We start from the raw sequence: 43,282 nt of genomic DNA on the forward strand, positions 1-43,282 counted from the left end.
GGATCACGATCAGGCAGCTGGGCAGTCAACCCGCTGAGGATGTGTGAGGTCTCTTCTCCTGCAGCCACGTCCAACCTCTCTTCATTGAATGTCTGGGCGCTTGCTCTGTGGGGGCGCTCAAGGAATTTCGTATTGTGAGAATAAAATTCTGCAATTCGAGATTACGTCCGCCGATGGGCAGCGTCAACACGGATTGCGTATCCGAAACAGTCAACCCGCAAACCTGGCGGCAAACAACCAAATGTGACCCTGCGTACAGCGTGAAGCCTTGACCGGGCGTGACCTGCGTCATAGAGTTCTTTCACTATTCAATAACTCGATTCCATAATGTGGAATCAGTACGAAGTGGAGATCCACGATGCAGACGACTTCATCAGTCGGCGTCAATGAGACTCCGGAAGACGCAAAGACGGGTGCCCCCAACCACCCGGTCGTGGGAAACACGGATCTTTGCGCGATTGCTTCCGAAGCCGCAGGCCGTACCATCAGTCCCAGTCTTTACAACATCGACCTCGCCCCCACCAAGGCCAAGGGCCGCAAGTGGACCAGCTACAGCATCTTTACCCTCTGGGCCAACGACGTCCACAGCCTGGGTAACTATGCCTTCGCCATCGGGCTGTTTTCCCTGGGCCTGGGAGGATGGCAGATCCTGGTAGCCCTGGGCATCGGCGCCGTCCTTCTGTTCGCCCTCCTGAATTTTTCAGGTTTCATGGGCCAGAAGACAGGTGTCCCGTTCCCGGTCATGAGCCGCATCAGCTTCGGCATCAGGGGAGCCCAGATCGCCAGCCTCGTCCGCGGTGCCGTTGCCGTTGCCTGGTTCGGCATCCAGACGTACCTGGCGTCGGTGGTCCTCCGGGTCCTGCTGGTAGCCGTGGCTCCCGGACTGAAGGACCTGGACAGCAACTCCATCCTCGGCCTTTCAACCCTTGGCTGGTTCTCCTTCGTGGCGCTCTGGATCGTGCAGCTGGTGATCGTCAGCTTCGGCATGGAAATGATCCGTAAGTACGAGGCCTTCGCCGGCCCCATCATCCTGGTGACGATGGCGGCCATTGCAGTGTGGGTCTTCATCGAAGCCGGCGGTGCCATCCAGTGGAGCGGCATCAAGGGCCTTGAGGGCACCGAAATGTGGCTCACCATTTTCGCCGGCGGCGCCCTGTGGGTATCCATCTACGGAACGTTCGTGCTGAACTTCTGCGACTTCACCCGCTCTTCAACGTCCAAGAAGTCCATCGTCAAGGGCAACTTCTGGGGCATCCCCATCAACATGCTTGTCTTTGGTGCGATCGTCGTCGTCATGGCCGGCGGCCAGTACAAGATCAACGGCACTGTCATCCAGAGCCCGTCGGACATCGTGCAGAGCATCCCGAATACGCTCCTGCTGGTCCTGGCCTGCCTTGCCCTGTTGATCCTGACCATCGCGGTGAACCTGATGGCCAATTTCGTGGCCCCGGTTTATGCACTGACGAACCTTTTCCCGCGGCACTTGAATTTCCGCAAGGCAGCCTGGGTGAGCGGCACCATCGGTCTGGTCATCCTGCCCTGGAACCTCTACAACAACCCCATCGTGATCGTGTACTTCCTCGGTGGCCTGGGCGCCTTGCTCGGCCCGCTGTTCGGTGTGGTCATGGCTGACTACTGGCTGGTCCGGCGCGGCAAGGTCAATGTTCCGGAGCTGTACTCGGAAGACCCCAAGGGCGCGTACTTCTACAAGCGCGGCGTCAACCCCAAAGCCATTATCGCCATGCTTCCGGCCGCTGCCATGGCCATCGCCATCGCGTTCATTCCCGCTTTGGCGGCCGCAGCTCCGTTCGCCTGGTTCATCGGAGCAGGCGTCGCCGCGCTCACGTACTTCGCCGTGGCAGACAAGAAGCAGGTCCACGAGGACGTTTCCGGCGAGCCCATCGCCGTCGCCAGCACGCACTGAGCGCCGTCAACCAAAGATATAAAGGACACTCCATGCGCATCCTTGTCGCGAACGTCAACACCACCCAATCCATGACCGATTCCATTGCAGCCCAGGCCCGCGCGGTGGCGGCGCCCGGCACCGAGATCATCGGAATCACACCCCGCTTCGGCGCCGATTCCTGCGAGGGCAACTTCGAAAGCTACCTGGCCGCGATTGCCGTCATGGACGCCGTGGTCAACTATCCGGAACCGTTCGACGCCGTCATCCAAGCCGGCTACGGCGAGCACGGCCGCGAAGGCCTCCAGGAACTGCTGGACGTGCCGGTCGTGGACATCACCGAGGCCGCAGCCAGCACGGCGATGTTCCTGGGCCACAAGTACTCCGTGGTGACCACGCTCGACCGTGCGGTTCCCCTCATCGAGGACCGGCTCAAGCTCGCCGGGCTGGAAGCGCGTTGTGCCTCCGTCCGCGCCAGTGGCATGGCTGTGCTGGAACTCGAGGAGTATCCGGAACGTGCGGTCGAGGCGATCGCGGGCCAGGCGGAGCAAGCGGTGCACAATGACAAGGCCGAAGTGATCGTCCTTGGCTGCGGCGGCATGGCCGGACTGGATGAGCAGATCCGCCAACGCACCGGGGTTCCCGTGGTGGACGGGGTTGCTGCTGCGGTCATGATCGCCGAGTCCTTGGTCCGCCTTGGCCTGTCCACGTCCAAGGTGCGAACGTATGCCACGCCCCGCCCGAAGACTGTCATAGGCTGGCCGATAACCGCAGCCCAGGCCGCCGAAGCCGCGCGCTGAGCCAAAGCGCTGAACGCACCACCCGAGAGGCAACCACATGACTGACTCCCTGCCCGCCGACCTGAGGGTCGCCGTCGTTACCGGGGCCGGTTCCGGTATCGGGCGGGCCGTCGCCAGGCTCATGCTGGCCGATGGCTACAAGGTAGCGCTGGCCGGGCGGCGGGAGGCGCAATTGCTTGAAACCGCCGACGGCCATCCGGATGCCCTGGCGGTTCCCTGCGACGTAACAGTGCCCGACGACGTCGCGCGCCTTTTCGCGGAGGTGCGCCAACGCTGGGGCCGGGTGGATGTGCTGTTCAACAACGCCGGGGTCTTCGGACCGGCCGGGGACGTGGGGGAGATTGGCGTTGACGAGTGGGAAGCAACCCTGCGTGTCAACGTCACGGGGTCCATGTTGTGCGCTGCGGAGGCTGTCCGGACCATGAAGGACCAGCAACCGCAGGGTGGGCGCATTATCAATAATGGTTCCATCTCGGCCCATTCGCCCAGGCCCAGGTCTGTGGCTTACACGGTCACCAAGCATGCGATGACGGGCCTGACCAAGAGCATCGAGCTTGATGGCCGGGCGTTCGGGATCACGTGCGGGCAAATCGATATCGGCAATACCCGTACCGAGATCATGGACACCATCGGCGTGGGCTCAGGGGCCTTGCAAGCCGACGGCAGCCGCAAGGTGGAACCCATGTTTCCGGTGGAAGATGCTGCCCGCGCCGTGCTCATGATGGCCAACATGCCGGCCACGGCCAGTGTTGGATCCTTGGTGGTCACGGCTGCCGGCATGCCGTTCGTAGGCCGCGGCTAGCGAGTTTTTGTACACTTACCGCCCTTAAATCGGGCCCTTCAGGGCATCTGCTGTACAAAAACTCGCGGCCGAGCGGGCGGACCTGTGGATAACGTCCCGCCGGCTCCTTCGTTGTGACTCAATAGGGCATGCGTCCTTTGTCGCCTCTTCCCCCTGCCCTCTCGAGTCGCGCCTTCACCATCAAGGAGGCCGCGCAATATGGCGTCGCTCCCAAGCGACTCCGGGCAACGGACCTGGTGGTGCCCAGCCGCGGACTCCGCATTCCGCAGAAACCGCAGACACTACTGGACATCGCCCGGCCCCATCTTGAACTTCGTCAGGGCGATTTCCTCAGCCACATCAGTGCCGCTGAGGTACTGGGACTACCGTTGCCTCCTTGGGCGCATTTCAAACCCGACGACGGCGGGCCGGTGACCGCAGTTGCGGAACCTGTTCCTTGGGGTCCCAAGAGCGGCCCCCACTTTCGCGAACCGGGGAGATTTATCCACCTGTCGCGGTCACGGGGTGGTTCTTTGCCGCGGCGAAGAGGGGTGGCCGGTCACCGGCTGACGTTGCGGGACGGCGACCTCGCTGACCTGGACGGCGTTGTGCTCACGTCCGTGGCGCGTACATGGGTGGACCTGGCCACCATGCTGCCGATTGCAGACTTGGTAGTGGCCGGCGACGCCATTGTCAGCGAACATACCCGCACGTTCGGTCCGGCAAGGGTAGCGATGGTTTCCTTGTCCGAACTACGCGCGTTCGTTGCGCGGGCCAACGGTGTCCATGGTGTTCGCAAAGCCCGCTTGGCGCTCGACGACTTGAGGGTGGGTGTCGACTCCCCGCCGGAAACGAAGCTGAGACTCATGCTGGAGGACGCCCGCTTGCCGGCGTTTATGCCCAACTGTCCAGTGATGGATGCCCTGGGGCGGCCTGTGTGGACGGACTTGGGATGCCCTGAATATCGCATTTGCCTGGAGTATGAAGGCCTTCATCATCTGTCTCCCGAACAGCAGGCGCTGGACGCCTATCGGGACCAGCGGGTTGCAGACGCCGGTTGGCGGCAGGTCAAGATCAACAGGATCGACATGCGGCAGGGGCAGAAGTGGGTGGTTGCCCGGGTGGCGCAGGCCCTCCGTAAGCAGGGCTGGGCAGCGTAGTTTTTGTACAGCTCCCGCCCCTAAACACCCCTCATGTGGGCATCACCTGTACAAAAAACCAATTGTGACTTCCACAATATGGAAATCGAATTTCCCCTTGCGGAATGGTGTGACCGGGCTTACATTGAAAACATCCCCCCAAAACGAGGGGCTGTTCCCAAACTGATTGGTTCAGATCAATGAAGATCCCAGACCCCGCGGCGCTGAAGGCGAGTTCGGCCCCGCAGAAGAAAAAGCGGCTGTACCAGTCGCTCTTTTTTCAAATCCTGATCGCCGTCGTCGCAGGTGTGCTCATCGGTCATTTCTGGCCGAACATCGGGTCCGCACTCCGGCCACTGGGTGATGGATTCATTCAACTCATCAAAATGATCATCGCCCCGCTGATTTTCCTCGTGATCGTCACAGGCATCTCGGCAGTGGGCGACGTCAAGGCGGTCGGAAGGGTCGGGGTCAAAGCCCTCCTGTACTTCACCGGCGCCACTCTCTTCGCCTTGGTCTTCGGGCTCATCGTCGGCAACATTGTCCAGCCGGGTGCCGGCCTGAACATTGACCCCTCAACGCTTTCCCAGGACGCACTGAACGCCAAGACCGGCAACGCGCCTCCCAAGGACGCCGCAGCGTTCATCCTGGATGTCATTCCCGTCAGCGTGATCGGCGCTTTCGCCAGCAACAGCCTGCTCCAGGTGCTCTTCTTCTCGGTCTTCTTCGGCGCCGCGATCGTGGTCATCGGCCGGGACCGTTGCCTCCCGGTCATCAGCCTCATGGAGACTGTCCTGGAGCTGATCTTCAAGATCATGTCCTGGATCATGAAGGTGGCCCCCATTGGTGCTTTCGGTGCCATGGCGTTCATCATCGGCCAGTACGGCGTGGGCACCCTTGGAACGTATGCCCTGTTGATAGCGTCCTGCTACGGCGCCGCGATCGTCTTCATCGGCCTGCTGTTCCTCGTGGCCTGGAGCTTCGCCCGCGTTCCGCTGTGGCAGTTCCTGAAGTACACCCGGGAGGAGTTCCTGCTGGCTCTCGGCACGGCTTCCACCGAAGCTGTCATGCCACGCATCATGACCAAGCTGACCAACGCCGGCTGCTCCCGTGCCACCACCGGTCTCGTGGTTCCGACCGGCTACTCCTTCAACCTCGACGGCGCAGCGATCTACCTTTCCATCTCCCTGTTGTTCCTGGCCCAGGCGTTCGGGCACAACCTGGACCTCGGCCAGCAACTGGCTGCGCTGGGTGTGCTGCTCCTGACTTCCAAGGGCATGGCGGGCGTTCCCGGTTCGTCCTTCCTGGCACTCTCCGCCACCGCGGCCGCACTGGGCATTTTCCCGGTAGCCGGCGTGGCACTCCTCCTCGGAGCCGACCGCCTCATGGACTCCATGCGCGTCGTGGTGAACCTGCTGGGCAACTGCGTAGCGACCTTCGTCGTCGCAAAGTGGGAAGGCCAGTTCGACCGCAGCGTCATGGTCCGCGCCTTCAACGGCGAGATCACCAACGAGGACACGGCCATCATGCTCGGCAAGGAAGAGGTTTACGCACAGCAGGAGCTGGAGCGCATCAGCACCGGCCAGCAGCCCTCCCCGAAGTTCCGCGGCGGACCTGCAGCGGACGACATCCCCCAGTTCGAGATGAGCAAGCCCGGGCAACCGTCCACCCCGGTCTGCCCTGACTGACCTGGCGAGTTTTTGTACAGCTGATGCCCCTAAGACGTGGTCTTAGGGGCATCAGCTGTACAAAAACTCGTTTAGAGGGGCAGCAGTTCAGAAAGATCGGCGCGCAAACCGGAGGCGGTCACCTTGTGGGCCGAAACGGCGTCGGCCCAGGTGATGCTGCCGGTCACCAAACCAAGCCAGGTGTCGGCGTCGGTCTCTATGACGTTCGGGGGAGTGCCGCGCGTGTGCCGGGGCCCCTCCACGCATTGGGTGACGCCGAACGGCGGGACGCGGACCTCCACTGAATTGCCGGGCGCACGCGCAGTGACTTCTTCCAGCGTGTAGCGGACCGCCGTCGCTATCACAGCGCGCGACGGCGTGGTCCCGGCAGCGGTGCCACGCTCACCGGCGGCTTCACCACTGGAAGGCCCGACAGCGGTTTGCCAGGCAGCCAGCGCAGCCTGGCCCTCGGAGATGTCGACGCGGCGTCGTGCAACAGCCATGGGTTTTTTCCTTCTTAACTACTAGTCCAGCAGGGCAGAGACTGCGTGGCCCAGCCGGATCCTGCCCACTTCATGACCGCCACCCAGAACAGGCTCCACCACCCGTTCAAGGACGCTGGATACGGCCGGGATGTCCACCGCCCCGCTCACGGCGAGCAGGGTCAGTCCCACAAGGGTGGTGGCGCGGAGGTTGCCGTCGAGAACCTTGACTGCCACCGTGGCGCCAGTGGGGGTGGCCAGGACCAGGACGCCTTCGGCACCGATCTTGGCCAGAACCTCCAGCTCTTCCATGACGACGGTGTTCGACTCACCCTTGCCCTGGACGGCCCACGGGTAATCCAGCATGGACGTGGCGATGGTGGCTGCGCGGGCGTTGGAGGATTTATCGCCCGGGGACTTGGCCAGGCGGGAGTAGGCGCGGGCCAACCCGGTCAGCGAGAGCGCGGCAACAGGAGCGCCGCAGCCGTCGATGCCCAGGTGTGAGATGGTTTCGCCGCTGTATTCCTCGATGACGGAACGCACCCTTTGCTGGAGGGGGTGGTTCGGTTCGAGGTAGCTGCGGAGGTCCCAGCCGTTTTCGGTGCACGCCCACAGGAAGGCTGCGTGCTTGCCGGAACAGTTGAAGGCGAGCTTGGACTGCCCGCGCTCGGACCGGACCAGCCAGTTCCGGGCTGTCTCGTCCTGGGGCCAGGCGGTGGGGCACTGCAGGTGTTCCTCCCGAACGCCGGCCGCTTTGAGCATTCCCTCCACCACGTCCATGTGGTCCAGGGATCCGGTGTGGCTTCCGCACGCCACGGCCACTTGCGCACCGCGCAGCGGAACTCCGGACTGCATGGAGGCGAGGGCCTGGAAGGGCTTGAGGGTTGACCGGGCGAAGACGGGAGCGTCGATGTCGCCGAGGCGGGTGACAACGGAACCGTCACCCGCGAGGACCACGGCCGCACCTATGTGCCGGGACTCGATGAAGCCACTGCGTTCGATCACTGCCAGTTCGACGGCGGTCTCAACGTTGAACGTTTCATGCGAACTCATGGGCATGAAGCAAGTCTAGGCGTGGCGGGGTGGTTCCCGGGCCAGGCGGGTGCGCGCCGGGTCCGCTGCGTGACACAGCTTAGGCCGAGCGCTCCACACAAAGTACCCTTGAAGACTGTGAAGGTACTCGTCATTGGCCCAGGCGGCCGCGAACACGCCATTGTCCGCTCTCTGCTTGAAGACCCCAACGTTTCCGAGGTCCACGCGGCCCCCGGCAACGCGGGCATCAGCAAACTCGTGCCCACGCACGCTATTGACGGGAACAACCCGGAAGCCGTCTCCGCCCTGGCCACCAAGCTGGGCGTGGACCTGGTGGTTGTTGGCCCGGAAGCGCCGCTGGCAGCCGGTGTCTCCGATGCCGTGCGCGAGGCCGGCATTCCGGTGTTCGGCCCCAGCAAGGAAGCCGCCCAGCTGGAAGCCTCCAAGGCGTTCGCCAAGCAGATCATGGCTGAAGCGAACGTTCCCACGGCCATGGCCCGTGTGGCCGAAAACGCCGAGGAAGCCGCAGACGCCCTGGATACCTTCGGCGCTCCCTACGTCGTCAAGGACGACGGACTGGCCGCAGGCAAGGGCGTCGTTGTCACCAAGGACCGCGCGGAGGCCCTGGCGCACGCGCAGACCTGCTTCGACGCCGGTGGAACCGTGGTGATCGAGGAATTCCTTGACGGCCCCGAAGTTTCCCTGTTTGTCCTCTGCGACGGCCGGACCACGGTCCCGCTGTCCCCGGCACAGGACTTCAAGCGCATCTTCGACAACGACGAAGGCCCCAACACTGGCGGCATGGGTGCCTACACCCCGCTGGAGTGGGCCCCCGAAGGCTTGGTCCAGGAAGTCATCGACCGTGTCGCCCAGCCCACGGTGGACGAGATGGCCCGCCGCGGCACGCCCTTCATCGGCGTCCTGTACTGCGGTTTGGCCCTCACCTCGCGCGGCACGCGCGTCATCGAATTCAACGTCCGTTTCGGCGATCCGGAGACCCAGGCTGTCCTGGCCCGCCTCAAGACGCCGCTCGGTGCGCTGCTGCTGGCAGCTGCCAAGGGCGAACTGGACACCGCCGAAGAGCTGCGCTGGTCCAAGGACACGGCAGTCGCCGTCGTCGTTGCTGCCGAGAACTACCCTGACGCACCCCGCACAGGCGACCGCATCCGTGGCCTGAAGAAGGTCGACGAACTGGACGGTGTCCACGTGGTCCACGCCGGTACCAAGCTGGACGACGAAGGCAAGGTTGTCTCCGCCGGCGGCCGCGTCCTGGCGGTTGTGGCGCTCGGTTCGGATCTGGTGGAGGCCCGCGAGAAAGCGTACGACGGCGTCGAGCTGGTTCAGCTTGAAGGCTCACAGTTCCGTACGGACATCGCAGGCAAGGCCGCCCGCGGCGAAATCCGGGTGCCGTACGCGGCCACCGGCACCATCCCGAAAGTGCAGGCCTGAGCATGACTGAATCCCTTCCCGCAGGCGGTTTCGAGACCGAGACCCTGGATCTCCCTGGTTGGACCCACATCTACTCCGGCAAGGTCCGTGACCTCTACGTCCCCGCCGATGAAGCGATCACGGAGAAGATCGGCCAGGAATGCGTCCTGGTTGTCGCCAGCGACCGCATCAGCGCCTACGATCACGTCCTCAGCAGTGAGATCCCGGACAAGGGCCGCGTCCTGACCCAGCTGAGCCTGTGGTGGTTCGAGCAGTTGGACGTTGAGCACCACGTGCTGGCCTCAACAGTCGAAGGCGGAGTGCCTGCCGAGGTCGAGGGCCGGGCCATGATCTGCAAGAAGCTGGACATGTTCCCGGTGGAATGCATCGCCCGCGGCTACCTGACGGGTTCGGGCCTGGCCGAGTACAAGGAACACGGCACCGTCTGCGAGATCCCGCTGCCTGAGGGCCTGGTTGATGGCTCCCGCCTGGAGAAGGCATTGTTCACGCCGTCTGCGAAGGCCGAGGTTGGCGAGCACGACGTCAATATCACCTACGACGACGTCGTGGCCATGGTGGGCGATGACATTGCTGCCCGCCTGAGCGAGCTCACGCTGAAGATCTACACCCGCGCCGAGGAGATCGCCCGTGAACGCGGCATCATCCTGGCCGACACCAAAGTGGAATTCGGTATCGACGCCGCCACGGGTGTGATCACCCTTGGTGATGAGGTCCTTACGCCGGATTCCTCGCGGTTCTGGGATGCGTCCACGTACGCGCCCGGCAAGTCGCAGCCCTCGTATGACAAGCAGTACGTCCGTGACTGGCTGACTTCCGCCGAATCCGGCTGGGACAAGTCCTCGGACACCCCGCCGCCGGCACTTCCCGCCGACGTCGTGGAGCGCACCCGTGCCCGTTACGTGGAGGCTTACGAGAAGCTCACGGGCCGCACGTTCGCGTAAAGCATCCAACTGAGTCGCAGTTTATGCCGTTTTGAGCTCATAACGGCATGAACTGCGACTCACTTGTTTAATCAGGCCTGGGAGTGTTCCTTCGCAGCCCGGCGCTCGGCCAAACGGATCTCCAGGACGGCGTCCATGGCTTGCTGGACCCTGTCCGAGGCTCCCGCTGCGCTGAAGTCGTGCTGGGCTTCCTCCAGGAACTTCAGAGCTTCCGACGCTTCTCCTGCAGCCTTCAACGACTTACCCAACAGCAGTGAAACTTCGCCGGCCGTGTGGCGGGCCAAGACCTTGCGGTCGGTGTGGATTTCGCGGAGCTTCTCGACGGCGGCCGGAATGTCGCCGGTGAGATAGAGCCACCGGGCGCGGATGAAAGCGACCTCCAACTGGTCCGTCTTGTTGCCTCCGACGATCGACAGCGCGAGTTCTGCACGTTCAATGGCGGACAGGGTTTCCGGTTCCACGATGCCGGAGGACAGTCGTACCGCTGCCGAAGCCTTGTTGAAGCGGGCCCACAGCTCGATGTCATTGGCGGGGGAGAGCAGTTTGGCGGCGCGTTCGTGGTGTTTGATGCCCTCCACGTAGTCGTGGCGCATGAAAGCGACGTTGCCCACCACCCACGCGACCTCACCGGCCAACTGGGACATGGAATGTTCGTCCATGTGCTCGATCATCGCCAGGCAATACTCCCAAGCCTCATCCAGCTTGCCGCTCTCGGCCAATGCACCTATCAGCGCGCGGTGCGCGCCAATGATGAGGGTGGAGCCCTTGGGCAGTTGCTCGCTGAGCTTCACTGCCTGCTTGGCATGCTCGACGGCGGTGGCCAGCTGCCCTTGTCCGTGGCACACGGCGGCAAGCATCTGCCAGGCGCGTACTCCGAGGCCGGCGGATTCTGTGGCCATGGGGTGCTCCAGCAGGTGCTCAACGATCTGCTGGCATTCCTTGAGCTGGCCTTGCTTCATCACACACTCGGCCTGCATATAGGTCATGTTCCACCAGGCGCTGTTGTTCTTGGCCTCGAGGGCTATTTGCGCTGCGGTGGCGGCGTGGCTGGCGGCGAGTTGGTAGTCCCGCAGGTCCCATGCCTGGCGGGCGTACAGGCCGGCCAGGACGTACTCGGCATCACTGACGGAGACGGGTTGGCTCCACGCTTCCAACGCTTTGGGAGCCAGTTCCAGCCGGCGGGCCAGCTCTTCGATGACCTCTGCCGTAGGTTCGCGCCTGCCGGTTTCCAGCAGTGAAATGTAGCTGGGCGAGTACAGGTTCTTACCGAGCTCTGCCTGCGTTAACCCGCGTTCGAGCCGTTCGGCACGTAGTTTCTCGCCGAATCCGTTTCCCACGGGTCCCTCCTACAGGTGTCTTTTGACCAAAACCTTGACAGTCTCTGTGGAAAACATTTTACAATGTATGTCAACAGGGACCGCGCAATTTCCGTAACGAATCCGACTCGCATTGGGGTACATCATGTTCAAGAAAATCTTCGCGTCAGTGGCCTTGGCAAGCGCACTGACCGCCACGGTTGCAGCTCCCGCAGTCGTCTCTGCCGCTTCGGCAGCAGACTCCTCCACCGTAAGCGCCATCGGCAACTGGCCTGATCCCATGCGCATTGCTGCGCCGACCAAGTCAGCGGACACCACCTATACGCCGATGTCCATCGGTAACTGGCCGGATCCAATGTAAATCAATTGTAGTTAGTAAAACCCCGGGGCGTGACGAGCGATGCCCCGGGGTTTTACTTTTGCCCATTTTGGCGTGCAATGGCGCCGGGGATATTCATTCGCTCAACGATTCACGTTTGGCAGCACCCGAAGCCACAAAGGCCGCAACGACGATGAACAGCACCACCCCGGCTGCGGTGATCGAAGCCAGGGTTGGCGGTTCCAGCGTGGGAAACAGAAGTATGGCCGCCGCACCTGCAGCAGAGCAGATGCCTCCCGTGATCACGTAGGGACCTGCTGCCTTGTGGCCCCAACCCACGCTTCCTCGGAAACCGTGGTGGCCGGCAAACGGATCCCGACCAGGGAGTTCATGGGGAGCTTGCTCTTGATGCAGATCGACCCCATGACGATGAGCAGGGCTCCCATGGCGCCCAGGATGACGATGAGCTGGATAAATTCTGTCTGCATTCTCTGGCCCTGCCCGTTCTGCGATTTCCTAGAACCCGATGTCGATGGCGCCAGGATGCTGCGCTGACTCTTGACAGCGTAGTGACAGCGTTCTCCCGTGCAAACAGAAAAAGCGCAGCCTGTGGAAAACCGCGACGAAAGCGGCTGGACTTGGACAGAAATGGCAACAAAAAATGGCGCCGATTTCTCGACGCCATTTTCGTGTTTGGTCGAGATCCTAGGATGTTACTCGAACCGCGCCAGCGTCAAAATCGACCAGATGACGACTATCACTGCCGCCCTGAAACGGATGGACTCGGGTCAGTCCAAGCCGCGGCCGCCACAGCCAGTTCGCAAGACCCAGCGCTACCGCCTGGCTGATCGCTTCACGCCCGACGAGCTTGCTCAACTCGTCGCTCGATACCAAGCCGGCGAGATGAGCACGGCACTGGCTCGTGAGAAGGGGATCGCAAAGTCAACCTTCCTGCGATTGCTCGCCGAGCATGGTGTCGCCTCGCGGCCTCGCGGTCTGACGCCAGCCAAGGAGAAGGAAATCCTTCGACTGAGGAAGCAGGGAATGATCATTCGTGATATCGCGAAACGCGTTGGCTGCAGCTATGACACCGCCCGAATCTTTCTTCGCTCAGCACCATAACGCCGGAAGCTGTCCGGCACATCGCTAGATGTTGTACTTCTGCTTGCGTTTCTGGAAGGCGGCCTCGCCCCCGTCCAAGATGTCGCAGGCATGCTCCCGTATGCCAGCACGACCGAGCGTGTGCGTGGCGTCATCTGTTCGGTGTGTGTTTTCTAGCGAACCCGTAAGGTAGTCAAAAGTTCGCTCGTCTGAGTTGGGTCGGTCGGCGCCATGTCGATTAGCGACAACGACTGCTTCTGCGTCAGCGCCGATGACGAGGTTTGCGTCGTGAGTAACCATAATGATCTGGCGCTCACGCTTACGGCTTTTTAGTTCCTCGACAATCGTCTCGTAGATGGACCGGCTATCCAGGTCATCTTCTGGTTGATCAAGCAGCAGCGGCCATGGATCTTCGGACTCACCGAGGATGAGCCTGAGTGAGAACAGGGCTTGCTTTCCGGGTGTCATCGATGAGCGGGAGAAGCCGCCAATACGGTCCTCGTCCATGATTGCTACAAAACGAAGATCTTCCGTAGCCTCAAGAACGATATGGGCAACCTTGTCTGGTGTCGTACTTTGGTTCAACTTCTGCGTGCCGGTAGCAATGCTTTCTAGGAAAGCGGCAGGGTTTCCTCGGATGACATCCAGCCGTACCTCCTGCTGCCCACGGTCGACATAAGGGGTGCTGGTCTTCTTGTTAAAGTCGCGGGAAACTAGCGTCCTGGTCTCTTCTAGAAGACCTGACTCGAGTTCAAACTGAATGCCGTCAAAGCCGACGTTTTCAGCATTGAAGTCTTCGCAAAGTTCCTTTAGCAACCGACGTCTGTCGTTGACTGCGCTCAGTATCTTGTCGGCACTCTCGGACTGTGCCGCAAGCGCTGCGGCAAGCTTGTCTTCCAAGCGCTGTATGTCTGCCAGTACAGCTTTCTGTGTATCGAGTCGTTTGAGGGGGACTGCCATACCCTCAGCCTTTTCGTGCCTCGATATGAGCTCACTATTCTCGCCTTTGAGCTTCTGAATCTCCTGCCTCGTTGCTTCGATCGACCGATCAAGTGCCTGCCAGGATTCAAGTACAAATTGACGCAGACGCGTCTGGGCGTCCTGTTCAATCTCGCCGACAAGGGATTGAAGCTCACCTAGCTTTTCGGCAGGGAAGCCATCGGAGCTGGGAGTGGTAGTGACGGTGACGCGGATGGTGTCGATCGCGCTGACCTCCTCGCCGGTAGCGTCGACATACTGTCCCAACTGGGTGTGCGCCCGCGAAGAATCGTGCAGCGTTCGTTCTAGAGCATTCAGTTGCTCCGATAGGGCCTTGTAGGCTGCCGCATCGTCCTCTGTGAGGTTGGCCTCCCGCTGAAGATTTTCAATCTCGCGATTGAGATCATCGATCCCGGATTGTACGGCTTGCTTATCGCCCTTCTCACGCAGCTGTTTGCCGAGGTCTGTATGAGTAGAAAAGCTCTTGAACCAATCATCGATTGCATCGCGGATCGTCTCGTTCAGCTCGTCGATCTTAGTGGTGGTCGACTGATAGCTGGCTTGAATGGCCGAGTCGCGTCCAAAAACGGCTGGTTTGATGCGTGCCGTGATTTCATCCGGTCGACTACTGATTGAAAATAGGGAGTTCTGCGGAATGTAGATCAGTTTGCCTGACGTAGCGACGCCGTCGGACCACTGAACAGTACAGCGCAAGTCTCCCGGGCCAGACCATAGATGGCCTGCAGCTGGTCCGAGGTTATCTTTCTCGACTCCGGCGGCAAGCTGCTGGGTTTCGGTGTAGGAAGGGTCGACGGCATGAGCGATGTGAGCCAGCAGGGCTGACTTACCTGACGAACGGCTACCAATGATGGCGTTGAGATTTGGGTTGAGGAATATCTCTTGGGGAAAGTCATCCGTGCCCTGGAAGCGAACACTGGAGATATGCATGTACGGCTCTTTGAAATCAGGCTGGGAAGCCTGCATTCTGACTCGTTCGGCTGGTTCTATGAAAGCCTGCTGCAGTCCATCGAAGGTCAAATCGGCCTTGATCCAGGTGACGTTCTTATCGTTCGTCGACCCAGACACCTCTTTACCAAGCCAGTTTTCAAGGTCTTCAAAAGAGTGGCTGTCCGAGCCGGCAAAAACTGGTTTTGGTACAGACGGTTGCTCGGCATCGTCATACCGATCGGTTTCGAGGAAATGGGCAACGCAGTTCTTGTTTCCAAAAAAGCCATCGGTTAGTTTGTCTACTTCATCTGCGATAACACGCTTGCGATGATTGCCGCCATCGGCGCGGATCCCATTGCCATTGACGGGAGCGACAAGTAGCAGGTGGTCACGTCGGTCTGCTTTGGAGCCGTATGTTTCGGTAATTGCGCTTTCTATCGCTTGACGTGTGACCGTTGCCTGCAGGAACTGGCCACCCTCCAGGTCTCCGCAGTTAACGGGCTTGGATCTAGCGTCGGTGATGGAAGACTTCAGATTGCGAAGGAACTCCTGCGCCTCTGCTCGTTCGAGTTTCGGTGGGAAAATCAGGTGGTAGTCGATCAGCTCACCACCCTTGTTGACGCTGTCATTGAGGCGGAGTTCAAGGTTTGGGATGAGGAGTGTTCGCGGCCCGGTGAGAGTCCCGTCTCGAAGAAGCTGATCATATCGTTCGCGAACATCGAAAAATCCATCGAAGCTAAAGTAGTCCGTGAGACCAACCGCACTAACATCTGACTCATGAATAGTCCGGCAGAACCGATCCAGATCAACGGAGCCGTCGATTTTTGTGTACTGATTATTTAGCTGCGTGTTAGGTACGTGGACGTGAAGGTCCCACTTCCGCCATTCGGAGCCTCGTTGCGGCGCGTCTTTCAATTGCACTTCCCCCATATTGTGTTCGTTATTCTCCATTCTTTACTCGACGCCGTGATCGGTCATTGTGCTCTGTCATCGTGATGGCACTCCCATACCCACCTTTTCGTCAACGTAGGCGAACACGGTCTTGCCCGCATTGATAGCGAGTCGTGCCTCAGGGTCGCTGAGGAGGGCTTGGTTTGGGTGCGCGAGGCTGGCATTATTTCTAATTGTGTTGAGCTTATCCAGTACATTAGACATCGCGTAAAGCACCTGTGTGATGTCTGCGGAACGGACTCCGGATGCTCCCATCTTGGGATGATTTTCGCGCAAAGCCTTGAGCGCGACGGTGATCGAAGGATCGCTAGGTAGAGATATACTCTCGGCCTCACACAGCGACAAAAGATGGCCATGTAGCGCTGTGTGAATTCGATCGACGGCACTAAGTGGCCCGCTGGTCTTCAGAAGCGTGTCCGCGTCAACAAGCGCTCGAAGAACAACTTCACGAGTCGATTTAGGAGAAGGGGCAGTTACGGATGGGCCACGCTCCACCTCGAGCGCCCAGGTCTCAATTTCTGCGCGTAGCGCCATTCGCTCGACACTGGATTTGTCGTTTTCTCCGAACTTTGCGATAGTTCCACGCAGGATCTTGGCCTGGTCATGCGGCTTACACGACATCAGTATGTCTATAAAGCGCTGCCTGGTAGTTCCCTCATAGGCATCTACCTCAATGTCATACAGTCCGCAATACTCAGGGTAAAAATCTCTGTGAGTTCGATAGCTAAAGTCCCCTAGGTATCCGCCTGAAACACCGATATAGCGATTGACGAGTCGCATCACTTGTTGTTTCGTCAGCGCGGTCACGGCTCATGCCGTCCTGAGCCGATGCCGAGGAACCGCTCAAAGAATGCTCCGAGCTTAGCCAGTACTCGCTGCTTCTTCTCCCCGTGGCCACCTTCGGCAGAGAAGCGTGAAACCGGTGGAAGTACCTTCGTTATTGCGGTCCCAGTAGTGCGAAGTGACCCTTCGCGGAACGATACGTCAACGAAGTTCCGAGTCTCGTCAGGGCGCAGGTTCTCATCTTCGATGATCTGGCTGAGCTCCGATTCGCGACGTTCCGCGATGTAGCGCTGCCACTCGTCGTCGACGTCCCCCTTGCCGGATACTCGGTCAACGAAGTCTTCGATGAGGTCGCGCTTGTTACGAAGCGAAGGACTCGAGTCGACGGCGCGAGTAATTTCGGCGCGAAGTTCCTTGTCGTCGCCGTCGCCGCGCTCGTCGCGGTACTTCTGGACCAGCATCAGGATGTAGTCGACGTTGATCTCGACCTGTTTGACGAGCTCGATCTCGAAAACGATGTCCTCGTTGATCGATTCTTTCTCAGAGTCGCCGTCTTTGCGAAACTCGGCGTACAGGTCCAAGTAGATGCTGCGGTAGTCCTGGTTTTGTCGCTCAGTCAGGATCTCGTTTCCGCTGAACTCGTCGAACGAAGTCAATATGTTCTGTAGGCGGAGGATGGCGCCTAGCAGCTTGATGAAGGCCTTTTGCGCGGCCTCTCCCTCAATCTGAGTGCCCAGCGGGAACTGGTTAAGTAGCTCATCGACCTTCTCGCTGTACTCGGTGTAGTAGTCGCCATACGGCTTCAACAGCACGATGCCTTTTGCATCCTTGTTGCCAAACAGCGCTATGGCGTCGTTAGTCTCTTCCTCAAGGTCGCGGAAGGTGACGATGTGACCGTATGTTTTGACTGAGTTCAGGATGCGGTTGGTGCGCGAGTAGGCCTGGATCAGGCCGTGAGATCGGAGATTTTTGTCAACGAATAGCGTGTTAAGTGTTGTCGCGTCGAAGCCGGTGAGGAACATGTTGACCACGATGACCAGGTCGATCTCCCTGTTCTTAATCCGCAATGAAAGGTCTTTGTAGTAGTTTTGGAACCGGTCTGCGGACGTGTCGTAGCTAGTACCGAACATGTCGTTGTAGTCCTGAATTGCATCTTCGAGGAACGACCGGGCGTCGCCACTCAACGCGTCAGTATCGAAGTCCTCCTCGTCGAGCGCACCGTCCTCCAGGTCCGGATTGGCAGCGAATGAGTAAATCAAGCCGATCTTGAGTCGACGGTCTGGTGTGAGCGCTTCCTGCTGCAGTTGGAAATGATTGTAATAGCGACGTGCGGCATCGATAGAGGCCGTAGCGAAGAGCGCGTTGAAGCCCTTCACCCGCTTGGTCTGTTTGATTTCGTCGGCCACCTTCGGATTACGTCCGACCAGGCTTTCGACGTTGGTGATCACCGAATGGCTGTACCCGCTGGAGCGCTTGGTCTTCTGATCGAAGTGGTCCAGTGTGTATTTAACGACCTGCTTGATGCGCTCGGGTGCCAATAGGGCACGTTCAGTATCGATGGCAGACACTTGCTTATCGTCAGGCGTTCCCACCTTGATTGTGCTGATGTAGTCGACCTTGAAGGGAAGGACGTTCTTGTCGTTAATCGCGTCCTTAATCGTGTAGGTGTGGAGCTTATCTCCGAATGCCTGCTCCGTTGTCTTGAGGTGCGGATTGCCGCCACTTCCGGCATTGGCTGAAAAAATCGGGGTGCCTGTGAAACCAAAGAGGTTGTAGCGCTTGAAGGCTTTAGTGATGGCGGTGTGCATGTCGCCGAACTGTGAGCGGTGACATTCGTCGAAGATGATGACGACGTGACCGTCGAAGATGCTGTGGCCCTTGTTGGCGTTGATAAAAGTCGCCAGCTTCTGGATCGTCGTAATGATGATCTTCGCGCTCTTATCTTCGAGCTGCCTCTTGAGTACTGCGGTGGAGGTGTTTGAGTTGGCGGCGCCCTTCTCGAAACGGTCGTATTCGCGCATGGTCTGATAGTCGAGGTCCTTGCGGTCGACTACGAAGAGTACCTTGTCAACGCTTGTCAGTTTGCTGGCTAGCTGCGCGGTCTTAAACGAGGTCAGTGTTTTGCCTGAGCCTGTCGTGTGCCAAACGTATCCACCGGCAGCCACGCTTCCGAGCTGCTTGTAATTCGTCGAGATGTCGATCTTCTGCAGGATACGTTCGGTCGCGACCACTTGGTACGGGCGCATGACGAGTAGCATCCGGTCCGCAGTCAGGACGCAGTAACGCGTAAGGATGTTCAACAGTGCATGCTTGGCGAAGAATGTCTTTCCAAAGGCTGTTAGATCTTGGATTGGTCGGTTAGCCGCGTCAGCCCACCAGGATGTGAATTCAAACGAATTCGAGGTCTGACGCTTTGACTTCTTACTACTTGCACCTTCAGAGATGTGATGGCGTCGTGTCGTATTCGAATAGTACTTCGTCAGCGTGCCGTTGCTGATCACGAACAGCTGGACGTACTCGAAGAGACCAGAGCCGGCCCAGAAGCTGTCCCGCTGGTAGCGATTGATCTGGTTGAATGCTTCGCGGATATCCACGCCGCGCCGCTTCAGCTCGACGTGCACCATAGGCAACCCGTTGACCAGCACCGTTACGTCATAGCGGTTGGCATAGTGGCCGCCGCTACCACCTTGGCCGACTTCGTACTGGTTGATCACCTGAAGCTGATTGTTGTGGATGTTCTTCTTATCGATCAGCCGGATGTTCTTCGTTGACCCGTCGTCGCGAGTCAGGCTCTGAACGTGATCCTCATGGATTCGCACGGTCTTTTCGACGATGCCCTCATTGGCACCGGCGATCTGATTGGTGAAGAACCGAGTCCACTCTGTATCGCTAAACGTTATTTTATTCAGGAGCTCAAGTTGGTGTCGCAGATTCGCGATCAGATCAGCTTCTGAGGTAATCGGGAGGTAATCGTACGCCTGCGACTCCAGTAGCGCGATGAATTCGCGTTCGAGATCCGCTTCTGATTGGTAGGAGCTTGCCGATTGAGTATCCGGGACGTATTCAGCAACCACCGTGCTCTCTGACGAGACGGCGATTGGATCATATCGGCGTCCCACTGAATCACTCATACTGTAGCCTCCGCAAATGTCATCAGCCGGTCGCGATAGTGCTCGTATTGCTGTCGACGTGAAGCAATCTCAGCGGGTAGGCCAACTTGTTCATCGTTTACGAGTGCGTCGAACTTATCGAGTAGTTCGACGACACGTTCCTGTGTCTTCCTGGGTGGTACGGGGATCTCGATCGAGCGCACGATTTCGGCATTCAAGTTCTTCACCGTGCCAGATCCAGCGCGTCGAGCAAATTCCTGTTGTATTGGGGCTGACCGCAAAAGGTAGTAAAGGTAGTCCGAAACGAAGGACTCCTGAAACTCGCTGATCGCCAGCCATCCGTCGTGAATATATCCTTCAATCTTTGAAATGTATGGGCGCCCGAAACTCATGGAGTTGGACAGAACAAAGTCGCCAGGGCAAACTCGGCGCGACTTCGCGGCACCATCTGCTGTGACTCGCTGCCTGGTACCTGTGATGAACTTGCCATGTGCCGGTACATCCCCAATTTTGATCCAAGGCAGGCCATCGACGCTCTCGGTAATGAACTTTTGGATAGGGCGGGGAGAGGCGCCACGAACGATTGTCGCTACGTCGCCAAACTTAACTCTCGGGACCTCATCTCCGCTCACTAGAAGGAGGCCGGCGTAGTGCTGATATTGCTGGTGTCGTGCTTCCAGCTCTGCTTCAAGTTCCACCTCAAGTTCGCGGAATTGCTCCAATATCAGCACAATTTCACGCTGCACCTCAAGGGGTGGAACGGGGATCTGAATCTTAGCAAGTGACTCGCCTGAGACGCGGCGAACCTTTGTGCCGGTGATGTGTCTCTTTTTTTGGTCTTGAAACTGGTTCGATTGGAAGTAGTACGCGACGTAGCGCGGGTCTTGAGTGTGCCGGTAGATATATGCGTCACCACTGACGACGACGTCGCAATCGCCTAGCCAAGCTGTTGCTTTTGCAACTGCTGCGTCGTCTTCGCTAGTTGTTGCTATGACCAAGTCGCCGGGATGGGCATGACGAAGTTTTGCCGCGAGCGAAGGGGCTGTGAAGGATTTGGTCGAATCGGTCCAAATGCTGTAGTGAGTATGGATCTGGCCGTAGTGAATAGCCGGTGTTCCTTCGTCGGTAAGATCCGCTTTCTGAAGCCCATTGCCTCGAACGAATTCACCAATTTCACCCAGCGCTACAGACTGAACGCCAGTCGGTGCCAATTCCTTTATCAACTCATCAAGGCGGCTCATGTGAAGAGATCCTCATCGACCGTGGACGCGGAACCTTCCAGCTCCTCAACCGTCTTGTCGATCGAAGTGCGGAGTTCCTGTTGGCGGGCCACAATGCGATTAATCTCCGCGTTGAGCTCGATGATATCGACCAGCTCGCGCCTATTTTCCTGCTCAACGTAAGAAGTCGCGGCGAGGTTATAGTCGTTCTCAGCAATGCTCTGATTCGGAACTAGAGAGGTGAAGTGGTCGAGGTTTTCACGGTTAACAAAAGCATCGAGAATTTTCTCTTGATTCTCCGGCAAGAGCTTGTTCTTGTTGCCAAATCGCTTGAATTCCGCCGAGGCATCGATGAAAAGGACGGAATTGTCCTTCTTGGACTTCTTTAGTACGAGGATGCACGTCCCTATCGTGGTGCCGAAGAACAGGTCGGGTGGCAGTTGGATGACGGCATCGACATAGTTGTTGTCGATCAAGTACTGACGGATCTTCTGCTCGGCGCCACCCCTGTACAGCACGCCAGGGAATTCAACGATGGCGGCGGTTCCATTGACGGCCAGCCAGGACAGAATGTGCATGGTGAAGGCGAGGTCAGCCTTCGATTTCGGCGCGAGGACTCCGGCCGGGGAATAGCGGGGGTCGTTGATAAGTAGTGGGTTGGCGTCCCCCTCCCACTTGATGGAGTAGGGCGGATTGGACACAATCGCTTCGAAGGGCTCGTCGTCTAAGTGCTGGGGATCAGTGAGTGTATCGCCATGACGGATGTCGAACTTTTCGTAATTGATGTCGTGCAAGAACATGTTGATGCGCGCCAGGTTGAAGGTGGTCAGGTTGATCTCCTGGCCGTAAAAACCATGGCGTACGTTCTCTTTGCCGAGTACCTTGGCAAATTTGAGGAGCAATGAGCCTGATCCGGCAGCGGGATCGTACACCTTATTTACCGAAGTCTTCCCCGCGACGGCAATGCGCGCCAGCAGCTCGCTGACTTCTTGTGGAGTGTAGTACTCGCCGCCTGATTTGCCTGCTTGCGAGGCATACATTTGCATCAGGTATTCGTAAGCATCGCCAAACAAGTCAATCGTATGGTCTTTGAAGTTGCCAAGGGGTAGATCGCCGATAGCATTCAGTAGCCCAGCTAGCTTCTTGTTGCGCTTCTCAACAGAATTGCCCAGCTTCGAACTATTGACGTCGAGGTCATCGAAGAGGCCTTTTAGGTCGTCTTCGCTGTCGGTCCCGGTAGCGGAGCCTTCGATGTTTTTGAAAACTTCAGCGAGTGTCTCATTTAGGTTCTCTAGGTTCTCATCGTCGGCTGCTCGCTCCCGAACGTTGGCGAAGAGCTCGGAAGGGAGGATATAGAAGCCCTTCTCGGCAACTGTTTCTTTGCGCCCGAACTCGGCGTCCTGGTCTGAGAGCTTGGAATAGTCGAAGTCAGCGTCTCCGGCTGCCACTTCCAGCTCATTGATATAGGCAGTGAGGTTCTCAGAAATGAACCGATAGAAGAGTATCCCGAGCACATAGCTCTTGAAGTCCCATCCGTCCACGCTTCCGCGAAGGTCGTTGGCGATACGCCAGATCGTCTTGTGTAGCTCCGCGCGCTGCGCTTCCTTGGTGGTCCCGGCCATGGTTGTGTCTGTACTCCTTGCGCATACGCGCTTACGATCCCCTGAGGTTGAACTCTCAACTTAGCAGTGCGCACCGACAAATCTTGGCAGCGGTGCATCGTGTGCTCTGCAAGCGGAGCGTCGTCACCCGAGAGCTTTGCTCTCACAGGGTGCGACATCTGTTCTGATTTTAACCTGAATTGGCTTTTTCGTAAATCGTTGCGTGAGTGGTGAGGGAAGATTGGTTTTAATCTCTAGCGCTTGTCGGCTCGGCATTCTTGGACTTAAATTCCACGCGATGGACGGCGATTCGCGCCGAACTCTTGCGTTCAACGCTCATGGCTGCATATAAGCCAGGATTCACGAAGTGGGCACCGAGCATCCAGCTTACCCAAACTGGCATGATCCGGTGAATATCGATAATCGCAATTGGCTCATCGTCGACCGGCTTAGAAAGGTCTAGTGGGACGTAAAATGTTTCGTATGCCCGAAGCATGTCGCGGAGCATCGATTCTCCAAGAGCGAAGGGAAGATCCTGCATGTCATTGTCGACAAATACCTTCGGTCATCGATAAGACATACCCTCCGGCACTTCGATGGCGACGCCAACCGAAAATAGGCTCCGCGTCTCATCCTCTACTTGGGCTGCGTGCACATTCCCGAGCGGGCGGTCGTATAGATACCCGTCCCGAATGATTTCGCTGAGCTGAACTGCGCCTCTATCGCTGCGGCGAAGAATCGTCCGAACCAAAAATGGCGCCGATTTCTCGACGCCATTTTCGTGTTTGGTCGGGATGACAGGATTTGAACCTGCGACCTCTTCGTCCCGAACGAAGCGCGCTACCAAGCTGCGCTACATCCCGATCCGCTGCGAAAGCAACTGTTCAAGAATAGCCGAAACGTCCCGTGATGCGAAATCGGGGAGAGGGTGTCCCTCGCCACACCCGCACCCGGCACCACGACTACACCAGTGAGTCCCGCCAAGCCCCGTGCAACTGCGCAAAGCGTCCGCCGCCGCTGATCAGCTCGGCGGGCGTCCCGTCCTCGACGATACGCCCGTCGTGGACCACCAGCACCCGGTCGGCCGTCTCCACGGTTGAAAGGCGGTGGGCAATGATGATGGCCGTTCGGGCAGCGTTCCCGCCTGCGACTCCCTCCAAGAGATGAGCCAGTCCTTGCTGGACCATCCGCTCGGAAGGAATGTCCAGGGAGGATGTAGCTTCGTCCAGAATCAACACGGCCGGCGCGGCAAGGAAGGCCCGGGCAAAACCGATGAGCTGCCGTTGACCCGACGACACACGGCCGCCGCGCTTGTTGACGTCCGTGTCGTAGCCTTCGGGCAGGCTGGTGATGAACTCGTGCGCACCAACTGCTGCGGCGGCGGCTTCGATTTCGGCGCGGGAAGCCTCGGGGCGACCCAAAGCAATGTTATCGGCAACCGAACCGCTGAAGAGGAAGGCCTCCTGGGTCACCATCACCACGGCCCGGCGGAGGTCCGTCGTCGCCAGATCCCGCAGGTCCACCCCATCCAAGGTGATGGCGCCGGACGTGACATCGTAGAAGCGGGCCACCAGCTTGGCCAGCGTGGACTTACCGGCACCTGTCTGTCCCACCAAGGCGACCGTCTGCCCGGCCGGAATGTGCAGGTCCAAGGTCGGAACAACCAACTGGCCGTCGCTGTAGCCGAACTCCACCCCCTTGAAGTCGATCTCTCCGCGTGAGCTTTTCAAAGGCACCGGGTTTTTCGGCGGACGGACGGTGGGTACTTCTTCCAAGAGTCCGGACACCTTTTCCAGCGCTGCCTGGGCACTCTGGAAGGAGTTGTAGAACATGGCCATCTGGTCCACCGGCTGGAAAAAGCGTTTGGTGGAGAGTATCAAGGCCAGCAGGACGCCTACTGCGAGGTCGCCGCTGAGTACCCGGAAGCCGCCAAACAGCAGGACCACAGCCACGCACACGTTACCGATCAGCACCAGTCCGGGTTGGAAAATGCCGTTCAGGTTGATGGAGCGGACAATGTTCTTGCGGTAGTCCTCAGCCAGTTGGCCATAGCGGTCCGCGTTCTCGCGCTCCTTGCGGAACGCCTTCACAGCGCGGATACCCGTCATGGTCTCCACAAAGTGCACGATCAACCGGGCCGAGACTACCCGGGATTCCCGGAACGCGATCTGCGAGTGTTTCTGGTACCAACGCGCCAGGAAGAACATGGGGACACCGGCCGCGAGCATGATCAGGCCACTCCGCCAATCCAAGGCAAACACCGTGAATGCCGTGAACAGCATGAACAGCATGCCGGAGGCGAGCGAACTAACCCCGGAATCCAACAGCTCTCGCAGCGCTTCCAGGTCCGAAGTTTGCCGGGCGATGATGCGTCCCGAGGTGTACTTCTCATGGAATTCCAGGCTCAGGCGCTGCGTGTGCCGGAAAACGCGGAGCCGCAGGTCCAGGAGCATCGCCTGGCTCAACCGGGCCGTGGAGGTCACGTAGAGCGCGGTCATTCCGGCCGTGGCGATCGCAGCGGCCAGATAGAGGGACCCAGCCAGCACTAAGGGGCCGTTGTCGCCTGCCTGAAGTGCCGGCAAGGCGTTGTCGATCCCAAAGGCGATCAGTGCCGGCCCCGCTACGCGGGTGAGCTGCGAAACAACCACCATCACGATCGTCAGCCAAAAACGCAACCGCACCGGGCGGATCAGCGAGGCAAGCAAGGCGAGTGACCGGCGTCGTACGGCTTTGCTATCAGCCTTGCTGAGGTGGGTGTTGTCCTCGTTGGCGGTTCCAAAGGTTGCGGCGCTCACCGGCGGGCCTCCTCAGCTTCTTCGAGTTCGTCCAGTTCCGTGTCCAGGTCCTTCGGACCGGCATCCAGGCTGGCGATGACGTAACGGTAGTGGTCGTTTTCGGCCAGCAGTTCCGTGTGGGTTCCGACGGCGGTGATGGTCCCGTTTTCGAGCAACGCCACCCGGTCGGCCAACGCCACGGTGGAGGGACGGTGCGCCACGATCAGCGTGGTGGTCTCGCGGAGAACCTCACGCAAGCGGGCTTCCACGCGCTCCTCGGTGTTGACGTCCAAAGCGGACAGGGGATCGTCCAGCACCAGGACTTTCGGCTTGGCGGCGATGGCGCGGGCCAGGGCGATGCGCTGCCGCTGGCCACCGGACAGGCTCAGGCCTTCCTCTCCGATGAGAGTGTCCACGCCGTCCGGCAGGGAGTAGGCAAAGTGTGCCTGCGCCACATCCAATGCCTCGTCCAAGGCTGCGTCGCTGGGATCGGGTGCACCAAGCAGCACGTTGTCACGCACCGAACTGGAGAAGAGCGTGGTGTCCTCGAACGCCACTGCAACCACCTTGCGGAGCTCGTCGATGTCGAAGTCGCGGACATCCACGCCGTCGATGGTTACTGCACCGGCTGTGACGTCGTACAGGCGGGGGACCAATTGAAGCAGCGCGCTCTTGCCGCTTCCCGTGATACCCACCAGGGCCATGGTTTCGCCGGGACGGATGTCCAGGGTGATGTCGTGCAGGAGGGTGCCGCCGTCGTCGAACCCGAAACCTGCGTGGTCAAAGCGTAAGGCACCCTTGACGGTTTCCGGCACCACGGCCGTCTCCGGGGAGGTGATGGTGTTCTCGGTGTCCATGACCTCGAAATGCCGGTCCAGCGCGGTCTTGGCCGTGAGCGCCATGGCCAAGAGCATGCCGGAGAATTCAACCGGGGTAGCCACCACGGCTGCGGTCGCGAAAAAGGCGACCAAGGCACCAATGCTGAGCTGACCGCTCGCGGCGAGCATGACGCCAACCACGAGCCCGACACCCAAGGCGAGTTCCGGCAGCAGTGTCACCACCAAGGTGAAACCGGCCTGCTGCTTGGCTTTCGCGATCTCCGTCTGGCGCAGTTCCTCGGCCTGGCCATTGAAGTTCTCCAGTGCCTCGCGGCTCCGTCCGAACGCCTTCAGGACACGGATTCCGTGGACGGATTCCTCAACGGTGGTGGCGAGGTCGCCGGCCTGGTCCTGGCTGAGCCGGGCCACCAGGCTGAAGCGCCGCCGGAACCGGAAAGAATTGATCATGATCGGCACCGCGGCGGCGAGGAAGATGAGCGCCAGCTGCCAGCTCATGGAGAACATCACGCCGACGCCGATGATCACCGTCAGCGTCGTGACCACCAGCATGATCGCGCCGAACGCCATCCAACGGCGCAGGAAGCTGAGGTCCGTCATGGCGCGGGAGAGTAGCTGCCCGGAACCCCAGCGGTCATGGAACGCCACCGTGAGCTCCTGCAGGTGCCCGTAAAGGGCCACGCGCATCCGGGTCTCCACGGTGGTGGCCGGGTTGATCACGAACTGGCGGCGCAAGGCCACCAGTCCTGCTTCGGCGATGCCCAGAGCAAGGATCACGACGGCGGCAATCCAGACGGCGTCCGTGGAACCGCCGGGCTGCAAGGAGTTGTTGACCAGCACCCGCAGCACCTGCGGGATGGTCAACGCGACGATGCTCGCAAGCAAGGCGCAGATCAGGCCCATGAAAAGGCGCGGGAGGATGGGCCGCACGTGAGGGTACAGGCGGCCGACGGAGGTGAAAAATGAGGTTTGCTTGGACATGCCCGCTTCTCAACAGCTGGATCTTCAGATGGTGCGGAGGTAGTTTCCCGTAGCAACTACCCTATGCCATGGCGTGATTCGTTTCACAGGACCACGCACCCCAGGTGAAATGTTTGACCCAGTTATTGGGATTCGTAATGCTGCGCGAGGTTCAGTTGCGTGGCGTGAGCGTCAGCAGCACGGCTTCCGGGCGGCAGGCTATACGGACGGGGGCGAACCGCGAGGTGCCGATGCCGCCCGAGACGTTCACCGGCGTCGTGAATCCATCGCTTTCCCAATCGTGGAGGCCTTTGGCGCGCCACGTGGGGAGGTCGCAGTTGGAGACCAAGGCGCCGTAGCCGGGGATGCAGATCTGGCCGCCGTGAGTGTGGCCTGCGATGATCAGGTCAGCGCCCGCCTGCGTGAAGTGGTCCAGCACGCGTTGGTACGGAGCATGGATCACGGCGACTTTGAGGTGCGGCCGGGCATCCTGGTTTACAGTGCCGCGGGGCCAGCCGGCGTAGCGTTCGCGGCCCAAGTGGGGGTCGTCGACGCCCGAGAAGTCGAACCGCAGGCCGTTGAGCACCACGGACTGGGCGCGGTTGGTGAGGTCGATCCAGCCACTCATGCCGAAGGCGGAGCGGAGCTTGGGCCAGTCGAGCTGGAGGGGCTCGGTTTTAGGTTTCGAAGGACCACGGAAGTAGCCCGCCGGGTTCTTGATCCGCGGCGCGTAGTAGTCGTTGGAACCTGGAACGAAGACCCCGGGGAACTCCATCAGGGGCCTCAAGGCCTGGATGAGGGGGTCAATGGCCTTGGTGTGGCTCAAGTTGTCGCCCGTGTTGACTACAAGATCGGGTTTGAGGTCCGCCAGGGAATGCAGCCATTGCGTCTTCTTGACTTGGCCGGGGACAAAGTGGATGTCGCTCAGGTGCAGGACACGAAGGGGTGCCGAGCCCTCAGGGAGAATCGGCAACGTTTCGCGGCGTACCTCGAACTGGTCCTTCTCCCACCACCCGTAGGCGGCAGCCGCGGTACCTGCGGCTGCGCCGACTGCTGCAGTGACGGCAAAACCGCGCCCGAAGGAACGGGCGCGGTTTGCCAGTGAATCAGCGAACGTCACTCGTTAGTCCTTGCCGGGGGCGTCGCCGCTGTTTCCATTGCCGTTACCGTTGTTGCCGGTTCCGGTGGACGGCGCGGGGTTTGGCGCCTGCTTCGGCGCGGACGGCGTGGTGTTCGACGGCGTGTTGTTGCGTTGCGGTGTCGGCGCACCAGTCAGGTTGGACGGCGGCTGCTGGAACGGGTTGGTGCCGTAGGCCGGAGCGACGGCCAACATGTAGTTGGTGAACTGCGGGCCGGCGATCATGTAACCGTCAACGAACTCGTAGAACTTGCCGTTGACAGTGAGATTGCGTCCGTAGCGCGACTGGTCACCCAACGGGTCTCCGAACCAGGACGCTGTGGCGAGACCGGTGGTGTAGCCAACAACCCAGGTGGAGCCGTTCGAGTCGTTGGTGCCGGTCTTGGCGGCAACAGGGAAGTTCTTGGAGTTCAAGGCAGGGCGGATCAGCGAGCCGGAACCTTGATCCAGCACCTTGCCCATGGCGTAGGCCACGCCCCGGGCTACCTCAGGTTTCACGGCGTCCTTGCAACTGGACGACTGGGCCGGAAGATCAGCGCCGGATTGGTCCTTTACCGAAGTGATGGCGATGGGTGCACAGTACTTCCCATCTGCTGCGAAGGTTGCAAAAGCTGCGGCCATGGTCAGGGGGGCGGTCTGGGTTGCACCGATCAGGTTAGACAGTCGAGTCATAGGCACCTGCGGGTTTGGATCCGTGACCTTGCCGGTGCCGTCTCGGGTTGGGAGCCCTCCGTGGATGCCGGTGGCGTCTACGATCCCTTGAATGCCACAGAGATCAACCTGTGAGGCAGAGGCGAACGTTGCAGTGTTGATCGAGTTCATGAGGCCGTACAGCACCGTCATGTTCCTGTAGTAACCCTCGTCAGAGTTCTGAAGGTCGAAACTGCCAGGCACGTTTCTGTCGTAGAAACCGTCGACTGGCGTCGGACAGGTGTTCTTCCACGGGAAGTTCTGCGGATAGTTCCGTCTGGAAGCATTGATGGTGGTTTCCATCGACTTCCCCTCATTCAGCCACTGGGCGAACGTGAAGGGTTTCATCGTGGAACCGGGCTGGAATCCACCGATGCCGTTGAGGTCATTGCCGTTGGCGTCAAGGACGTCCACGTTGAAGTTCTGGGTCTGATCGAACTTGCCCTCTTGAGGGAGCCACACGGTGTTCTGAGCCATGCTGACGATCTGTCCCGTGCCCGGCTGGACAGAGACGATTGAGGCGCCCCACTTGTCCGGGTTGGCACCCGCCGTGGCGTCAACCTGCTGCTGAGCTACGTTCTGGGCGGTCGGGTCGAGCGTGGTCTGAATGGTCAGGCCGCCGCGCATAACGCGCTTTTCGCGTTCCTCCGTGGTGTCACCGTAAGCCGGGTTGTTCAGCAGGAGGTGCAGAACATAGTCGCAGAAGTACGGAGCCATGGTGGCGTAGGCGCAACCCTGGCGGGCCGGGGTTACCTTGGTGGTCACGGGCGTGGCGACAGCTTCGTCGTACTGGGCCTGGGTGATCTTCTTCTGGGCCAGCATGGCGTTCAGGACAAGGTCGCGCCGCATCTTCGAGTTGTCCGGGTTGGTGATCGGATCGAAGGCAGACGGGCTGTTGACCAGGCCGGCAAGCAGCGCAGCCTGGGGAAGCGTCAGGTCTTTGGCGGTGGTGCTGAAGAAGAACTTGGACGCAGCTTCGATGCCGTAGGCATCGCGGTTGAAGAACACGATGTTGAGGTAGCCCTCAAGGATCTGCTCCTTGGAGAACTTCTTCTCCAGGGCGATCGCGAGCTTCATTTCGCGGAGCTTGTCGCCAACGCCCTTGTTAACACCGTTGAGGAGGACGTCGTCACCCTTGCCCGACGCCACCAGTGACTCGTTGATGACGTTGTTCACGTACTGCTGGGTAATGGTGGACGCACCCTGCTTGTTGCCGCGGGCGGTGCTCACCAGTGCTCGCATGATGCCGGTGGTGTCGATGCCGCCGTGCTCATAAAAACGGCTGTCCTCGATGGCGATGACAGCGTCCTTGATGAACGGGCTCATGGAATCCAGCGGAACTTTGGTGCGGTTCTCTGCGTAGATCGAGGCGATCGGCGTACCGTCCTTCGCCAGGATCGTGGTGTTCTGGCTGGGCGGATCCACTTGGAGCTCCGCCGGCAGAGTGTCAAAGAACTGGATTGAACCACTTGCGGCACTGCCCGAGACGGCAGCGGCGGGGACCAAAAGTCCCGCCACCAGGACGCCACAGATCGCACTCACGCCAAGGAAACCTAAAATCTTTCCGAGGGTGGTGGCAGTATCGAATATGGGGTTCTTGCGAGTCACCATGTTTTCCAGTTTACCGGCAAGGGCTAGGCTTTCTGTCATGACCAAATGGGAGTACGCCACGATTCCGCTCATTATTCACGCCACCAAGCAGATCCTGGACCAGTGGGGCGAGGACGGCTGGGAGCTTGTCCAGGTTGTCGGCGGCCCCGATGGCAAGGGCCTTGTCGCATACCTTAAGAGGGAGAAGCAGTAACCATGACCACCCCCGCAGAAACCACCTCTCCCGCGGAATCCGGCGCCCCGACGTCGGCCGTTGAGCAGCGTCTCGCCGAGCTTGGACTGACCCTTCCCGAGGTCGCCGCCCCCGTAGCCGCCTACGTCCCTGCCGTCGTCTCTGGCAACTACGTTTACACGTCCGGACAGTTGCCCTTTATTAACGGCAAACTCGAAGCTACGGGCAAGGTGTCCTTGGGCGAGTTGGGTGCCTCGGACGAGGCAACTGTTGATCCCGAAGAAGCCAAGCGCTACGCCGCCGTCTGCGCCATTAACGCACTGGCTGCCGTCAAGAGCGTCATCGGCGACCTCGACCGCGTAACCCGCATCGTGAAGGTCGTCGGATTCGTTTCCTCCGAACCCACCTTCACCGGCCAGCCCGGCGTTATCAACGGTGCGTCGGAACTTCTCGGACAGGTATTCGGCGACGCCGGCATCCACGCACGTTCCGCCGTCGGCGTTTCCGTGCTGCCCCTCGACTCTCCCGTAGAGGTCGAGCTCATCGCTGAATTCAGCTAAGGAACCGGTTCACCCAATTGCCGCAGCTTGCCCGCCGATTGTTTGTCCTCCCTCCCGAACTTGAGGGGGCAGCACAAAACTGGCTTGAACTCGGCGAGCGGACCCCCAGGGCCGCCCGCTACGCATCATCCGTTGTTCTTCTGCGCGACTCGCCCTCCGGCTTGGAGACCTGGCTTGGATACAGGCCAGGCTCCTCGCCGTTGGGCGTTGTGGCGTTCCCGGGCGGTTCCCTGGACCCGTCCGACGACGACCCCGTCGGTTGGGTAGGCCCCTCACCCCAGCATTGGGCTGAGCAGATGGGAACAGACGACGTCGGACTCGCCCGCCGTCATGTGGTGGGTGCCATCCGTGAACTGTTCGAAGAAACGGGCGTCCTGTTGGCCGGACCCGACGCTTCCTCCACAGTGGAGGCCAACTCCACTGTGGACTGGATGCGTGCCCGCGAAGCCGTGGCCTCCCAGGAGAAGTCCTTCACGGAGATGCTCACCAAGCGTGGGCTTTCCCTGCGGACGGATCTGCTGAAGCCGCTGGTTAACTGGCTCAGCCCGGACTTTGCGCACACCCGCTTCAACACCCGGTACTTTGCCGCAACCGTGCCGGTGAACCAGCAGCCCAGCATCCTTGGCAGCAAAGGCGTATGGGGCCGATGGGTGTCCGCGGCAGAGGCCATTGCCCTCCGCGAGACGTCTGCCCTCGGCGACGAAATCGCCCAGCCAAACACTGTGGGCCTGGCCCTTGGGCAGCTATTGGTGCCGGGCTCCGAAATCATGCTGGAAAAGATGGCCCACGCCAACGGGTGCATCGCGTACCTGAGCTACAAGCGCAAAGCTCACGTCTACCAGCCCAAACTGGTGGACGAGGGCGGCATCCTGATGCTCGAAGTCGAAGCCGCCAAGACCGTCGCGGGGGAGCCACAGCGCGAACGCTGATGCTTGCTTACGTTCCGCGTGCTTGAGCCTGACGCTTGCTCACGTTCCGCGTGCTTGAGCCTGACGCTTGCTCACGTTCCGCGTGCTTGAGCCTGACGCTTACTCACTGGACAACAAAAAAGCCGCCCCGGTTCCAAACCGGGGCGGCTTTTCTTGCGCTTTAGCGTGAACGCTGGCGGAGGCGCTGCATGTCGAGAATGACGACGGCGCGGGCTTCCAACCGCAGCCAGCCACGCTGGACGAATTCGGCCAGTGCCTTGTTGACGGTCTCGCGGGAAGCGCCCACAAGCTGGGCCAGTTCTTCCTGCGTGAGCTCGTGGGCAACCAGGACGCCGTCGGTGGCCGGGCGGCCGAAGCGGTCGGCCAAGTCCAGAAGTGCCTTGGCCACGCGGCCGGGTACATCGGAGAAGACGAGGTCGGAGAGGGAGTCGTTGGTGCGGCGCAGGCGGCGGGCCAGTGCCTGCAGCAACTGTGCGGAGACCTCGGGACGCGTGCGAAGCAGTGCGTTCAGGCTCTCGTTCTTCAGGCCGGCAAGGCGGGTCTCGGAGACAGCCGTGGCCGTCGCCGTACGGGGGCTGGGGTCGAACAACGCCATTTCGCCGAAGAGTTCGCCCGGGCCGAGGATGGCCAGCAGGGACTCGCGGCCGTCGGGTGAAGTGCGGCCGAGCTTCACCTTGCCGGAAACGATGAAGTAGAGCTGGTCACCCTGGTCGCCTTCGCGGAACACGGAAGCCCCGCGTGAAAGGTCCACCTCTGTGAGTTCGTCCGTCAGCAAGCGGAATGCGTCGTCGTCAAGGGTGGCGAAGAGGGGTGCGCGGCGCAATACCTCGATGTCCATGAAATCTCCTGAATATAAGTTTCGGTCGTGGCGCTCCAGCCATTGTTTCAGAATTTTTGAGCTTCTGTGACGTACTTGGCACGCGAAACGCTGAAATGGCGCGGGTTTGGGGCGTTCCAGGCCCCAAACGACGGCACGAAAGAGGCGTAAGACCGCCCTGCCGAGGTGATGTGACTAACGGTTGGCTGTCAGGGTGCACAACTACAATTGGCGCTACCCGGCTATGAGGAGCATTGGTGTTTGGCTTGACGATATTGGATTTGGCATTGATCTTGATGCTCCTGTCCTACCTGATCTATGGCCTGCGCAACGGCTTTATGGTCACTTTGGGAGGAATTGCAGGATTCATTGTTGGCGCCATCGCCGCGTTCATTGCCGTACCTCTCGTCAGCAACTGGGTGACCGACAGCGGCTGGAGGCTGACCGCCACGGTGGGTGCCGCCGTCGTACTTATTGCGTTGGGACATGGGCTGGGAACCATGATCGGGCGCAAAATCCGCCACGCGGTGCGGATCAAGCCGCTGCATGCCGTGGACCGACTGATCGGTGGCGTCGTGAGTGTGGTGGTTGCCGCGCTGGTGATGTCCATGTTGGCCTTCAGCATCAGTTCTCTGGGCGTGCCGTTCGTGTCGCAGCAGCTGGCGGAATCCCGCGTCATCCGCTACATCGACAACATCACGCCCACACCGGTCAAGAGCACCATGGCGCAGTTGCGCTCCACGGTGATCGGCGACGGCATTCCGAAGCTCATTGAAGGCATCGGCCCCGTCACGCCCGTGCCCGTTCCCAATGCATCCACGGACACCCCTGCGTTGAACCAAGCTGCGGAATCCGTACTGAAGATTGCCGGTACGGCCTTCGAATGCGGTCAGAACCAGACCGGGTCCGGATTCGTAGTATCGCCCGGGCGCGTCGTCACCAACGCGCACGTGGTGGCGGGCGTGTCGCAACCCGTTGTGGAAGTTCCCGACGGCAGTGCGTTGCCGGGTCGCGTGGTCTACTTCGACCCCCAGCGGGACATTGCGGTCCTGGCCGTGGATGGACTGCAGTCCAGCCCTCTGCCTCTGAGCCCGGACCTGCCTGACGGAAGCCCCGCCGCTTTCGCCGGCTACCCGCATGGCGGTCCGTTCCAGTCCAAGCCCGCCACGGTGCAAGGAATTTCGCCCATTTTGGTGCCGGACATTTATGGCAACAATCCTTCCCCGGAGCTCGTGTACAAGCTTGCCGGCGACGTTCAACCGGGCAACTCCGGCGGCCCATTGCTGACGATGCAGGGCCAAGTGGCGGGCCTGATCTTCGCCAAGACCACCACGGACGCCGCCCTGGGATTCGCCTTGACCATGACCGATCTGGAACCGGTAGCGGCCCAGGCTCCCGGACTCAGCGAATCGGTCTCCGCCGGGCAGTGCACCCGCAAGTAGCGGCTCTTCTCTCACATGGTGAGTGTTTTAGCTTGGTGCTCTCTCATACTTTGGTCGTGATTCCCGGACACCCGCGAGCAGCTATAGATTGGGAGCCATGACTGAAGCCACCCCCGCCACCGAAGCCGGTCGCGGCACCATCCTTGTGATCAATGGACCCAACCTCAACCTTCTGGGCACGCGCGAACCCGAGAAGTACGGAACCTCCACGCTGGCCGACGTCGAGCAACTCGCCATGACGGCAGCCGCTGCCCACGGGTTCACCGTTGACTGCGTGCAGTCGAACCACGAAGGCGACCTCCTGGATGCGATCCATGCAGCCCGCGGAACCGCCGTCGGAATCGTCATCAATGCCGGGGCCTTCACGCACACGTCCGTGGCTCTCCGCGATGCCCTCGCGGCGGTGCAGCTGCCCGCCGTCGAGGTCCACATCACCAACGTCCACCAGCGCGAAGAGTTCCGCCACCACTCGTACCTCTCCGGCGTCTGCAACGCGGTCATCGCCGGTGCCGGGGTCCTGGGCTACAAGCTGGCCATCGAGTACCTGGCAGAGGCCGTCTAAACCCCTGCCGGTGAGCGAGGGTTCCCGGGAAGCCCGTGGGATGTGAGTAAGGGTTCCCGGGAAGCCCGTGGGATGTGAGCGAGCGTCAGAGGGCGGTGAAACGCAGGAGGACTCCGTGCTCCGGGTTCAGGACGGGCATCGGCAGCCCCACTTCGCCCAGGAACCGCCCGGTAGCCTCTGCCCCGGAAGCCAACCACGGTGCCGGCTTGGCCTCGATGAATGTGTGCCCGTAGTCGGCATCGACGGGGGTCGGGAACAGAAGCTCCACCCGGTAGGAACGCAGAGGATCCAACCCCGGGATCGCCACCCGCCCGATGCGCTCGGCGAAGCTCGTCGCCGTCTTGACCACAGCGAAAAGCGCTGCGGTGGCACCCGCTGGGGTGCCGCCGTCGTGCTCCGAAGCCACGACGCCGTGCACCATCAGTGACTCGTCCGGCACGTCGGCCCGCACCATCCGCCCGCTGTGGATCAACGCGCGGTGCTCCTTGTACAAGGCGATGAAGCGCTTGAGCTCCTCGCGATCAGCCCCCGTGACAGAGCGGACGTCCCACTCCATCCCGAAGTGACCGAACAAGGCCGTGATGGCGCGGAACGAAAGGTCGTGGGTGCGTCCGGTCGTATGGGACGTGGCCGGCCCAATGTGCCCGCCGACCAGTTCGGGCGGAACCACCAGGCCGGTCCAGCGCTGGATGGTTTGCCGTTCAAGGGCGTCGTTGCAATCCGAAGCCCAGATCCGGTCCGTCCGCTCCAGGATCCCGAGGTCCACGCGGGCGCCTCCGGAGGAACAACTCTCGATTTCCACGGTGGGGTGCGCCGCCCGGAGGGCATCGAACAACCGGTAGGCGGCCAAGGTCTGCCCATGGACCGAGGCGCGGCCGCCATGACCGTGTTCCAGGAGATCCCGGTTCTGGTCCCATTTGAGGTAGCTGATGGTGTTTTCGCGCAGCAGGGTGTCGATCCGGTCGTAGACGTACTGCCAGGCTTCGGGATTGACGAGGTCGATGACGTGCTGCTGGCGCCATTCGAGCGGAAGCCGGCCGCCGTCCTTGTACGAAGCAGCGGATGGGCCCACGATCCACTCGGGATGCTCACGGGCAATGTCCGAATCCAGGTTCAGCATTTCCGGCTCCACCCAGAGCCCGAATTCCATACCGCGGGACGTCACGGCGTCGATCAAAGGAGTGAGGCCGGCGGGCCACAAAGTCTCATCCACGTACCAGTCACCCAGTCCGGCGTTGTCGGACCGACGCCCCCGGAACCAGCCGTCGTCGAGGACGAACCGCTCAACACCGAGCTCGGCAGCAGAACCCGCCAGCTCGATCAACGTGTCCAGGCTGTGGTCGAAGTAGACCGCCTCCCAGGTGTTGAGGACCACTGGGCGCGGTGTGCCCACATGGTGCGGACGCGAGCGGAACCAGCTGTAAAACGCCTCGCTGATGCCGTCCAGCCCACGGTCCGAGTAGGCAGCAAACAGCGCAGGCGTCGTGTAACTTTCGCCGGGCTGCAAGACGACTTCAGCGGATCCAAGCAGCTCGGATCCACCCACCATGGTCCGGCCATCGGCAACGCTGTCGGCAAACTGCTCGTGATTGCCGCTCCATGCCAAGTGAGTGGCCCACACTTTGCCGTGGCGGTTGCCAAAGCCCGCGGTCCCGGCGGCAAGAAGCAGCGACGAATCGTGGCCTGTGCGGCCGTGGCGTCCGGTGCGGACCCAGGTTCCTTGCTGGATCGCCCGCCGCTGCGGGTGCCGTTCACGGCACCAGCGCCCGGTCAGGTCCAGGAGTTCGACGGCGTCCGGCGCCACCGGAAGCATGGTTGCCAGCTCGTCCACCTGGAAAGGCGACGAGCCGTCGTTGGTGGCAGTGTGCCGCATTTCGAGAAGCCCGCCCGGGTGCAAGGTGAGGTTGCTGGTCACCGAGATGCCGGCGTCGGGATCTGACTGAAGCACGACGGCGGTGATGCCGTCCGTCGTCGCACGCACCACGCGCAGGCGAACGGAGAAGTCAAAGCCGGGTACGCCGTCGGTGATGCGGTGGCCGCGGAGCCCTTGCCTGCCCTGCCACGATGACGATGCCTGGGGGAGGAGCCCGGCGGGGACATTGGCGTCGATGGACGACGGCGGGATGGGTTCGTTGAGGATGGCAAGGTCCGGCAGGGAATCGCCCAGATCTGCTCCCCAGTGGGTGATCTCAGCCTCTCCACGGTGGGTGCTGATCACCAGGCTGGTACCTGCGGAACGGAGATGGAGCGGTTGCATGTTGTGAGTCACTTTCAGCTGGGGTGGGCTCTGGGCCCTGGACGAAAAAGTTGTGGGGCCCGTTCTGCGCGCCTGAGGGGCGTCAGAGTGCGCAGAGCGGGCCCCACAACGGGAGAGTTGTTACTACTTCGCGAAGAGTGCGTTGACTTGCTCGTTGGCGGCTGTCAGCGAGCTGGCCGGGGCCTTGCCGGCGAGCACCGCGTCCACGGCAGGCTTCATGATTCCGGAAACCTTGGAGGCGTTGTCCGTGATCGGGAGCATGAAGGTGGTCTTGTCCTTCACATGCTGGGTGAAAGCGCTGACGTCCACGTTCTTGGCCTTGAAGGCGTCTGCGGCCTTCTCGGAGGAGGTGGTGATGGCCGGGAAGACAACAGCCTTCGAAGCTACGACGTCCTGGCAAGCGGCGGAGCCGAGGTATTCCACCCACTTGACGGCGGCGTCCTTCTTCTTGGTGCCGGCCCACACGGAATCGGCCAGGCCGTTGAACATGGAAGCGCGCTTGCCGTCGGGGCCTTGGGGCGTGGGGGCGATGCCGAGGTCGATGCCCTTGTAACTGGTGTACTGGCCGATCATCCAGGAGCCGTTGCTGTTGATGGCGGCCTTGCCTGCACCAAAGTTGTCGGCGGCGTTGGCGCCAACGGTGGTTTCAAGCTTGGGCATGTAGCCCTTCGCAGCGAGCGAGGCCCACCAGCCGATGGTGTCCTGGAGCTTTTTGTCGTCGTAGTTGAAGTGGGTGCCCCAAGGGTTCTTGTCTGTGGTGGTCCAGCCGGTGGTGGCCGACAGGTAGCTCCACTGGGTCTGGCCGGCGTTCTCGGCATCGGAACCCGGGAGGCCCAATCCGTAGACGGCAACGTTGTCCTTGTCGAAGCCGGCTTCGTCGCCGCGCTTGCCGTTCTTGTCGACCGTGAGGTGCGCGATGACCTTCTCGTACGTGCCGCCGTCCTGTGCGTTCCAGGTCAGGGAGCCCATTTGTTCCGGGGTGATGCCGGCGTCGGCGGCCATTTTCTGGTTGTAGAACAGTGCCACGGTGTCCCAGTCCTTGGGCAGGCCGTAGCGCTTGCCGTCCTGGCCTACCCAGAGATCAGCGAGGCCTTCGTTGTACTGGGAAAGGTCCACGTTGTCCTTCGAGACTGCGTCATCGAGGGCCACCAGCTGCTTGGTCTTGAGGAAGTCCGGGTACTTGGACAGGTGGTCCGTGAAGACGTCCGGTGCAGTACCGGAGGCCATGCCGTTGGTGAGCTTGGACCAGTAGTCGTCCCAACCGGTCTGGGTGATCTTGACGGTGATGTCCGGGTTGGCTTTGGTGAAGTCGGTTGCGCACTGCTGGTAGGCGGGGAGCTGGTTGGCGTCCCAGAGCCAGTAGTTGATCTCGCCCTTGGCAGAGTCTCCACCGGAACTGCCTCCGGAGTTTCCGCCGGAGCAGGAGGACAGCGCGAGGACGGCGGCTGCCGCGACGGCGACGGCGCCGATTGCCTTCTTGTTCATCATGGTTGGTCCTTTCAGGACTGGATGGGTGCGTGCCGGCGCATGCCGGTTTCCGCGTGAGCAGGTGGAGAGAGCTATTTGGTGCCGTTGAAGCCGATGGAGTTGACGATCCGTTTGCCGAAGATGGCGAAGAGGATCAGCACGGGCGTGGCGGACACGAGCGTTGCGGCCATGAGCCCGGACCAGTCCGGAGCGCCTTGCGGGGACTGGGATTTGAAGACTCCCAGTCCCACGGTGAGCACCCTGGATTCCTCGGAGGTGCCTACGAGCAGGGGCCAGAAGTATTCGTTCCACTGACCCATGAAGGTCAGCAGCGCCAAGGTCGCGATCGGGGCAGCGGCGTTGGGCATGATGATCTGGAAGAAGATCCGCCAGTGCTTGGCGCCGTCGAGCATCGCAGCCTCTTCCACTTCTCTGGACATGTTCAGGAAGAACTGGCGCATGAAGAAGATCGCGAACGGCGTCATGAACAGGTACGGCAGCACGAGTCCGAGCATGGAATTGAGCAGGCCCAGGTTCTTCACGAGCAGGAAATTGGGCAGGGCGGTGAAGATCGGCGGGACGAGCATGGTGGCAAGGAACAAGGAAAAGACCGCGTCGCGCCCTTTCCACCGCAGCCGGGAGAACGCGTAGGCGGCCATGGAGCTGAAGAACACCGCGCAGGCTGTCGTGATGCCGGCGAAGAGCAGGGAGTTCCACAGGTACTGCCAGAAATTGATCGAGGCGCCGGATCCGCCTTCTGCGATGGCCTCGGAGGCAGTCTGGAGGCCGAAGACCCGCTTGAACGCACCCAGGTTGAAGTCGGCCGGGAGCAGGTTGGCGGAGTTGGCGGCGAGGGAGCCGTTGGAGGACAGGGCCGTGCGCAGCACCCAGTAGAAGGGCAGGATGCTGACGGCGATCGCAAGGGTGAGGAGGGTCAGGGCGATGGCGCGGCGCCAGTTGAAGGGGCGGCTGAACGGGCGACGGCGGCCGGTGTTCGTGGGTGAGGTGAAAGTGGTCATGGCGTGTCCTTAGTCCAGGTCCGACTGGTTGCCGCGGAGGAATTTCATCTGGATAAAAGCGACGATGGCAAGGATGAGGAAGAGGATGACAGCCAGGGCGGATCCGTAGCCGAAGTCCTGCTCGTTGAAGGCGCGCTGGTAGATGTAGAACTGCAGCACGCGGGTGGCGTTGACGGGACCGCCGGCTGTGGTGACCGCGACGGTGTCGAAAACCTGGAAGGAACCGATCACGGTTACTACCAGGACCAGTACCAGAACGGGTCGCAGCAGCGGGAGGGTGATCCGCCAGAAAGTGTTCATGGCCTTGGAACCATCGATGCTGGCGGCTTCGTAGACACTGTTCGGGATGGCCTGGAGTCCGGCGAAGATCAGGAGGGCTGTGTAACCCATGTGCCGCCAGGTGTTGATGAGTGCTTGGGTGGGGATGGCCCATTGCTCGCTGCCGAAGAAGGCTACGCGGGGCAGTCCGGTCCATTCGATGATTTGGTTGATGATGCCGATCTGGTAGTCGAGCATCCAAAACCACAGGAGGGCCGCGATGACGTTTGCCATCAGGTACGGCATCAGGAGCGCGCCGCGGATGATGGTCGACTTTGCGACGCGGTGCATCAGGATTGCCAGGCCCAGGGCCAACGCCGTCTGAAGGACGATGTTGATCACCACGTATTCCGCCGTGACGCTCAAGGCGTTCCAGAACAGCGGATCCTTCGCAATGCGTTCGTAGTTCCGTGCGCCGATCCATTCCGGGTCGCCGAGGATGCTGTATTCGGTGAAGCTGAGGTAGATGCCCCGGATGGTGGGGACGAGGTAGAAGAGGATCAATCCGACCATCGCTGGAGCTATGAAGAAGAGTGCGACCTTCAGGTCTCCGATGCCGCGGAACCCGTCGGATGGTTTTCCCCGCTTCCGTGACTTCCGCGGCGCCTTGGCCGAGAGCCCCGGATCCGGTTGCTTGGTGAGCGTGGTCATCGTCGACCCTTTCGTGGGAGTGATGCTGGTAACAACTGGAGGCGAATCTACACGAGTAGATTTTGGCTTGGCAAGAGCTGGCGGACGAATTTGATGAAAAATGTTCAGAAATGTTGTTTCTGTTGACTCGTGTAGATCGTGATGCGAAACTCGTCCGTACGTGTCATGCGACAGACAAACGGCTGCACCCGTAGCCACAGGAAAGGTAAACAATGACGTTTTCGATAGGTGTTGTGGGCGCCGGGCAGTTCGGCAGCCAGTTCGCCCACCTCTTCAAGCTCCACCCCGGTGTCAGCGAGGTCTACGCGGTGGACGAGCTGCCTGAACGCGCCGCCGCAGCGCAGGAGCGCTGGGGGCTGGACGGCACCATGGCCTCCTTCGAGGATCTGTTGGAGTCCGACGTCGATGCTGTCGCCATCTTCACGCAGCGGTGGACGCACGGGCCCTTGGTGGAGCAGGCCCTCCGGGCCGGAAAGCACGTCTACTCAGCGGTTCCCATGGCCATCTCCGAAGAAGAGATCGAGCGCATCATCGAGGCCGTCCGCGAGACGAAACTGGTCTACGCCATGGGCGAGACCAGCTACTACAACCCCGCCACTGTCTTCGCCCGGCAGCAGCACCAAGCCGGCAAATTCGGCCGGATCTTCTACACCGAGGGCGACTACGTCCACGACATGGACCTCGGCTTCTACGAGGCCTACCAGTACAGTGGCGGGGAACGGTGGAAGGAAACTGCCAGCTACCCGCCTATGCTCTATCCCACCCACGCCATCGGTGGGGTCCTGGGCGCCGTGCCCGGACATGCGGTCAGCGTGAGCTGCATCGGGGTCAAGGACCAGCGGGGCGACGGCGTCTTCGACAAGGACGTCAGCATGTTCGCCAATGACTTCTCCAACGCGACCGCACTGTTCGAAATGAACGACGGCGGTGCGATGCGGACCAACGAGATGCGCCGCGTGGGCTACCCCTCGCACATCCGGGAGTCCCGGTTCCGCTTCTTCGGCACCGAAGCCAGCTTCGAGCAACTGGCAACCACCACAGTGTGGCAGGACAAGTCCACCGTGGAGGACGTATCCGAGCAGGTGGAAACGAAGCCCACCATGTCCGCCGACGATCCCTCACTGGCTGACGTGGCTCCGGAGCTGCGGGACGCCTTCATCTCAGGACTGGCCCCGGTTCACGACCAGTCCCGCCTCCCGGAAGAGTTCCTCGGGGCGCCCAATGGACACGAGGGCAGCCACCAATTCCTGGTGGACGACTTTGTGACGGCCGTGAACAACCGCAGCCTTCCGCCGGTCAACGCTTGGGTGGCTGCCCGCTTCACCCTTCCCGGCATCGTGGCCCACGAGTCCGCACGTCGGGGCGGGGAGCGTCTTCCCATCCGCGACTTCGGTGATGCTCCCGTGGAGTAGCTAGCATTTACCCCATGACAACAACAGCTGTACAAACCCCGCGCGGCCCGGTTACACGCAAAGACGTGGCCCGGTACGCCGGGGTGAGTACCGCCGTCGTGAGTTATGTGGTGAACGGTGGGCCCAAGAACGTGGCCCCGGCAACGGAAGCCAAAGTCCGCGAAGCCATCCGCGTCCTCGGCTACCGGCCCAACGCCGCGGCGCGCGCGCTGAAGCTGGGTTCCAGCGAAACCATTGGCGTGGTGGTGCCGGACAACACCAACCCGTTCTTCACCCAGCTTGCCCACGCGGTGGAGGACGCCGCGGCCGAACTCGGCTTCGGCATGGTGCTGACGAACTCGGACGGAAGCCTGACCCGCGAACGCAAGAACATCCGGACCCTCGCCGCCCGGCAGGTGGATGGGGTGTTCCTGGCCAGCTGTGTGTTCGATCCCGATGTCACCGAACTGGAAGCCTCGGAAATCCCGGCTGTCCTCCTGAACAACGCAGGATCCCCGCCCGGCTTCAACAGCGTGGGAGTCGACCTGGAGGCCGGGGCACGGGCGGCGGTGGGTCACCTGATCGGCCATGGACACCGCAACATCGGCCTGGCGATCGGTACCAACACAGGCAACCAGTTGGATGGCCGTGAGGTCGGCTGGCTCGCCGCCCTGCGTGAGGCCGGGTTGCCGGACGGCCCGATGCTCCACGGCCCCTTCAGCCGTCCCGGAGGCTACGAAGTGGGCAAGCGGTTCCTCTCCATGGCGAACCGTCCCACCGCCATCTTTGCCAGCAATGACATGCAGGCCATCGGTATTCTTCGCGCCCTCCACGAAGCCGGTGTCCGGGTTCCCGACGAGTTGGCCCTGGTCTCGTTCGATGGCTCCCTGGACGCCGAATACAGTTGGCCGGCCCTCACCACGGTTGCCCAGCCGGTCAAGGCGATGGCACAAGCGGCAGTCCGGGCCCTGGTGGGCAAGGGGCGCGGCGAGGAACTGCAGCACCAGATCCTGCCTACCGAGCTCATCATCCGGCAGTCGTGCGGCTGTAAATAGCTCCGCCGAGGTGGCATTTGATGACAATGTTCCATGGGCAAAGTCATAGGGTCGTTGCAACGCTCTGATTGATGGAGCGTTTTATGGTCAAGTTGTTCCCCAAGGCTGCGCG

Annotated in this window: 35 protein-coding genes and 1 tRNA gene; 16 read left to right on the forward strand and 20 right to left on the reverse strand. The window is 60.8% G+C overall.

Features of this window, described 5'->3' with window-relative positions:
• Positions 1-358 precede the first annotated feature (358 nt).
• From PV760_RS19740 to PV760_RS19760, 5 genes are all read left to right on the forward strand, one after another.
• Positions 359-1,924: an NCS1 family nucleobase:cation symporter-1 gene (locus PV760_RS19740; RefSeq protein ID WP_189075426.1), complete on the forward strand. Its 1,566-nt coding sequence runs from the start codon at positions 359-361 to the stop codon at positions 1,922-1,924.
• 32 nt (positions 1,925-1,956) lie between these two features.
• Positions 1,957-2,703: an aspartate/glutamate racemase family protein gene (locus tag PV760_RS19745; RefSeq protein WP_354628500.1), complete on the forward strand. Its 747-nt coding sequence runs from the start codon at positions 1,957-1,959 to the stop codon at positions 2,701-2,703.
• 37 nt (positions 2,704-2,740) lie between these two features.
• On the forward strand, positions 2,741-3,505 hold the full coding sequence (locus tag PV760_RS19750; protein WP_354628501.1) for an SDR family oxidoreductase: 765 nt from the start codon (positions 2,741-2,743) through the stop codon (positions 3,503-3,505).
• Between the two features lie 128 nt (positions 3,506-3,633).
• Complete coding sequence (locus PV760_RS19755) at positions 3,634-4,644, forward strand: endonuclease domain-containing protein (protein ID WP_354628502.1); 1,011 nt, start codon at positions 3,634-3,636, stop codon at positions 4,642-4,644.
• A 179-nt stretch (positions 4,645-4,823) separates the two neighbouring features.
• Entirely contained in the window at positions 4,824-6,311 is a 1,488-nt protein-coding gene (locus tag PV760_RS19760) for a cation:dicarboxylate symporter family transporter (protein ID WP_354628503.1), read from the forward strand.
• 71 nt (positions 6,312-6,382) lie between these two features.
• Here PV760_RS19760 and PV760_RS19765 read toward each other — a convergent pair whose 3' ends face one another.
• Together PV760_RS19765 and PV760_RS19770 are read right to left on the reverse strand one after the other, a co-directional pair.
• A complete protein-coding gene (locus PV760_RS19765; protein WP_064721400.1) occupies positions 6,383-6,793 on the reverse strand; it encodes a sterol carrier family protein in 411 nt (136 codons plus the stop codon).
• Between the two features lie 21 nt (positions 6,794-6,814).
• Positions 6,815-7,831, reverse strand: coding sequence for an asparaginase (locus tag PV760_RS19770; RefSeq protein ID WP_064721401.1), 1,017 nt, complete (start codon positions 7,829-7,831; stop codon positions 6,815-6,817).
• Between the two features lie 111 nt (positions 7,832-7,942).
• On the opposite strand from PV760_RS19770, the gene purD reads away from it, so the two are divergent.
• Both purD and PV760_RS19780 read left to right on the forward strand, forming a co-directional pair.
• Positions 7,943-9,253, forward strand: coding sequence for a phosphoribosylamine--glycine ligase (purD, locus tag PV760_RS19775; protein WP_018777059.1), 1,311 nt, complete (start codon positions 7,943-7,945; stop codon positions 9,251-9,253).
• Between the two features lie 2 nt (positions 9,254-9,255).
• On the forward strand, positions 9,256-10,194 hold the full coding sequence (locus PV760_RS19780) for a phosphoribosylaminoimidazolesuccinocarboxamide synthase (RefSeq protein ID WP_354628504.1): 939 nt from the start codon (positions 9,256-9,258) through the stop codon (positions 10,192-10,194).
• Positions 10,195-10,265: 71 nt separating this feature from the next.
• Here the strand turns inward: PV760_RS19780 and PV760_RS19785 are convergent, their stop codons facing one another.
• Positions 10,266-11,531, reverse strand: coding sequence for a helix-turn-helix domain-containing protein (locus tag PV760_RS19785; protein ID WP_018777057.1), 1,266 nt, complete (start codon positions 11,529-11,531; stop codon positions 10,266-10,268).
• 124 nt (positions 11,532-11,655) lie between these two features.
• On the opposite strand from PV760_RS19785, the gene PV760_RS19790 reads away from it, so the two are divergent.
• Positions 11,656-11,871: a hypothetical protein gene (locus PV760_RS19790; protein ID WP_354628505.1), complete on the forward strand. Its 216-nt coding sequence runs from the start codon at positions 11,656-11,658 to the stop codon at positions 11,869-11,871.
• Between the two features lie 93 nt (positions 11,872-11,964).
• Here PV760_RS19790 and PV760_RS19795 read toward each other — a convergent pair whose 3' ends face one another.
• Both PV760_RS19795 and PV760_RS19800 read right to left on the reverse strand, forming a co-directional pair.
• Positions 11,965-12,168: a hypothetical protein gene (locus tag PV760_RS19795; RefSeq protein WP_354628506.1), complete on the reverse strand. Its 204-nt coding sequence runs from the start codon at positions 12,166-12,168 to the stop codon at positions 11,965-11,967.
• Complete coding sequence (locus PV760_RS19800; RefSeq protein ID WP_354628507.1) at positions 12,132-12,317, reverse strand: SdpI family protein; 186 nt, start codon at positions 12,315-12,317, stop codon at positions 12,132-12,134. The genes PV760_RS19795 and PV760_RS19800 overlap by 37 nt, the downstream gene beginning before the upstream one ends.
• A gap of 97 nt (positions 12,318-12,414) precedes the next feature.
• Here PV760_RS19800 and PV760_RS19805 point away from each other — a divergent pair, with 97 nt between their 5' ends.
• On the forward strand, positions 12,415-12,951 hold the full coding sequence (locus tag PV760_RS19805) for a helix-turn-helix transcriptional regulator (protein ID WP_354628508.1): 537 nt from the start codon (positions 12,415-12,417) through the stop codon (positions 12,949-12,951).
• Between the two features lie 24 nt (positions 12,952-12,975).
• Here PV760_RS19805 and PV760_RS19810 read toward each other — a convergent pair whose 3' ends face one another.
• The 10 genes from PV760_RS19810 to PV760_RS19855 all read right to left on the reverse strand — a co-directional run bounded on the left by PV760_RS19810 (position 12,976) and on the right by PV760_RS19855 (position 30,530).
• Positions 12,976-15,786 (reverse strand): TrlF family AAA-like ATPase, encoded by a 2,811-nt coding sequence (locus PV760_RS19810; RefSeq protein ID WP_354628509.1) that lies wholly within the window; start codon positions 15,784-15,786, stop codon positions 12,976-12,978.
• A gap of 57 nt (positions 15,787-15,843) precedes the next feature.
• On the reverse strand, positions 15,844-16,614 hold the full coding sequence (locus tag PV760_RS19815; RefSeq protein ID WP_354628510.1) for an abortive infection family protein: 771 nt from the start codon (positions 16,612-16,614) through the stop codon (positions 15,844-15,846).
• Positions 16,611-19,721 (reverse strand): type I restriction endonuclease subunit R, encoded by a 3,111-nt coding sequence (locus PV760_RS19820; RefSeq protein WP_354628511.1) that lies wholly within the window; start codon positions 19,719-19,721, stop codon positions 16,611-16,613. Before PV760_RS19820 ends, PV760_RS19815 begins: the two co-directional genes overlap by 4 nt.
• The gene (locus PV760_RS19825; RefSeq protein WP_354628512.1) at positions 19,718-20,941 is read right to left on the reverse strand and encodes a restriction endonuclease subunit S; all 1,224 of its coding nucleotides are present in this window, start codon (positions 20,939-20,941) and stop codon (positions 19,718-19,720) included. The genes PV760_RS19820 and PV760_RS19825 overlap by 4 nt, the downstream gene beginning before the upstream one ends.
• Positions 20,938-22,542: a type I restriction-modification system subunit M gene (locus PV760_RS19830; RefSeq protein WP_354628513.1), complete on the reverse strand. Its 1,605-nt coding sequence runs from the start codon at positions 22,540-22,542 to the stop codon at positions 20,938-20,940. Before PV760_RS19830 ends, PV760_RS19825 begins: the two co-directional genes overlap by 4 nt.
• Before the next feature lie 765 nt (positions 22,543-23,307).
• Positions 23,308-23,384: transfer RNA gene (locus PV760_RS19835), tRNA-Pro, on the reverse strand.
• A gap of 99 nt (positions 23,385-23,483) precedes the next feature.
• On the reverse strand, positions 23,484-25,316 hold the full coding sequence (locus tag PV760_RS19840; protein WP_354628514.1) for an ABC transporter ATP-binding protein: 1,833 nt from the start codon (positions 25,314-25,316) through the stop codon (positions 23,484-23,486).
• Positions 25,313-27,112 (reverse strand): ABC transporter ATP-binding protein, encoded by a 1,800-nt coding sequence (locus PV760_RS19845; protein WP_354628515.1) that lies wholly within the window; start codon positions 27,110-27,112, stop codon positions 25,313-25,315. The genes PV760_RS19840 and PV760_RS19845 overlap by 4 nt, the downstream gene beginning before the upstream one ends.
• 151 nt (positions 27,113-27,263) lie before the next feature.
• Complete coding sequence (locus PV760_RS19850; RefSeq protein WP_354628516.1) at positions 27,264-28,211, reverse strand: metallophosphoesterase; 948 nt, start codon at positions 28,209-28,211, stop codon at positions 27,264-27,266.
• A 3-nt stretch (positions 28,212-28,214) separates the two neighbouring features.
• Complete coding sequence (locus PV760_RS19855) at positions 28,215-30,530, reverse strand: transglycosylase domain-containing protein (protein ID WP_035733280.1); 2,316 nt, start codon at positions 30,528-30,530, stop codon at positions 28,215-28,217.
• A gap of 37 nt (positions 30,531-30,567) precedes the next feature.
• Between PV760_RS19855 and sp36 the strand changes: the two genes are divergently transcribed.
• The 3 genes from sp36 to PV760_RS19870 are packed head-to-tail and all read left to right on the forward strand — an operon-like array spanning position 30,568 to position 32,191.
• A complete protein-coding gene (gene sp36, locus PV760_RS19860) occupies positions 30,568-30,723 on the forward strand; it encodes a Sp36 family protein (protein WP_011775990.1) in 156 nt (51 codons plus the stop codon).
• 2 nt (positions 30,724-30,725) lie between these two features.
• Entirely contained in the window at positions 30,726-31,262 is a 537-nt protein-coding gene (locus PV760_RS19865) for a RidA family protein (protein WP_018777050.1), read from the forward strand.
• A gap of 17 nt (positions 31,263-31,279) precedes the next feature.
• Complete coding sequence (locus PV760_RS19870; RefSeq protein ID WP_018777049.1) at positions 31,280-32,191, forward strand: NUDIX hydrolase; 912 nt, start codon at positions 31,280-31,282, stop codon at positions 32,189-32,191.
• A 160-nt stretch (positions 32,192-32,351) separates the two neighbouring features.
• Here PV760_RS19870 and PV760_RS19875 read toward each other — a convergent pair whose 3' ends face one another.
• Positions 32,352-33,029 (reverse strand): Crp/Fnr family transcriptional regulator, encoded by a 678-nt coding sequence (locus PV760_RS19875; RefSeq protein WP_011775987.1) that lies wholly within the window; start codon positions 33,027-33,029, stop codon positions 32,352-32,354.
• 236 nt (positions 33,030-33,265) lie between these two features.
• On the opposite strand from PV760_RS19875, the gene PV760_RS19880 reads away from it, so the two are divergent.
• The gene (locus PV760_RS19880; protein WP_018777048.1) at positions 33,266-34,450 is read left to right on the forward strand and encodes a MarP family serine protease; all 1,185 of its coding nucleotides are present in this window, start codon (positions 33,266-33,268) and stop codon (positions 34,448-34,450) included.
• Between the two features lie 97 nt (positions 34,451-34,547).
• Positions 34,548-35,012 (forward strand): type II 3-dehydroquinate dehydratase, encoded by a 465-nt coding sequence (gene aroQ, locus PV760_RS19885; RefSeq protein ID WP_018777047.1) that lies wholly within the window; start codon positions 34,548-34,550, stop codon positions 35,010-35,012.
• An 85-nt stretch (positions 35,013-35,097) separates the two neighbouring features.
• Here the strand turns inward: aroQ and PV760_RS19890 are convergent, their stop codons facing one another.
• The 4 genes from PV760_RS19890 to PV760_RS19905 all read right to left on the reverse strand — a co-directional run bounded on the left by PV760_RS19890 (position 35,098) and on the right by PV760_RS19905 (position 40,724).
• Positions 35,098-37,269, reverse strand: a complete 2,172-nt coding sequence (locus tag PV760_RS19890; RefSeq protein WP_354628517.1) for an alpha-galactosidase — start codon at positions 37,267-37,269, stop codon at positions 35,098-35,100.
• Between the two features lie 123 nt (positions 37,270-37,392).
• Complete coding sequence (locus PV760_RS19895) at positions 37,393-38,757, reverse strand: ABC transporter substrate-binding protein (protein WP_018777045.1); 1,365 nt, start codon at positions 38,755-38,757, stop codon at positions 37,393-37,395.
• Positions 38,758-38,828: 71 nt separating this feature from the next.
• Positions 38,829-39,755 carry a carbohydrate ABC transporter permease gene (locus tag PV760_RS19900; protein WP_039242850.1) on the reverse strand — a complete coding sequence of 309 codons (927 nt, stop codon included), beginning with the start codon at positions 39,753-39,755 and terminating at the stop codon, positions 38,829-38,831.
• A 9-nt stretch (positions 39,756-39,764) separates the two neighbouring features.
• On the reverse strand, positions 39,765-40,724 hold the full coding sequence (locus PV760_RS19905) for a carbohydrate ABC transporter permease (protein ID WP_018777043.1): 960 nt from the start codon (positions 40,722-40,724) through the stop codon (positions 39,765-39,767).
• Positions 40,725-40,936: 212 nt separating this feature from the next.
• Here PV760_RS19905 and PV760_RS19910 point away from each other — a divergent pair, with 212 nt between their 5' ends.
• The gene (locus PV760_RS19910) at positions 40,937-42,136 is read left to right on the forward strand and encodes a Gfo/Idh/MocA family protein (RefSeq protein ID WP_354628518.1); all 1,200 of its coding nucleotides are present in this window, start codon (positions 40,937-40,939) and stop codon (positions 42,134-42,136) included.
• Positions 42,137-42,150: 14 nt separating this feature from the next.
• Complete coding sequence (locus PV760_RS19915; RefSeq protein ID WP_193589975.1) at positions 42,151-43,170, forward strand: LacI family DNA-binding transcriptional regulator; 1,020 nt, start codon at positions 42,151-42,153, stop codon at positions 43,168-43,170.
• Positions 43,171-43,282: the final 112 nt, after the last annotated feature.

Source organism: Paenarthrobacter sp. CC6, from assembly GCF_040560085.1.
GTDB classification, from domain to species: Bacteria; Actinomycetota; Actinomycetes; order Actinomycetales; family Micrococcaceae; genus Arthrobacter; species Arthrobacter nicotinovorans.

Coding starts and splice junctions, on each gene's coding strand:
- PV760_RS19740 (WP_189075426.1), top strand. CDS start 359: ATGCAGACGACTTCATCAGTCGGCGTCAATGAGACTCCGGAAGACGCA.
- PV760_RS19745 (WP_354628500.1), top strand. CDS start 1,957: ATGCGCATCCTTGTCGCGAACGTCAACACCACCCAATCCATGACCGAT.
- PV760_RS19750 (WP_354628501.1), top strand. CDS start 2,741: ATGACTGACTCCCTGCCCGCCGACCTGAGGGTCGCCGTCGTTACCGGG.
- PV760_RS19755 (WP_354628502.1), top strand. CDS start 3,634: ATGCGTCCTTTGTCGCCTCTTCCCCCTGCCCTCTCGAGTCGCGCCTTC.
- PV760_RS19760 (WP_354628503.1), top strand. CDS start 4,824: ATGAAGATCCCAGACCCCGCGGCGCTGAAGGCGAGTTCGGCCCCGCAG.
- PV760_RS19765 (WP_064721400.1), bottom strand. CDS start 6,793: ATGGCTGTTGCACGACGCCGCGTCGACATCTCCGAGGGCCAGGCTGCG.
- PV760_RS19770 (WP_064721401.1), bottom strand. CDS start 7,831: ATGCCCATGAGTTCGCATGAAACGTTCAACGTTGAGACCGCCGTCGAA.
- PV760_RS19780 (WP_354628504.1), top strand. CDS start 9,256: ATGACTGAATCCCTTCCCGCAGGCGGTTTCGAGACCGAGACCCTGGAT.
- PV760_RS19790 (WP_354628505.1), top strand. CDS start 11,656: ATGTTCAAGAAAATCTTCGCGTCAGTGGCCTTGGCAAGCGCACTGACC.
- PV760_RS19800 (WP_354628507.1), bottom strand. CDS start 12,317: ATGCAGACAGAATTTATCCAGCTCATCGTCATCCTGGGCGCCATGGGA.
- PV760_RS19810 (WP_354628509.1), bottom strand. CDS start 15,786: ATGGGGGAAGTGCAATTGAAAGACGCGCCGCAACGAGGCTCCGAATGG.
- PV760_RS19820 (WP_354628511.1), bottom strand. CDS start 19,721: ATGAGTGATTCAGTGGGACGCCGATATGATCCAATCGCCGTCTCGTCA.
- PV760_RS19825 (WP_354628512.1), bottom strand. CDS start 20,941: ATGAGCCGCCTTGATGAGTTGATAAAGGAATTGGCACCGACTGGCGTT.
- PV760_RS19830 (WP_354628513.1), bottom strand. CDS start 22,542: ATGGCCGGGACCACCAAGGAAGCGCAGCGCGCGGAGCTACACAAGACG.
- PV760_RS19845 (WP_354628515.1), bottom strand. CDS start 27,112: ATGTCCAAGCAAACCTCATTTTTCACCTCCGTCGGCCGCCTGTACCCT.
- PV760_RS19855 (WP_035733280.1), bottom strand. CDS start 30,530: ATGGTGACTCGCAAGAACCCCATATTCGATACTGCCACCACCCTCGGA.
- sp36 (WP_011775990.1), top strand. CDS start 30,568: ATGACCAAATGGGAGTACGCCACGATTCCGCTCATTATTCACGCCACC.
- PV760_RS19865 (WP_018777050.1), top strand. CDS start 30,726: ATGACCACCCCCGCAGAAACCACCTCTCCCGCGGAATCCGGCGCCCCG.
- PV760_RS19875 (WP_011775987.1), bottom strand. CDS start 33,029: ATGGACATCGAGGTATTGCGCCGCGCACCCCTCTTCGCCACCCTTGAC.
- aroQ (WP_018777047.1), top strand. CDS start 34,548: ATGACTGAAGCCACCCCCGCCACCGAAGCCGGTCGCGGCACCATCCTT.
- PV760_RS19890 (WP_354628517.1), bottom strand. CDS start 37,269: ATGCAACCGCTCCATCTCCGTTCCGCAGGTACCAGCCTGGTGATCAGC.
- PV760_RS19895 (WP_018777045.1), bottom strand. CDS start 38,757: ATGATGAACAAGAAGGCAATCGGCGCCGTCGCCGTCGCGGCAGCCGCC.
- PV760_RS19900 (WP_039242850.1), bottom strand. CDS start 39,755: ATGACCACTTTCACCTCACCCACGAACACCGGCCGCCGTCGCCCGTTC.
- PV760_RS19905 (WP_018777043.1), bottom strand. CDS start 40,724: ATGACCACGCTCACCAAGCAACCGGATCCGGGGCTCTCGGCCAAGGCG.
- PV760_RS19910 (WP_354628518.1), top strand. CDS start 40,937: ATGACGTTTTCGATAGGTGTTGTGGGCGCCGGGCAGTTCGGCAGCCAG.
- PV760_RS19915 (WP_193589975.1), top strand. CDS start 42,151: ATGACAACAACAGCTGTACAAACCCCGCGCGGCCCGGTTACACGCAAA.